The 53,657-nt window shown below is 52.8% G+C and carries 70 protein-coding genes and 1 pseudogene (2 of these 71 only partly in view); 48 read left to right on the top strand and 23 right to left on the bottom strand.

Translation table 11 applies throughout. The features are described 5' to 3' along the window. Window positions 1-13: the 5' portion of an acyltransferase family protein gene (locus M8013_RS20485; protein ID WP_271269608.1), read on the bottom strand. The gene continues 1,064 nt to the left of window position 1, outside the view; 13 of the gene's 1,077 nt are visible here — the first part of the coding sequence; the start codon lies at window positions 11-13; its stop codon lies beyond the left edge, outside the window. Window positions 14-279: 266 nt separating this feature from the next. Here M8013_RS20485 and lolC point away from each other — a divergent pair, with 266 nt between their 5' ends. The 5 genes from lolC to cobB are packed head-to-tail and all read left to right on the top strand — an operon-like array spanning window position 280 to window position 5,219. Further along, a complete protein-coding gene (gene lolC / locus M8013_RS20490) occupies window positions 280-1,479 on the top strand; it encodes a lipoprotein-releasing ABC transporter permease subunit LolC (RefSeq protein WP_271269609.1) in 1,200 nt (399 codons plus the stop codon). Then, on the top strand, window positions 1,472-2,173 hold the full coding sequence (gene lolD, locus M8013_RS20495) for a lipoprotein-releasing ABC transporter ATP-binding protein LolD (protein WP_271269610.1): 702 nt from the start codon (window positions 1,472-1,474) through the stop codon (window positions 2,171-2,173). The genes lolC and lolD overlap by 8 nt, the downstream gene beginning before the upstream one ends. After that, entirely contained in the window at window positions 2,173-3,417 is a 1,245-nt protein-coding gene (gene lolE / locus M8013_RS20500; protein WP_271269611.1) for a lipoprotein-releasing ABC transporter permease subunit LolE, read from the top strand. Before lolD ends, lolE begins: the two co-directional genes overlap by 1 nt. A 53-nt stretch (window positions 3,418-3,470) precedes the next feature. Then, complete coding sequence (nagK, locus tag M8013_RS20505; RefSeq protein WP_271269612.1) at window positions 3,471-4,382, top strand: N-acetylglucosamine kinase; 912 nt, start codon at window positions 3,471-3,473, stop codon at window positions 4,380-4,382. 15 nt (window positions 4,383-4,397) lie between these two features. Continuing rightward, window positions 4,398-5,219 carry a Sir2 family NAD+-dependent deacetylase gene (gene cobB / locus M8013_RS20510; RefSeq protein WP_271269613.1) on the top strand — a complete coding sequence of 274 codons (822 nt, stop codon included), beginning with the start codon at window positions 4,398-4,400 and terminating at the stop codon, window positions 5,217-5,219. A 98-nt stretch (window positions 5,220-5,317) separates the two neighbouring features. Here the strand turns inward: cobB and potD are convergent, their stop codons facing one another. From potD to potA, 4 genes are read right to left on the bottom strand one after another with little or no spacing between them, the layout of a single operon-like run. Beyond that, complete coding sequence (potD, locus tag M8013_RS20515; RefSeq protein ID WP_271270169.1) at window positions 5,318-6,364, bottom strand: spermidine/putrescine ABC transporter substrate-binding protein PotD; 1,047 nt, start codon at window positions 6,362-6,364, stop codon at window positions 5,318-5,320. A gap of 3 nt (window positions 6,365-6,367) precedes the next feature. Further along, the gene (gene potC, locus M8013_RS20520; RefSeq protein WP_271269614.1) at window positions 6,368-7,156 is read right to left on the bottom strand and encodes a spermidine/putrescine ABC transporter permease PotC; all 789 of its coding nucleotides are present in this window, start codon (window positions 7,154-7,156) and stop codon (window positions 6,368-6,370) included. Beyond that, on the bottom strand, window positions 7,153-8,010 hold the full coding sequence (potB, locus tag M8013_RS20525; protein ID WP_271269615.1) for a spermidine/putrescine ABC transporter permease PotB: 858 nt from the start codon (window positions 8,008-8,010) through the stop codon (window positions 7,153-7,155). Before potB ends, potC begins: the two co-directional genes overlap by 4 nt. Next, a complete protein-coding gene (potA, locus tag M8013_RS20530) occupies window positions 7,994-9,130 on the bottom strand; it encodes a spermidine/putrescine ABC transporter ATP-binding protein PotA (protein ID WP_271269616.1) in 1,137 nt (378 codons plus the stop codon). Before potA ends, potB begins: the two co-directional genes overlap by 17 nt. 249 nt (window positions 9,131-9,379) lie before the next feature. On the opposite strand from potA, the gene pepT reads away from it, so the two are divergent. Beyond that, window positions 9,380-10,606: a peptidase T gene (gene pepT / locus M8013_RS20535; protein WP_271269617.1), complete on the top strand. Its 1,227-nt coding sequence runs from the start codon at window positions 9,380-9,382 to the stop codon at window positions 10,604-10,606. Between the two features lie 91 nt (window positions 10,607-10,697). On the opposite strand, the gene M8013_RS20540 is transcribed toward pepT, so the two are convergent. The 8 genes from M8013_RS20540 to rluE form a co-directional block, all read right to left on the bottom strand. Further along, on the bottom strand, window positions 10,698-11,819 hold the full coding sequence (locus tag M8013_RS20540) for a ribosomal protein uL16 3-hydroxylase (RefSeq protein WP_271269618.1): 1,122 nt from the start codon (window positions 11,817-11,819) through the stop codon (window positions 10,698-10,700). Between the two features lie 90 nt (window positions 11,820-11,909). Beyond that, complete coding sequence (phoQ, locus tag M8013_RS20545) at window positions 11,910-13,373, bottom strand: two-component system sensor histidine kinase PhoQ (protein ID WP_271269619.1); 1,464 nt, start codon at window positions 13,371-13,373, stop codon at window positions 11,910-11,912. Continuing rightward, a complete protein-coding gene (gene phoP, locus M8013_RS20550) occupies window positions 13,374-14,045 on the bottom strand; it encodes a two-component system response regulator PhoP (RefSeq protein WP_271270170.1) in 672 nt (223 codons plus the stop codon). Window positions 14,046-14,170: 125 nt separating this feature from the next. After that, a complete protein-coding gene (gene purB / locus M8013_RS20555; protein WP_271269620.1) occupies window positions 14,171-15,541 on the bottom strand; it encodes an adenylosuccinate lyase in 1,371 nt (456 codons plus the stop codon). Window positions 15,542-15,560: 19 nt separating this feature from the next. Beyond that, window positions 15,561-16,190: a high frequency lysogenization protein HflD gene (gene hflD, locus M8013_RS20560; protein ID WP_271269621.1), complete on the bottom strand. Its 630-nt coding sequence runs from the start codon at window positions 16,188-16,190 to the stop codon at window positions 15,561-15,563. 27 nt (window positions 16,191-16,217) lie between these two features. Then, complete coding sequence (gene mnmA, locus M8013_RS20565) at window positions 16,218-17,327, bottom strand: tRNA 2-thiouridine(34) synthase MnmA (protein WP_271269622.1); 1,110 nt, start codon at window positions 17,325-17,327, stop codon at window positions 16,218-16,220. A gap of 41 nt (window positions 17,328-17,368) precedes the next feature. Next, window positions 17,369-17,842 carry an NUDIX hydrolase gene (locus M8013_RS20570; protein ID WP_271269623.1) on the bottom strand — a complete coding sequence of 158 codons (474 nt, stop codon included), beginning with the start codon at window positions 17,840-17,842 and terminating at the stop codon, window positions 17,369-17,371. After that, a complete protein-coding gene (gene rluE / locus M8013_RS20575; protein ID WP_271269624.1) occupies window positions 17,835-18,506 on the bottom strand; it encodes a 23S rRNA pseudouridine(2457) synthase RluE in 672 nt (223 codons plus the stop codon). Before rluE ends, M8013_RS20570 begins: the two co-directional genes overlap by 8 nt. 117 nt (window positions 18,507-18,623) lie before the next feature. On the opposite strand from rluE, the gene icd reads away from it, so the two are divergent. After that, window positions 18,624-19,874 carry an NADP-dependent isocitrate dehydrogenase gene (icd, locus tag M8013_RS20580; RefSeq protein WP_271269625.1) on the top strand — a complete coding sequence of 417 codons (1,251 nt, stop codon included), beginning with the start codon at window positions 18,624-18,626 and terminating at the stop codon, window positions 19,872-19,874. Window positions 19,875-19,992: 118 nt separating this feature from the next. On the opposite strand, the gene M8013_RS20585 is transcribed toward icd, so the two are convergent. The 8 genes from M8013_RS20585 to M8013_RS20620 all read right to left on the bottom strand — a co-directional run bounded on the left by M8013_RS20585 (window position 19,993) and on the right by M8013_RS20620 (window position 25,418). Then, window positions 19,993-21,123 (bottom strand): phage integrase Arm DNA-binding domain-containing protein, encoded by a 1,131-nt coding sequence (locus M8013_RS20585; protein ID WP_271269626.1) that lies wholly within the window; start codon window positions 21,121-21,123, stop codon window positions 19,993-19,995. Continuing rightward, entirely contained in the window at window positions 21,104-21,349 is a 246-nt protein-coding gene (locus M8013_RS20590; protein ID WP_271269627.1) for an excisionase, read from the bottom strand. Before M8013_RS20590 ends, M8013_RS20585 begins: the two co-directional genes overlap by 20 nt. 97 nt (window positions 21,350-21,446) lie before the next feature. Continuing rightward, window positions 21,447-21,857 (bottom strand): hypothetical protein, encoded by a 411-nt coding sequence (locus M8013_RS20595; protein ID WP_271269628.1) that lies wholly within the window; start codon window positions 21,855-21,857, stop codon window positions 21,447-21,449. A gap of 121 nt (window positions 21,858-21,978) precedes the next feature. Then, the gene (locus tag M8013_RS20600) at window positions 21,979-22,176 is read right to left on the bottom strand and encodes a hypothetical protein (RefSeq protein WP_271269629.1); all 198 of its coding nucleotides are present in this window, start codon (window positions 22,174-22,176) and stop codon (window positions 21,979-21,981) included. Beyond that, the gene (locus M8013_RS20605; protein ID WP_418939550.1) at window positions 22,173-22,655 is read right to left on the bottom strand and encodes a hypothetical protein; all 483 of its coding nucleotides are present in this window, start codon (window positions 22,653-22,655) and stop codon (window positions 22,173-22,175) included. The genes M8013_RS20600 and M8013_RS20605 overlap by 4 nt, the downstream gene beginning before the upstream one ends. Further along, on the bottom strand, window positions 22,642-23,679 hold the full coding sequence (locus M8013_RS20610; protein WP_271269630.1) for a chromosome partitioning protein ParB: 1,038 nt from the start codon (window positions 23,677-23,679) through the stop codon (window positions 22,642-22,644). The genes M8013_RS20605 and M8013_RS20610 overlap by 14 nt, the downstream gene beginning before the upstream one ends. After that, complete coding sequence (locus M8013_RS20615; protein WP_271269631.1) at window positions 23,679-23,999, bottom strand: hypothetical protein; 321 nt, start codon at window positions 23,997-23,999, stop codon at window positions 23,679-23,681. Before M8013_RS20615 ends, M8013_RS20610 begins: the two co-directional genes overlap by 1 nt. A gap of 759 nt (window positions 24,000-24,758) precedes the next feature. Further along, window positions 24,759-25,418 carry a LexA family protein gene (locus M8013_RS20620; protein WP_271269632.1) on the bottom strand — a complete coding sequence of 220 codons (660 nt, stop codon included), beginning with the start codon at window positions 25,416-25,418 and terminating at the stop codon, window positions 24,759-24,761. Window positions 25,419-25,525: 107 nt separating this feature from the next. Here M8013_RS20620 and M8013_RS20625 point away from each other — a divergent pair, with 107 nt between their 5' ends. From M8013_RS20625 to M8013_RS20675, 11 genes are all read left to right on the top strand, one after another. Next, window positions 25,526-25,750: a helix-turn-helix transcriptional regulator gene (locus M8013_RS20625; protein WP_271269633.1), complete on the top strand. Its 225-nt coding sequence runs from the start codon at window positions 25,526-25,528 to the stop codon at window positions 25,748-25,750. A gap of 25 nt (window positions 25,751-25,775) precedes the next feature. Continuing rightward, entirely contained in the window at window positions 25,776-26,321 is a 546-nt protein-coding gene (locus tag M8013_RS20630; RefSeq protein ID WP_271269634.1) for a YmfL family putative regulatory protein, read from the top strand. Window positions 26,322-26,515: 194 nt separating this feature from the next. Continuing rightward, window positions 26,516-26,695: a DUF4222 domain-containing protein gene (locus tag M8013_RS20635; RefSeq protein ID WP_271269635.1), complete on the top strand. Its 180-nt coding sequence runs from the start codon at window positions 26,516-26,518 to the stop codon at window positions 26,693-26,695. Then, a complete protein-coding gene (locus tag M8013_RS20640) occupies window positions 26,685-27,557 on the top strand; it encodes a conserved phage C-terminal domain-containing protein (protein ID WP_271269636.1) in 873 nt (290 codons plus the stop codon). The genes M8013_RS20635 and M8013_RS20640 overlap by 11 nt, the downstream gene beginning before the upstream one ends. Beyond that, window positions 27,554-28,213: an MT-A70 family methyltransferase gene (locus tag M8013_RS20645; RefSeq protein ID WP_271269637.1), complete on the top strand. Its 660-nt coding sequence runs from the start codon at window positions 27,554-27,556 to the stop codon at window positions 28,211-28,213. The genes M8013_RS20640 and M8013_RS20645 overlap by 4 nt, the downstream gene beginning before the upstream one ends. Next, window positions 28,210-28,437, top strand: coding sequence for a hypothetical protein (locus M8013_RS20650; protein ID WP_271269638.1), 228 nt, complete (start codon window positions 28,210-28,212; stop codon window positions 28,435-28,437). The genes M8013_RS20645 and M8013_RS20650 overlap by 4 nt, the downstream gene beginning before the upstream one ends. Beyond that, window positions 28,434-28,754 carry a LexA family protein gene (locus M8013_RS20655; protein ID WP_271269639.1) on the top strand — a complete coding sequence of 107 codons (321 nt, stop codon included), beginning with the start codon at window positions 28,434-28,436 and terminating at the stop codon, window positions 28,752-28,754. The genes M8013_RS20650 and M8013_RS20655 overlap by 4 nt, the downstream gene beginning before the upstream one ends. Further along, window positions 28,751-29,140 (top strand): RusA family crossover junction endodeoxyribonuclease, encoded by a 390-nt coding sequence (locus tag M8013_RS20660; protein WP_271269640.1) that lies wholly within the window; start codon window positions 28,751-28,753, stop codon window positions 29,138-29,140. Before M8013_RS20655 ends, M8013_RS20660 begins: the two co-directional genes overlap by 4 nt. A gap of 15 nt (window positions 29,141-29,155) precedes the next feature. Further along, window positions 29,156-29,857 carry a phage antirepressor KilAC domain-containing protein gene (locus tag M8013_RS20665; protein ID WP_271269641.1) on the top strand — a complete coding sequence of 234 codons (702 nt, stop codon included), beginning with the start codon at window positions 29,156-29,158 and terminating at the stop codon, window positions 29,855-29,857. Continuing rightward, entirely contained in the window at window positions 29,854-30,843 is a 990-nt protein-coding gene (locus M8013_RS20670) for a DUF968 domain-containing protein (protein ID WP_271269642.1), read from the top strand. Before M8013_RS20665 ends, M8013_RS20670 begins: the two co-directional genes overlap by 4 nt. Before the next feature lie 13 nt (window positions 30,844-30,856). Further along, window positions 30,857-31,435 (top strand): DUF1133 family protein, encoded by a 579-nt coding sequence (locus tag M8013_RS20675; protein WP_271269643.1) that lies wholly within the window; start codon window positions 30,857-30,859, stop codon window positions 31,433-31,435. A 72-nt stretch (window positions 31,436-31,507) separates the two neighbouring features. Here the strand turns inward: M8013_RS20675 and M8013_RS20680 are convergent, their stop codons facing one another. Then, on the bottom strand, window positions 31,508-32,539 hold the full coding sequence (locus tag M8013_RS20680) for an AbiJ-NTD4 domain-containing protein (protein ID WP_271269644.1): 1,032 nt from the start codon (window positions 32,537-32,539) through the stop codon (window positions 31,508-31,510). A 117-nt stretch (window positions 32,540-32,656) separates the two neighbouring features. On the opposite strand from M8013_RS20680, the gene M8013_RS20685 reads away from it, so the two are divergent. The 9 genes and pseudogenes from M8013_RS20685 to M8013_RS20730 all read left to right on the top strand — a co-directional run bounded on the left by M8013_RS20685 (window position 32,657) and on the right by M8013_RS20730 (window position 36,760). Continuing rightward, the gene (locus tag M8013_RS20685) at window positions 32,657-33,052 is read left to right on the top strand and encodes a phage holin family protein (protein WP_271269645.1); all 396 of its coding nucleotides are present in this window, start codon (window positions 32,657-32,659) and stop codon (window positions 33,050-33,052) included. Next, on the top strand, window positions 33,039-33,320 hold the full coding sequence (locus tag M8013_RS20690; RefSeq protein ID WP_271269646.1) for a phage holin family protein: 282 nt from the start codon (window positions 33,039-33,041) through the stop codon (window positions 33,318-33,320). The genes M8013_RS20685 and M8013_RS20690 overlap by 14 nt, the downstream gene beginning before the upstream one ends. Window positions 33,321-33,491: 171 nt before the next feature. Continuing rightward, window positions 33,492-34,106: a glycoside hydrolase family 19 protein gene (locus M8013_RS20695; RefSeq protein ID WP_271269647.1), complete on the top strand. Its 615-nt coding sequence runs from the start codon at window positions 33,492-33,494 to the stop codon at window positions 34,104-34,106. After that, window positions 34,103-34,327 (top strand): hypothetical protein, encoded by a 225-nt coding sequence (locus tag M8013_RS20700; RefSeq protein ID WP_271269648.1) that lies wholly within the window; start codon window positions 34,103-34,105, stop codon window positions 34,325-34,327. The genes M8013_RS20695 and M8013_RS20700 overlap by 4 nt, the downstream gene beginning before the upstream one ends. Continuing rightward, window positions 34,324-34,596: a hypothetical protein gene (locus M8013_RS20705; protein ID WP_271269649.1), complete on the top strand. Its 273-nt coding sequence runs from the start codon at window positions 34,324-34,326 to the stop codon at window positions 34,594-34,596. Before M8013_RS20700 ends, M8013_RS20705 begins: the two co-directional genes overlap by 4 nt. After that, window positions 34,553-34,756: a hypothetical protein gene (locus M8013_RS20710; protein ID WP_271270172.1), complete on the top strand. Its 204-nt coding sequence runs from the start codon at window positions 34,553-34,555 to the stop codon at window positions 34,754-34,756. The genes M8013_RS20705 and M8013_RS20710 overlap by 44 nt, the downstream gene beginning before the upstream one ends. 82 nt (window positions 34,757-34,838) lie before the next feature. Further along, window positions 34,839-35,003, top strand: a complete 165-nt coding sequence (locus M8013_RS20715) for a YnfU family zinc-binding protein (RefSeq protein ID WP_271269650.1) — start codon at window positions 34,839-34,841, stop codon at window positions 35,001-35,003. Between the two features lie 172 nt (window positions 35,004-35,175). Then, window positions 35,176-35,337 (top strand): annotated as a pseudogene (locus tag M8013_RS20720) (Acb2/Tad1 domain-containing protein); the annotation flags it as partial. A 1,249-nt stretch (window positions 35,338-36,586) separates the two neighbouring features. After that, window positions 36,587-36,760: a GnsA/GnsB family addiction module toxin gene (locus tag M8013_RS20730; RefSeq protein ID WP_271269653.1), complete on the top strand. Its 174-nt coding sequence runs from the start codon at window positions 36,587-36,589 to the stop codon at window positions 36,758-36,760. On the opposite strand, the gene M8013_RS20735 is transcribed toward M8013_RS20730, so the two are convergent. Further along, entirely contained in the window at window positions 36,747-36,944 is a 198-nt protein-coding gene (locus tag M8013_RS20735) for a hypothetical protein (protein ID WP_271269654.1), read from the bottom strand. The two genes, M8013_RS20730 and M8013_RS20735, sit on opposite strands and share 14 nt — an antisense overlap. A gap of 15 nt (window positions 36,945-36,959) precedes the next feature. Here M8013_RS20735 and M8013_RS20740 point away from each other — a divergent pair, with 15 nt between their 5' ends. The 21 genes from M8013_RS20740 to M8013_RS20840 all read left to right on the top strand — a co-directional run. After that, complete coding sequence (locus tag M8013_RS20740; protein ID WP_271269655.1) at window positions 36,960-37,310, top strand: HNH endonuclease; 351 nt, start codon at window positions 36,960-36,962, stop codon at window positions 37,308-37,310. Between the two features lie 156 nt (window positions 37,311-37,466). Next, window positions 37,467-37,940 (top strand): phage terminase small subunit P27 family, encoded by a 474-nt coding sequence (locus M8013_RS20745; protein ID WP_271269656.1) that lies wholly within the window; start codon window positions 37,467-37,469, stop codon window positions 37,938-37,940. A 3-nt stretch (window positions 37,941-37,943) separates the two neighbouring features. Then, the gene (locus M8013_RS20750) at window positions 37,944-39,674 is read left to right on the top strand and encodes a terminase large subunit (RefSeq protein WP_271269657.1); all 1,731 of its coding nucleotides are present in this window, start codon (window positions 37,944-37,946) and stop codon (window positions 39,672-39,674) included. Next, window positions 39,674-40,978 carry a phage portal protein gene (locus M8013_RS20755; RefSeq protein WP_271269658.1) on the top strand — a complete coding sequence of 435 codons (1,305 nt, stop codon included), beginning with the start codon at window positions 39,674-39,676 and terminating at the stop codon, window positions 40,976-40,978. The genes M8013_RS20750 and M8013_RS20755 overlap by 1 nt, the downstream gene beginning before the upstream one ends. Before the next feature lie 13 nt (window positions 40,979-40,991). Next, complete coding sequence (locus M8013_RS20760; RefSeq protein ID WP_271269659.1) at window positions 40,992-41,840, top strand: head maturation protease, ClpP-related; 849 nt, start codon at window positions 40,992-40,994, stop codon at window positions 41,838-41,840. 9 nt (window positions 41,841-41,849) lie between these two features. Then, the gene (locus tag M8013_RS20765; protein ID WP_271269660.1) at window positions 41,850-43,061 is read left to right on the top strand and encodes a phage major capsid protein; all 1,212 of its coding nucleotides are present in this window, start codon (window positions 41,850-41,852) and stop codon (window positions 43,059-43,061) included. A 48-nt stretch (window positions 43,062-43,109) separates the two neighbouring features. Beyond that, window positions 43,110-43,289: a hypothetical protein gene (locus M8013_RS20770; RefSeq protein WP_271269661.1), complete on the top strand. Its 180-nt coding sequence runs from the start codon at window positions 43,110-43,112 to the stop codon at window positions 43,287-43,289. Further along, window positions 43,289-43,615: a head-tail connector protein gene (locus M8013_RS20775; protein ID WP_271269662.1), complete on the top strand. Its 327-nt coding sequence runs from the start codon at window positions 43,289-43,291 to the stop codon at window positions 43,613-43,615. The genes M8013_RS20770 and M8013_RS20775 overlap by 1 nt, the downstream gene beginning before the upstream one ends. An 8-nt stretch (window positions 43,616-43,623) precedes the next feature. Next, window positions 43,624-43,962 (top strand): phage head closure protein, encoded by a 339-nt coding sequence (locus M8013_RS20780; protein ID WP_271269663.1) that lies wholly within the window; start codon window positions 43,624-43,626, stop codon window positions 43,960-43,962. Then, window positions 43,959-44,408: an HK97-gp10 family putative phage morphogenesis protein gene (locus tag M8013_RS20785; protein ID WP_271269664.1), complete on the top strand. Its 450-nt coding sequence runs from the start codon at window positions 43,959-43,961 to the stop codon at window positions 44,406-44,408. The genes M8013_RS20780 and M8013_RS20785 overlap by 4 nt, the downstream gene beginning before the upstream one ends. Further along, window positions 44,405-44,752 carry a gp17 family tail completion protein gene (locus tag M8013_RS20790; RefSeq protein WP_271269665.1) on the top strand — a complete coding sequence of 116 codons (348 nt, stop codon included), beginning with the start codon at window positions 44,405-44,407 and terminating at the stop codon, window positions 44,750-44,752. Before M8013_RS20785 ends, M8013_RS20790 begins: the two co-directional genes overlap by 4 nt. A gap of 53 nt (window positions 44,753-44,805) precedes the next feature. Further along, entirely contained in the window at window positions 44,806-45,276 is a 471-nt protein-coding gene (locus tag M8013_RS20795) for a phage tail tube protein (protein ID WP_271269666.1), read from the top strand. Window positions 45,277-45,349: 73 nt separating this feature from the next. Further along, a complete protein-coding gene (locus M8013_RS20800) occupies window positions 45,350-45,751 on the top strand; it encodes a phage tail assembly chaperone (protein ID WP_271269667.1) in 402 nt (133 codons plus the stop codon). Window positions 45,752-45,774: 23 nt separating this feature from the next. Continuing rightward, window positions 45,775-46,035, top strand: coding sequence for a phage tail assembly protein T (locus M8013_RS20805; RefSeq protein ID WP_271269668.1), 261 nt, complete (start codon window positions 45,775-45,777; stop codon window positions 46,033-46,035). Between the two features lie 33 nt (window positions 46,036-46,068). Then, window positions 46,069-49,401, top strand: coding sequence for a phage tail tape measure protein (locus M8013_RS20810; protein ID WP_271269669.1), 3,333 nt, complete (start codon window positions 46,069-46,071; stop codon window positions 49,399-49,401). Window positions 49,402-49,403: 2 nt separating this feature from the next. Continuing rightward, window positions 49,404-49,742 carry a phage tail protein gene (locus M8013_RS20815; protein ID WP_271269670.1) on the top strand — a complete coding sequence of 113 codons (339 nt, stop codon included), beginning with the start codon at window positions 49,404-49,406 and terminating at the stop codon, window positions 49,740-49,742. Continuing rightward, the gene (locus M8013_RS20820) at window positions 49,739-50,494 is read left to right on the top strand and encodes a phage minor tail protein L (RefSeq protein ID WP_271269671.1); all 756 of its coding nucleotides are present in this window, start codon (window positions 49,739-49,741) and stop codon (window positions 50,492-50,494) included. The genes M8013_RS20815 and M8013_RS20820 overlap by 4 nt, the downstream gene beginning before the upstream one ends. 1 nt (window position 50,495) lies before the next feature. Continuing rightward, window positions 50,496-51,206, top strand: a complete 711-nt coding sequence (locus M8013_RS20825; RefSeq protein ID WP_271269672.1) for a C40 family peptidase — start codon at window positions 50,496-50,498, stop codon at window positions 51,204-51,206. Window positions 51,207-51,237: 31 nt separating this feature from the next. Then, a complete protein-coding gene (locus M8013_RS20830) occupies window positions 51,238-51,657 on the top strand; it encodes a hypothetical protein (RefSeq protein WP_271269673.1) in 420 nt (139 codons plus the stop codon). A 52-nt stretch (window positions 51,658-51,709) separates the two neighbouring features. Continuing rightward, entirely contained in the window at window positions 51,710-52,303 is a 594-nt protein-coding gene (locus tag M8013_RS20835; protein ID WP_271269674.1) for a tail assembly protein, read from the top strand. Window positions 52,304-52,355: 52 nt separating this feature from the next. Next, window positions 52,356-53,657 carry the beginning of a TipJ family phage tail tip protein gene (locus M8013_RS20840; protein WP_271269675.1) on the top strand. 2,082 nt of this gene lie beyond the right edge of the window, so 1,302 of the gene's 3,384 nt are visible here — the first part of the coding sequence; the start codon lies at window positions 52,356-52,358; the stop codon falls past the right edge of the window.

A 53,657-nucleotide genomic window follows, 5' to 3' on the forward strand; every position in this document is an offset into this window, starting at 1 on the left:
TTTGTTTTGTCACTGACCGAATCCTGTTTTGCCATAAAGTAACCGGTCATGTTGTGGGTTCGGGGGCAGGCTGTAACCGGTAAGAGTCTGTATCCGGACGATTTTCAGAAAAGGCGCAGGGTGTACGGCGAGGCAGTGCTGGTTGAATCACTGTCTACGCTGCTGATTTAACGTGTTTTTTCGGAGTAATGATTATCAAAGCACCGGGTTTCAGTCATTTACCCCTGGCGGATTCGCTTATATACTCTCGGGTCTGCTCTCAGCAAACAGACGGATTTCATGTACCAACCTGTCGCACTTTTCATAGGCCTGCGTTATATGCGTGGGCGCGCCGCGGACCGATTCGGTCGCTTTGTCTCCTGGCTTTCTACCATTGGCATTACGCTTGGCGTGATGGCGCTGGTGACGGTTCTCTCCGTCATGAATGGCTTTGAGCGCGAGCTGCAAAACAACATTCTGGGGCTGATGCCGCAGGCCATCCTCTCGTCATCAACCGGCTCGGTTAACCCGCAGCAACTGCCTGAAAGCGCCGTCAAACTGCAGGGCGTCAGCCGTGTGGCACCGATCACCTCCGGTGATGTGGTGCTGCAAAGCGCGCGCAGCGTGGCGGTCGGGGTGATGCTCGGCATCGATCCGGCGCAAAAAGATCCCCTGACGCCGTATCTGGTCAACGTCAAGCAGAGCGATCTGGCCCCCGGTCAGTACAACGTTATTCTGGGCGAACAGCTGGCCGGTCAACTGGGCGTCAATCGTGGCGATCAGCTGCGGGTGATGGTGCCCTCTGCCAGCCAGTTCACCCCGATGGGGCGTCTGCCGAGCCAGCGTCTGTTTAACGTGATTGGCACCTTTGCCGCCAGCAGTGAAGTGGACGGCTACCAGATGCTGGTCAACATTCAGGACGCCTCGCGTCTGATGCGTTACCCGCTCGGCAATATTACTGGCTGGCGTCTGTGGCTGAACGAGCCGCTGAAAGTGGACGTCTTAAGCCAGCAAAAACTGCCGGAAGGCACCAAATGGCAGGACTGGCGCGAGCGTAAAGGCGAGTTGTTCCAGGCCGTGCGAATGGAAAAAAACATGATGGGCCTGCTGCTGAGCCTGATCGTCGCCGTGGCCGCGTTTAACATCATTACCTCGCTGGGCCTGATGGTGATGGAAAAGCAGGGCGAAGTGGCGATTTTGCAAACTCAAGGGCTGACACCGCGACAGATCATGGCGGTGTTTATGGTCCAGGGGGCCAGCGCCGGTATCGTCGGGGCCTTGCTCGGGGCGTTGCTGGGCACCTTGCTGGCCAGCCAGCTGAATAATCTGATGCCGATCATCGGCGCGCTGCTCGACGGCGCAGCCCTGCCGGTGGCCATTGAGCCGCTGCAGGTGGTGGGCATTGCGCTGGTCGCGATGGCCGTTGCGTTACTGTCCACGCTTTATCCTTCCTGGCGCGCTGCCGCCACCCAACCCGCTGAGGCTTTACGCTATGAATAAGATCCTGTTGCAATGCGACAACCTGTGCAAACGCTATCAGGAAGGCACGGTGCAGACAGATGTTCTGCACAATGTCAGCTTCAACGTTGGCGTTGGGGAGATGATGGCGATTGTCGGTACCTCCGGTTCGGGTAAAAGTACTTTGCTGCACCTGCTGGGCGGGCTCGATACCCCAACCTCCGGCGACGTGGTGTTCTCCGGCACGCCGCTGAGTTCGATGTCCTCGAGCGCCAAGGCCGATCTGCGTAACCGCGAGCTGGGTTTTATCTATCAGTTCCACCACCTGCTGCCCGATTTTACCGCGCTGGAAAACGTGGCCATGCCGCTGCTGATTGGCAAAAAGAAACCGGCTGAAATCAACGCCCGCGCCAGCGATATGCTGAAGGCGGTCGGTCTCGGTCATCGCGGCAATCACCGTCCTTCGGAGCTTTCTGGCGGCGAGCGCCAGCGCGTGGCAATTGCCCGTGCGCTGGTCAACAACCCGCGGCTGGTGCTGGCGGATGAACCCACCGGTAACCTCGATGCCCGCAACGCTGACAGTATTTTTAAACTGATCGGTGAGCTGAACGCCTCGCAGGGCACCGCCTTCCTGGTGGTGACGCACGATTTACAGCTGGCAAAACGCATGTCCCGCCAGCTCGAAATGCGTGACGGTCACCTGAATACCGATCTGACCCTGATGGGGGCAGATTGATGGCTTCACCGTTATCGTTACTTATCGGCCTGCGTTTTAGCCGGGGTCGCCGTCGCGGCGGCATGGTATCGCTCATTTCCGTTATCTCGACCATTGGTATCGCGCTGGGCGTGGCGGTACTGATCGTCGGCCTGAGCGCGATGAACGGTTTCGAGCGTGAGCTGAATAACCGCATTCTGGCGGTGGTGCCACACGGTGAAATCGAGCCGGTCAAACAGCCGTGGACCAACTGGAACGAGGCCCTGAACAAAGTCGAAAAAGTGCCCGGCATTGCCGCCGCCGCACCGTATATCAACTTTACCGGGCTGATGGAGAGCGGGGCTAACCTGCGCGCCATCCAGGTGAAAGGGGTCAACCCACGTCAGGAAGAGAAGCTCAGTGCACTGCCGCAGTTTATTAAAGACGGCGCATGGGCCAACTTTAAGGCTGGCGAGCAGCAGATCATTATTGGTAAGGGCGTGGCCGACGCGCTGAAAGTGAAGCAGGGCGACTGGGTGTCAATCATGATCCCTAACGCCAGTGCCGACCACAAGCTGCAGCAGCCAAAGCGTGTGCGCCTGCATGTCGCCGGTATTCTGCAGCTGAGCGGCCAGCTCGATCACAGCTTTGCGATGGTGCCGATCGAAGATGCGCGTCAGTATCTGGATATGGGCAGCAGCGTGACCGGCATTGCCATCAAGGTCAACGACGTCTTTAACGCCAACAAGCTGGTGCGCGATGCCGGGGAAGTGACCAACAGCTACGTCTACATCAAGAGCTGGATTGGCACCTACGGCTATATGTACCGCGACATCCAGATGATTCGCGCGATCATGTATCTGGCGATGGTGCTGGTGATCGGCGTGGCCTGCTTTAACATCGTCTCCACGCTGGTGATGGCGGTAAAAGACAAGAGCGGCGACATTGCGGTGCTGCGCACCCTCGGCGCGAAGGACGGTCTTATTCGCGCCATCTTCGTCTGGTACGGTCTGCTGGCGGGCCTGCTGGGCAGCCTGTGCGGCGTGGTGATTGGGGTAGTGGTTTCCCTGCAGTTAACACCGATTATTAATGGAATTGAGGCGCTTATCGGCCATCAGTTCCTGTCTGGCGATATCTATTTTATTGACTTCCTGCCGTCAGAATTACACTGGCTGGACGTCGTTTATGTACTGGTCACGGCGCTGTTGTTGAGTCTGTTGGCGAGCTGGTATCCGGCGCGTCGCGCAAGCAAGATTGACCCGGCGAGGGTGCTCAGTGGCCAGTAATTACGTCATGGTTTAGCGGTTTTCGGGCCGTCAAATCAACAGAGGATTGCGTTATGTATTACGGATTTGATATTGGCGGCACCAAAATCGCGCTGGGCGTGTTTGATAGCAACCTGACGCTGCAGTGGGAAACCCGGGTTCCCACCCCGCGCGAAAGCTACGATGAATTCTTAACCGCCATTGTCGCGCTGGTGGCGCAGGCCGATGCCCGTTTTGGCGTAAAAGGTAGCGTCGGGATTGGTATTCCGGGGATGCCGGAAACCGACGACGGTACGCTGTACGCTGCCAACGTCCCGGCGGCCAGCGGTCAGACGCTGCGCGCTGATTTAACGACGCTGCTGGAGCGCGACGTGCGCCTCGACAACGACGCCAACTGTTTCGCCCTCTCCGAAGCCTGGGATGACGAGTTCCAGCAATATCCGTTAGTGATGGGTCTGATCCTCGGCACCGGCGTCGGCGGCGGAATTGTCGTCGACGGCAAAGCGATTACCGGGCGCAGCTACATTACCGGCGAATTTGGCCATATCCGCCTGCCGGTAGATGCGCTGGAGGTGGTGGGTCGTGATTTCCCGCTGATCCGCTGCGGCTGTGGACAGCACGGCTGCATCGAAAATTACCTCTCAGGCCATGGATTTGCATGGCTTTATGAACACTTCTATCATCAAAAACGACAGGCGCCAGAAATTATCACGCTGTGGGAGCAGGGTGATGAACAGGCTCTCGAGCACGTTGAACGTTACCTCGATCTGCTGGCCGTGTGCCTTGGTAATATCCTGACCATCGTCGATCCCGACTTGCTGGTGATTGGCGGGGGATTATCGAATTTTACGGCGATCGCCGAACGGCTGTCAGGACGTTTGCCGCGTCATCTGCTGCCGGTTGCCCGCGTGCCGCGCATTGAGCGCGCGCGACATGGCGATGCCGGGGGAATGCGCGGTGCCGCATTCCTTCATCTTACCCGCTAGCTATACGAGGTTTTTATGCTGTCGCGTCGCTCACATCGACTCAGCCGTTTTCGCAAAAACAAACGTCGCTTACGTGAACGCTTACGCCAGCGGATCTTCTTCCAGGATGCCGCGTTGCCAGAATTGATGGAAAAACCCCGAGTCGTGGTGTTGACCGGGGCGGGGATCTCCGCCGAGTCAGGCATTCGCACCTTCCGCGCGGCCGACGGATTGTGGGAAGAGCACCGGGTGGAAGATGTTGCCACCCCGGAAGGCTTTGCCCGCAATCCGCAACTGGTGCAGGAATTCTACAACGCCCGCCGCCGTCAGCTGCAGTCGCCGGAGGTGGCACCTAACGCCGCACATCTGGCGCTGGCGGCGCTGGAAGAGGCGCTGGGGGATCGTTTTCTGCTGGTGACGCAGAACATCGATAACCTGCATGAACGCGCGGGCAATAAGAATGTGATCCACATGCACGGTGAACTGCTGAAGGTGCGCTGTGCCAGCAGCGGCCAGGTGGTGAACTGGACCGGCGATGTCACTCTCGATGACAAATGCCACTGTTGTCAGTTCCCCGCGCCGCTGCGCCCGCACGTGGTCTGGTTTGGCGAAATGCCGCTGGGGATGGACGACATCTACAGCGCGCTGGCCATGGCCGATGTGTTTATCGCGATCGGTACTTCCGGGCACGTCTATCCGGCCGCCGGGTTTGTCCACGAAGCGAAGCTGCAGGGGGCGCACACGGTGGAGCTGAATCTGGAGCCGAGCCAGGTGGGGAGCGAGTTCGAAGAGAAAGCCTACGGGCTGGCAAGCGAGGTGGTACCGGCGTTTGTGGATAAATTATTGAAAGGGTTGTGATGTTGTCATTATTGTAGGCCGGGCAAACGCAGTGCCGCCCGGCGTTTTTGCCCGGTGGCGCTGCGCTTACCGGGCCTACGTTCGTGCCCGGCGTGAAATTAACGACCCGCCTTTAACTTCTGATAATACTCTTCGTACAGGCGGCTGGCGTCGCCGACATCATTCTGCCACTCGCCCTTACTGATGGTTTGTGCATCCGGATACAGCGATTTATCGTTCGCCACTTCCGGGCTCAGCAGCTTGCGCGCTGCCAGGTTGGGTGTCGGGTAGCCGATGGTTTCTGCCACCTGTTTAGCCACATCCGGGCGCAGCAGGAAGTTAATCAACTGAAGTGCACCCTCAACGTTTTTGGCATTTGCCGGAATAGCGAGGCTGTCCATCCAGAAAATCCCACCCTCTTCAGGCCACACTATCTCCAGCGGCGTACCGGCCTGACGCGCCACATAGGCGGAGCCGTTCCACACCATGCCCAGATTCACTTCCCCTTCCATGAACGGGTTGGCCGGGTTATCCGAGTTAAACGCCGCGACGTTTGGCATCAGCTTTTTCAGCTCGTTATATGCCGCTTCAATCTCTTTCGGATCGGTGGTATTGCCGGAGTAGCCCAGTTTACGCAGCGCAACCTGGAACACTTCGCGCGCGTCGTCGGTCAACACTAACCCGCCTTTATATTCCGGTTTCCACAGGTCAGCCCAGCGGGAGACGCTCTTTGGATCCAATTCGTCACGGTTGATCCCAATCGCCGTGGCACCCCAGATATACGGAATGGAGTAGTCATTGCCGGGGTCGAACGGCTTGTTAAGCATCTCAGGATCGAGGTTGTTAAAATGGGTGAGCCTGGTTTTGTCGATCTTCTGGATCATGCCCTCTTTGCGCATCTTGTCGACGAAATAGGTGGAGGGCACCACCAGATCATACGCCCCGTCTTTGTAGGTTTTGAGCTTGGCGTACATGGTTTCATTCGATTCGTAGGTCGAATAAATCACCTTGATGCCGGTCTCTTTGGTGAACTGCTCCAGCAGGCCTGGCGGCACATACTCGGTCCAGTTGTAGAAGTAGAGCGTTTTACTGTCGTCCGCGTGCGCCGCGCTCATGCCGATTGCCAGAGCGCCTGCCGCGAGCAGGTGGCGTGACCATTTCTTCATCATCTATGACGTCCCCTGAGATTTTGTTTTATCACGAGCAATAAGCTGGCTAGTCATCACCAGAACCAGCGATAACACCAACAGAATGGTCGCCAGCGCGTTCACCTCTGGTGACACGCCGACTTTCACCATCGAATAGATTTTCAACGGTAGAATTTCATAGCTCGGCCCGGTGACGAACGACGACACCACCACGTCGTCCATCGACAGGGTAAAGCTTAGTAGCCAACCGGCCGCGACCGCAGGCATCGCCAGCGGCAGAATAATTTTGCGCAGGATGGTGATTTCACTGGCCCCCAGATCTTTGGCCGCCTCCAGCATCCGCACGTCAAAGCCTTTCAGACGCGAGTAGACCGTCACCACCACAAACGGCAGGCAGAAGGTGATGTGCGAGAACAGCAGCGACCAGAAGCCCAGCTGCACACCCAGCAGCATAAACAGCACCAGCAGCGAAATGGCCATCACGATATCCGGCGACATCATCACCACAAACAGCATCCCGCTGACGAAGGGTTTGCCGCGAAAGCGATACCGGTACAGCGCCACGGCGGTGAGCGAACCAATCAGCGTGGCAAACGTCGCCGACAAAATCGCCATCGTCAGCGAGTGCTGCGCCGCCTGCAGCAGGCTGTCGTTATTCATCAGCAGGCGATACCAGTCGGTGGTGAACCCCTGCCAGTTGATGCCAAAGCGCGAGCTGTTAAACGAGTTAACGATCAGGATGATGATCGGGATAAACAGAAAGGCATAAATGGCGGCCATAAAACCGCCGCGCAGCAGTCGACCGATCATTCGAGCTCCACCTTTTTGTTCAGCAGGCGCGAGGCACGCCAGTAGACCAGTAGCATCAGGCCCATCACCAGCGTCAGGGTGATGCTGGTGGCCGCGCCAAACGGCCAGTCGCGAATATTCAGGAACTGACTTTTGATCACATTACCGATCAGCAGGTTTTTCGCGCCGCCCATCAGGTCAGAGACAAAGAACAGCCCCATCGCCGGGAGCATCACCAACAGGCAACCGGCAATAATCCCCGGCATGGTCAGCGGCACAATGATGCGAATAAACGTCTGCAGTTTACTGGCGCCCAGATCCTTTGCTGCCTCAAGCAGGGGTTTATCCAGCTTCTCGATGCTGGCGTACAGCGGCATCACCATAAACGGCAGCAAAATGTAGACCAGCCCGATGATCACTGCGCTGGGGGTAAACATGATGCGGATCGGCGTATCAATCACACCCAGCCACAGCAGAAACGCGTTCAGGTAGCCTTTGGTGCTGAGGAAGATTTTCAGGCCATAGATGCGGATCAGCGAGTTGGTCCAGAAGGGGACGATCAGCAGAAACAGCAGCAGCGGGCGCACTCTGGGCGGCAGCGTCGCCAGAAACCAGGCAAACGGATAACCCAGCGCCAGGCAGGCGAGGGTGGCAATCAGCGCCATATTGAGCGAGTGCAGCAGCACCTGGAAATAGAGCGGGTCGAGCAGGCGCGTGTAGTTATCCAGCGTAAAGACCAGTTTGACGAAATTGGCCTCGTCGCGGGTCAAAAAGCTGGTCGCAATGATCATCAGGTTGGGTAAAAAGACAAACAGCACAAGCCAACCGACGATAGTGGCAATCACCACATTCTGGAACTTACTTGTGTTGTTCATCAGCCAGTACAACCTCCCAGCTTTCAACCCAGTTGATGATCATTTTTTGATTCAGTGAGTGGTCAAAATCCGGATCGTCTTCGTTGAAGAATTCGCTGACGATCACCAACTTGCCGTTTTCCAGCTCGACCACTGACTCCAGGGTCATCCCCTTGTAGTTGCGCTCGCGGATAAAACCGATAAGACCTTCCGCTTCGCTTTCGTCGTGAACCTCGTCGACGCGCAAATCTTCCGGACGCAGCAGCACGTTTAACGGTTGGCCCGGCTCGACGGCAAACTTTACCGAAATATTGCACTCGCGGCCTTCGACGCTGGCGCGCACACGCTCGTCATCCAGGCGCTCGATTACCGTGGCGTTGAAGATATTGATTTCGCCAATAAAGCTGGCGACAAACAGGTTTTTGGGCTCTTCGTAAATCTCGCGCGGCGTGCCGTCCTGCTCGATTTTGCCGTCGCGCATCACCACGATGCGATCGGACATGGTCAGGGCCTCTTCCTGATCGTGGGTGACAAAGACAAACGTAATGCCGAGCTTGCGTTGGAGGGCTTTTAATTCGTTTTGCATCTGCTTGCGCAGTTTGTAATCCAGCGCGGACAAGGATTCATCCAACAGCAGCAGGCGCGGTTTATTGACCACCGCCCGGGCGATGGCGACGCGCTGCTGCTGACCGCCGGAAAGCTGGTGTGGCTTTCGCTGGGCGAAGTCTTCGAGTTGTACCATGCGCAGGGCATCGGTGACGCGCGGGGTGATTTCACTGGCCGGGGTTTTCTGCATCCGCAGGCCAAAGGCAACGTTTTCGAATACCGTCATGTGCGGGAAAAGGGCGTAGCTTTGAAAGACGGTATTAACGTGGCGGTGTTCGGCAGGGACGTGGGTAATGTCCTGGTTTTCGAGATGAATATGACCGTGGTCGACGGTATCAAGCCCGGCGATGAGGCGAAGCACTGTCGTTTTGCCGCAGCCGGAGGGGCCAAGCAGCGTCAGAAACTCGCCGTTATTGATGGTCAGATCGAGGTCGGAAATGACAGTTTTACCATCAAAACTTTTACCAATGCCGGCCAGTTGCACCAACGGTGACAGTGAAGCGGGTTGTGTATTCAATTTTTGATTCGGTCCCATATCGATGCCGTGAATGACTTATCGCAGCAGGGTTTGTGGGTTATCACCTTGATGGCGCTTAATGAGGGCGGCCATTCTACGGTAAACCGTTGAAATCGCCAATCCTTGTTGACTATTGATAAGCTACATTTATTGACGGGCAATCAGTTAAAGGGAAATATTCTCGTTTACGGGATAAAAGTGACCTGACGCAATATTTGGGTTTTGATGCTTACTGATAATGTTGTCACGAAAAGTGAGGGTGACTGCATGGATAAATTACTTGAGCGTTTTTTACAGTACGTATCGCTGGATACCCAATCTAAACCGGGTGTCCGTCAGGTGCCGAGCACCGAAGGCCAATGGAAACTGTTACAGCTGTTAAAGACCCAGCTGGACGAACTAGGCCTGGTCAACGTCACACTCAGTGAAAAAGGGACGGTGATGGGAACGCTACCGGCCAATGTCGACGGTGATATTCCGGCCATTGGTTTTATCTCCCACGTCGATACCTCACCGGATTTTAGCGGTAAAAATGTCAACCCGCAGATAGTTGAGAATTATCGCGGCGGGGATATTGCCTTGGGGATCGGTGATGAAGTCCTGTCGCCGGTGATGTTCCCGGTGCTGCACCAGCTACTTGGCCAGACGCTGATCACCACCGACGGCAAAACGCTGCTCGGCGCAGATGATAAAGCGGGCGTGGCGGAGATCATGACCGCTCTGGCCGTGCTGAAGGCCAGCAACGTTCCTCACGGTGACATCCGCGTGGCGTTTACCCCGGATGAAGAGGTGGGGAAAGGGGCGAAGCATTTTGACGTCGAGGCGTTCAACGCCCGCTGGGCCTACACCGTGGACGGCGGCGGCGTGGGTGAGCTGGAATTTGAAAACTTTAACGCCGCATCGGTCAACATTCGTATCGTTGGCAACAACGTGCATCCGGGTACGGCGAAAGGGGTGATGGTCAATGCCCTTTCGCTGGCGGCCCGTATTCATGCCGAGGTTCCGGCGGACGAAAGCCCGGAGCAGACCGCAGGTTACGAAGGGTTCTACCATCTCACCAGTATCAAGGGGACGGTGGATCGTGCGGATATGCACTACATCATTCGTGATTTTGACCGCGAAGGTTTCGAAGCGCGGAAACGCAGGATCATGGATATCGCCAAAAAGGTCGGTAAAGGGCTGCACCCGGATTGCTACATTGAGCTGATCATTGAAGACAGCTATTACAATATGCATGAAAAGGTCGTCGCGCATCCGTACATCCTCGACATCGCCCAGCAGGCGATGCGCGATTGCGATATCGAACCGCAGCTGAAGCCGATTCGTGGCGGCACCGACGGCGCGCAGCTCTCGTTTATGGGACTGCCGTGCCCAAACCTGTTTACCGGCGGCTACAACTACCACGGCAAGCATGAGTTTGTGACATTGGAAGGGATGGAAAAAGCGGTGCGGGTGATTGTGCGTATCGCCGAGTTAACCGCGAAGCAAGGGTAGATAAACGCCCGGTGGCGCTGCGCTTACCGGGCCTACGAGCTACACGTAGGCCGGGCAAACGCAGTGCCGCCCGGCGTTCTCACAAACAGACTCAGTCCTCGAAGAACCAGTACCCGCTGTTCACCAGCGCTGCCAGCATCGCGAGGAACGACGGATCTTCCAGCGCATCGCCAAAGTGCTCGGCAGACAACTGCGTATGGCTGGCCAGCGCTTCCAGCGCAGGACGGTGCGGGGAATCCAGCTGTTCGCCGTTAACGAAAACATCTTCGCCAATGCGTAACACGCGCAATCCACCAAGACGCACCAGCTTGTCGCCTTGCTGCAGCGCATCGTAAATCTCATCCGGCTGATACGGCGGCTCCGGCGGGGAGACATCCAGTTCGTGACGGGACTGGCTGACAAACTCGCCAAACCACTGGTTGAAATGGGCTGGTTGGTTGATGAGGTCCAGCATCATGCCGCGCAGTTTCTCCAGCTCTTCCGGCAGAATATCGGCCGGATGTTCACGGGCCGGCACATCCGGGTCGCTAAAGCGATGGCTACCCAGCTCGCGTTGCAGCACGTAATCGGCAAAGCCGCTGATCATCTCGCGACCGCTTGGCGCACGGAATCCCACCGAATAGTTCATCGAGTTTTCAAGGGAATAGCCCTCGTGCGGGAAGCCCGGCGGGATATACAGAATATCGCCCGGCTCCAGTTCTTCGTCGATGATCCCGGCAAACGGATCGACCTGCAGCAGGTCCGGGTGCGGACAATGCTGTTTCATCGGTACTTTCTCACCCACGCGCCAGCGGCGGCGGCCGGTACCCTGAATAATGAACACGTCGTACTGATCCAGATGCGGACCCACGCCGCCGCCCGGGACGGAGAAGGAGATCATCAGATCGTCCATCCGCCAGTCGGGCAGCGCGCGGAACGGTGCCATCAGCGCTGCGGCAGGCTGATGCCAGTGGTTAACCGCCTGCACCAGTAATGACCAGTTGGTCTCGCCCAGGTGATCGTAGCTTTCGAACGGACCGTGGCTGACCTGCCATTTTCCGTCCTGATGGCTAACGAGACGGCTGTCGACTTCGCTTTCCATCGCCAGACCGGCCAGCTCATCCGGGGAGATCGGATCGATGAAATTGGCGAATCCGCGTTTCAGAACGACCGGGCGTTTCTGCCAGTAACGTTCAATAAAATCGGGCCAGTTAAGTGTTAATTGATAATCCATATTTATATTCCGCAGGCTCTTACTGAGTCGGATTATAACGGAAGCTCAGCAGCCTGGGTGCGAGTTTCACGCATTTTCTCACTCACGCGGCTAACTATTGTCAGCGGTGGGATGTTGACGGGCAAAAACCGCTTCCATGCGTGCGCCGCCCAGCAGACTCTCTCCGGCATCGATCCTGCCGTTGTACTGCTCGACGATGTCGCGGGCCACCGACAGACCAACGCCCTGGCCGGGACGCAGCGTGTCGACGCGTTGGCCGCGATCGAACACCTGATCGCGTTTCCCCCGGGGGATCCCTGGGCCATCATCCTCAACAATAATATGCAGATAGTCATCACTCACACGTGCCGACACTTCCACAAACTCCAGGCAGTATTTACAGGCGTTATCGAGCAGATTGCCCATCACTTCCATAAAGTCGTTCTTTTCGCCGACAAAGCTGATTTCCGGTGAAATATCGAGGGAGATATTGACCCCTTTGCGTTGATAAACTTTGTTCAGGGCGGAGGTGAGGCTATCCAGCAGAGGGGCTACAGGGTGCAGTTCCCGGCTCAGCAAGGCGCTGCCTGAGTGCATGCTGGCGCGGTGCAGATAATAGCCAATTTGCTGTGAGATGCGGCTGATTTGCTCCAGCATCACCGGCTCGGCATCATTGACGCTCAGTTTAGTGCTGCGCAGCGATCGCAAGGTGCTTTGCAGCACCGCCAGCGGGGTTTTCAGGCTGTGCGCAAGGTCAGTCAGGGTTGTGCGGTATTTGTCGTAGCGATCGCGCTCGCTTTTCAGCAGGCGATTCAGGTTGCTCACCAGACTGGTCAGCTCCCGGGTGGTGTTCGGGTTCAGCTTCTCGCGGTGATGCTCTTCCAGCTCGCGCACCTCTTTCGCCAGCGACTCGATGGGGCGCAGGCTCCACCAGGCGGCCAGCCACAGCAGGGGGATCACCAGCAGCAGGTTGGCGGCCAGCACGTACACGAACCAGCTCCACACCATATAAGAGCGTTTTAGCTCAATCGGCACAGTGTCGATCACCACAATCGTCAGCTGCGGCATTGCCGAGGTGACAGGGTAGAGGTTTATCGCCACCGAGTGGGTCAGCTCGCTGTCGTTATCGTCCTCGCGGATCTCCGCCAGCTCTTGCTGCATGGAGTGGTTATTGCCGACCAGGGTGCTGGTGGCGTCCACATCCGCTTCGATCTCATGAAAGCCGTTGGTCTTGAGCCACTCCGGACGAATGCTGTTGATAAGCCAGGGAACGTCGCGCTGGGCCCACAGCAGCTGACCTTTATTATCGTAAATCAGTGCCATGGTTGGACTCTGTTTGTCCAGTTGCGCAGGCATATCAAGGCTGATCTTGCCGTCTTGCCATTTGGCGAGGGTATAGAAGAGGTTACTTTCACCGCGTAGCAGGCGGAAGGTGGTTTTATCAAAACTGACGCTGTAACCTACCAGCGCCACCATGCCGTAGGCCAGCGACAGCACCAGCACGACTGCCGCAGTCGCCAGCAGGAAACGAAACCGCAGCGACAGGGGCAGAACGTGACGAAAGAGTTTTTTCATTTAGCGTAATTCGAAAAGATAGCCCTGACCGCGCACGGTAGTGATCACATCGTCCGGATACTGGGTCTGTATTTTTTTGCGCAGACGCCCCATCAGTACATCAATGGTATGGCTTTCGCGCAACTCGGCGTCGGGATAGAGCTGGAGCATCAGGGAATCTTTGCTCACCACTTTACCGCTGTTGCGGATCAGCGTTTCCATAATGGTGTATTCAAATGCCGTCAGCTTGATTATCTCGTCATGAATGGCGAGTTCGCGGCGGGAGAGATCCACCTGAAACGGAGGAATTGAGATCACCTGTGAGGCCAGACCGCTGTTGCGGCGCATCAGGGCCTGCATGCGGGCGGCAACCTCTTCGATATGGAAGGGTTTGGTCACATAGTCATCCGCACCCGCACTGAGCACTTCGACCTTATCCTGCCAGCCTTCACGGGCGGTTAGCACCAGCACCGGCAACGAGACGTCATGGCTGCGCCAGCGGCGGATCAGTGACAGGCCATCTTCATCCGGCAGTCCCAAATCAACGATGGCGATATCGGGCAGATGTTCATTGAGATAATAGTCCGCTTCCTTTGCGTCTTCGGCGTCATCAACCTGATGCCCCATTTCCTGAAGCTGTACCTTCAGGTGATGACGTAGTAATGCATTATCCTCAACAACCAGTACGCGCATCATCGCGTCTCCCTATTATTAATAGTCTGAATAGTTTAACGCTGATTATGTTGCGGCGGGGATAAACATTTCGTCAACCGGAGGGGAGGGAACCCTCTTTCCAGGCGGAAAGAGGGTGAAAAGCGTTACTTCAGTTCGTCAACCATGGTGGTCGCACGGCCAATATAGTTGGCCGGGGTCATCGCTTTCAGACGGGTTTTTTCGTCTTCTGGCAGTGCCAGGCTGTCGATAAACTGCTTCATGCCTTCGGCGTCAACGCGTTTGCCGCGGGTCAGCTCTTTCAGTTTTTCGTACGGCTTTTCGATGCCGTAGCGGCGCATCACCGTCTGGATAGGCTCTGCCAACACTTCCCAGTTGTGATCCAGTTCGTCCAGCAGGCGGTCGCGGTTCACTTCCAGCTTGCTCACACCTTTCAGGGTCGACTGATAAGCGATCAGCGCATAGCCAATACCCACGCCGAGGTTACGCAGCACGGTAGAGTCGGTGAGGTCACGCTGCCAGCGTGAAACCGGCAATTTGCTGGCCATATGCTGCAGCAGGGCGTTGGCCAGACCCAGGTTGCCTTCGGAGTTTTCGAAGTCAATCGGGTTCACTTTGTGCGGCATGGTGGATGAACCGATTTCACCGGCGATGGTCTTCTGCTTGAAGTGGTTCAGGGCAATGTAGCCCCAGACGTCGCGGTCGAAGTCGATCAGAATGGTGTTGAAACGCGCGATGCAGTCGAACAGCTCGGCGATGTAATCGTGCGGCTCGATCTGGGTGGTGTACGGGTTCCACTGAATGCCCAGCGAGGTCACGAACTCTTCGCTGAACTGGTGCCAGTCCACTTCCGGGTAGGCCACGATGTGGGCATTGTAGTTGCCGACTGCACCGTTGATTTTACCGAGGATCTCCACCTGCTCCAGCTGGCGATACTGACGTTCCATACGGTAGGCTACGTTGGCAAACTCTTTACCGATGGTGGATGGCGTAGCCGGTTGACCATGGGTACGGGAGAGCAGCGGAATATCGCGATATTCTACGGCCAGCGCTTTGACCGCATCGATGATTTTGCGCCAGTACGGCAGCACCACGTCCTGACGCGCGGTAGAGAGCATCAGCGCGTGGGAAAGGTTGTTGATATCTTCTGAGGTGCAGGCGAAGTGGATAAATTCAGACACCGCGTGCAGCGCCGGTACGCTGGCGACTTTCTCTTTCAGGAAATACTCAACTGCTTTGACATCATGGTTGGTGGTGCGCTCGATGGTCTTGATGCGCGCAGCGTCTTCTTCGCTGAATTGCGCGACGATTTGGTCGAGGTAATCGTTTGCCTGGCTGTCAAAAGCAGGAACTTCCTTGATTGCTGCCTGGGTGGCCAGCTTTTGCAGCCAGCGCACTTCAACTTGTACACGGAACTTCAGCAGACCATATTCGCTGAAGATCCCGCGCAGCGCGCTGACTTTATCGCCGTAGCGTCCATCGACAGGGGAAACGGCGGTCAGTGAGGATAATTCCATAATTCGCAACTCCGGGAGGTTAACAATGAGCAAGAATTTGTTTTGCCTGAGTGGTCAGGCGATTACGGTAAAACATTAATTGCAGGCGACCACCGCCGACCTGATGCCACAGCACGGCGGCACGAATGCCGGCCAGCAGCGAGGCGCGAACTTTGGCCTGCACCTGCGAGCTTTGCAGGATGGCCGGCGATCCGGTGACCTGGATACGCGGCCCCAGCGGGCTGATGACATCCACATAAATACCGGCCATCGCGCTGAGTAACGTTTCGGACTGCAGATCGAAATGGTCCAGCTGGCGCTGCAGGCCGGCAATGCGATCCCCGAGGGTGTCCATTGCGCCTTTGGCGGCGTTAAGCTTACGCTCCAGCACCATCATGCTAAGGGTATAACGCGTCAGCTCGGCGTTCAGCCCCTGACGGTTACTGGCGTTCAGTACACCCAGCAAGGTTTCCAGCCCGAGGCGAAGATTCGCTTCGCTACCACCGAACACGCCGAGAGTTGAACTGGGGTTCAAATCGACAACGCTGTTGAGCGAAACGTGCAGCGCGTCAGCATCGCAATGACCCTGATGCGCCAACTGTTGCACCACACGTGCAGACTGGCAAATTCCTGCCAGCGCCAGGGTGATGTCATAAAAATTCTTCGCCACACTTGCTCCTTTCTGTGTGTAATCGCATTAAACCGCGGTCAGCGGCAGGCGTTGTTCGATAATACCGCCGCCAAGGCAGATTTCACCGCTGTAGAAAACGGCGGACTGGCCTGGCGTCACGGCGGCCACCGGCTCGTCAAAACGCACCTCAATGCGTTCATCGTCCAGTGCGGTAACGGTGCAAGGGATATCGGTCTGACGATAGCGGGTTTTCACCGTGCAGCGCAGCGTGCCTTTCAACGGCTGGCGGTCGACCCAGTGCAGCTGTTGCGCGATCAGGCCGACCGACATCAGACGCGGATGGTCGTGACCCTGAGCCACGATCAGAATGTTGTTTTCAACATCTTTATCGACCACGTACCACGGATCTTCGCTGCCCTCTTTAATGCCACCAATGCCCAGGCCTTTACGCTGGCCGAGGGTGTGATACATCAGCCCCTGATGCTCGCCGATCGCGTCGCCGTCAACGGTGATGATTTTACCCGGCTGAGCAGGCAAGTAGCGGCCAAGGAACTCACGGAATTTGCGCTCACCGATGAAGCAAATGCCGGTGGAGTCTTTTTTCTTCGCGGTGATCAACCCTAAATCTTCGGCGATTTTACGCACTTCGGGTTTTTCCAGCTCGCCCACCGGGAACAGGCTTTGGGCAATCTGTTCGTGGCCGAGGGTATACAGGAAGTAGCTCTGATCTTTGTTGCCGTCGAGACCGCGCAGCAGCTGGCTTTTGCCGTCGGCATCCGCGCGGCGCACGTAGTGACCGGTAGCGATATAATCGGCACCCAGGTCTTCGGCGGCGAATTCGAGGAACGCTTTGAATTTAATTTCTTTGTTGCACAGAATATCCGGGTTAGGCGTACGGCCTGCTTTATATTCAGCAAGAAAATGCTCGAACACGTTGTCCCAGTACTCTGCGGCAAAATTGACGGTATGCAGTTCAATGCCCAGCTTGTCACACACGGCCTGCGCATCGGCAAGGTCCGCCGCAGCCGTGCAGTATTCCTCGCCATCGTCTTCTTCCCAGTTCTTCATGAACAGGCCTTCAACCTTATAGCCCTGTTGCAGCAATAGCCAGGCAGAGACGGAAGAATCGACGCCGCCGGACATGCCGACGATCACTTTTTTTTGGCTTTCAGACATTGGAATACTCACGACATTGAACTTCAAGGCGGCGTATTCTATCACGCGCCCCCGGCATTGACACCCTCTGTAAACGGCCAGTTAAATTCCCCGATCGTCTCCAGCGGCAGACGGCTGCCGGTAAGATAACTACGGATACTCTCTGCAACCAGCGGTGAACGCAGATGGGTGGCGCTAAGAATGGTGTCGGCATCGACCCACAGGCAGCGATCGATATCGCTGTCATGCGGTTCAGTGGCGCACGTATCGTTAAGTTCGATGACAAACAGGAAGCGCAAAAACGGCGTGTTGTCCGGAGCAATCCATTGATGTAAACGAATGAAATGCTGCGGCTGGGCATCGATTCCTGTCTCTTCCCATAACTCACGGCGCGCGGCCTGAACCAGCGTCTCATCGGCTTCAAGGTGGCCCGCAGGCTGATTCCATAAGACCTTGCCGTTGATGGTCTCTTCGACCACTAAAAATTTGCCCTGCGCGTGTACTACCGTAGCAACTGTGACGTGCGGCTTAAACATGATTTTCTCCTTGTTCAGTAACGTCCCGCCATTCACCGTTGGCGAGGTTCTCCAGCGTGTAATTGCCCATCGCATAGCGAATCAGCCGCAAGGTCGGATGCCCGACGTGAGCCGTCATGCGGCGAACCTGGCGGTTGCGGCCTTCATACAGGGTGATTTTAATCCAGGTAACGGGGATTGATTTGCGCTCGCGGATCGGCGGATTACGTGGCCATAGCCACTCGGGTTCGCTCACCACCTCAATGCCAGCGGGCAGGGTGGGGCCATCGTTCAGCTCAACGCCATTACGCAGCGCCAGCAGCGCCTCTTCACCCGGCTCCCCCTCAACCTGAACATAGTAGATTTTGCCGGTGCGTTTACCGGGCTGGGTCAGGCGGGCCTGCAGTTCACCGTCGTTGGTGAGTATCATCAGGCCTTCGCTGTCGCGATCAAGGCGACCCGCCGCATAAACGCCCTCAACGGGGATAAAATCTTTCAACGTGCTGCGTCCGGCTTCGTCGGTAAATTGCGGCAGCACATCGTAAGGTTTATTGAACAAAATCACCCTTGTGGGCTGGCGTTGCTTGCGCGGTCTGGACGCTTGTCGCGTGCTGAATCGTTCAACGTGGTGATTTCTAAAAGAAGTTTTCTGCATGGTGTTTTCAGAAGTGATCAATTGCCGCATTATAGCCTAATAACGAATGCCTTTCATGGTGCCAGACATTCAGGTACTATCGATGAGCTAATTACAATTTATTAACATAAGATCAGTAACAACCAGAAGCGCTCGAAGGAGAGGTTAATGGAAAGCAAAGTAGTTGTTCCGGCGGAAGGTAAAAAGATCACCCTGCAAGACGGTAAGCTGAACGTTCCACACAATCCGATTATCCCGTTCATCGAAGGTGACGGTATTGGTGTAGACGTGACCCCGGCAATGCTGAAAGTGGTGGATGCCGCTGTTGAGAAAGCCTATAAGGGCGAGCGTAAAATTTCCTGGATGGAAATTTACACCGGTGAAAAATCTACCCACGTTTACGGCCAGGACGTTTGGCTGCCAACTGAAACGCTTGACCTGATTCGTGATTACCGCGTTGCCATCAAAGGCCCGCTGACCACCCCGGTCGGTGGCGGTATTCGCTCCCTGAACGTTGCACTGCGTCAGGAACTCGACCTGTACGTGTGTCTGCGTCCGGTGCGTTACTATCAGGGCACCCCAAGCCCGGTTAAACAACCAGAACTGACCGACATGGTTATCTTCCGTGAGAACTCAGAAGATATCTATGCAGGCATCGAGTGGAAAGCAGACTCTGCTGAAGCCGAGAAAGTGATCAAGTTCCTGCGTGATGAGATGGGCGTGAAGAAAATTCGCTTCCCTGAACATTGCGGCATCGGTATCAAACCGTGCTCCGAAGACGGCACCAAGCGTCTGGTTCGTGCCGCGATTGAATACGCGATCACCAACGACCGTGACTCTGTGACCATCGTTCACAAAGGCAACATCATGAAGTTCACCGAAGGCGCGTTCAAAGACTGGGGTTACCAGTTGGCGGCGGAAGAATTCGGCGGTGAGCTGATCGACGGTGGCCCGTGGCAGAAGATCAAGAACCCGAACACCGGCAAAGAGATCATCATTAAAGATGTGATCGCCGATGCGTTCCTGCAGCAAATCCTGCTGCGTCCGGCTGAATACGACGTTATCGCCTGTATGAACCTGAACGGTGACTACATCTCTGACGCCCTGGCGGCGCAGGTTGGCGGTATCGGTATCGCACCAGGCGCGAACATCGGCGACGAATGCGCCCTGTTCGAAGCCACCCACGGCACCGCACCTAAGTACGCAGGCCAGGATAAAGTGAACCCAGGTTCCATCATCCTGTCCGCAGAAATGATGCTGCGTCACATGGAATGGTTCGAAGCCGCAGACCTGATCGTGAAAGGGATGGAAGGCGCGATTAACGCGAAAACCGTCACTTACGATTTCGAACGTCTGATGGAAGGCGCTAAGCTGCTGAAATGTTCAGAGTTTGGTGACGCAATCATCAAAAACATGTAATCCAGATTCTGGGTTGTATGCGAACGGGAGCCTGATGGTTCCCGTTTTTTATTATTAGCTTTCGAACGGTTATCAAAAGTTTATCAAAACTAGTTATCAAAACCCCACCCCGAAAATCCTATATCGCGATAGTGGTCCAATCCTTGCCGCGGTCATCATGATAGCCGTCGGTCTGCTGCTGTGACCTATGCCCCAGTAGTTCTTTCGTATTTACCCCCTGCGCTTTATATAATCTTTCAGCTAAGGATCTCTGTTCGTGAAAAGTAGAAGGTGTTTTACCTTCTTGTATCGGGATCTCTGCTTTGTCGCGTGCTTTGCTGAAATTCATCGTTATGGTATTCGATTTAACCTGGGCACCTCTCTCAGCTTGCGAGGTGGCTCTGAAAAAATGAACCAGATAGGGGCTGACGGCATAATCCCTGCAGCGTGAGATTATTTCCCGCAAGCTCCAGTTTATTGCGTTGAGACGAAGCGATAACGGAATAGCTATTTTGCTCCCTGTCTTTTCCTGAAGTACATGCAGGTGATCATCCCAGACATCGCTAAACTTCATATTCGAAATATCCCCGAGGCGCTGGCCTGTCACCAATGCAAGTAACATTGCGTTCCCCATATATTGATGGTTACCGTCGGCAATATCGAATATCCGCTGCCATTCCTCCAGGCTGAGGCGCTGGCGGGTAATCTTCCGCCGCGGCTTTTTGGTCGCTGATGCAGGATCGTAACCGGGAGGAACTTCACCCGCATGCTGCGCTTCTTTAAAAATGTCCACCAGGACTGTCCGAACTACCTGGGCCATACGTGGCTGGCCGGCTGTGACGTACTCGTCAAGCAACTGGGCAATATCTCGAACATCCACTGAAGGCAGTAGCTTCATTCCGACTCGTTCTCGCAACAACGAAACCGGCTTGTTCTTCTGTTTGAACGTGTTCAGCTTGATATCGCCCGTTGCCAGGCGTTCTTCCTGAATCTTCCAGTATCGGTCGAGCCATGTTGATACCGTGATTGCTTTGCCCTTGCTGGTGGCGATTCTGTCGCTGATCGCCATGATCTGGCGGGTTCTCTGTTCCGCCAGGCGCGCATTCGCCTCCGTAGCAATCGCAATAGCTTCCACCTCATCGGTACCCAGCGCGTGAAATTTGCCGGTGATCGGATGCTTATAGCGCCAGTAAACCTTATTCACCTTCCTGCTGTAGAGAGGGTAAAGATTCGGGACAGAAACATTGTTTTTACGTGGTCGTGCTGCCATCAGCAAGAATCCTCTGAAGTATTGGCGAGTCAGACTTTCGGATATTTGGCTTCGCCAATTCGCCTACAAGTTCTGCATCTTCCCTTACTCGCCACTTGCGACCCTGTTTCATGGCTGGTGGGGAAAATAGATTTTGCTTAGCGTATCGGCGCAGAGTATTCAAAGCTGGTGGACTGCTACGGAATTTCTCTGCTGCCCATTCCTCGAGCGTGAGCATTTGCTTCATGGCTTATTCTCCACTTAACCGGCTGCACCCGGTCATTCTTTAAACATACATGTTCCGCAACCATTACGGGCCCAGTCACAACAACTACCACAACGGTCTACTTTTTTATTTGCGAAACCTCCTGCTGCAGTGCTGGATATGCACTCCCTTCCTGCCCTGACTCGTTACTCCCACTACAAGCATTCCTGCAGTCATTCGCACGTGGGCAGCGCTTGTTTCCGCAGTCAGGGCATACAACGAATCGCATGGCAGCCATCGTCACTGGACGGCAGGTACGGCACCAACATACGGCAGACATTTTCGATGCTTTACCAGCCGTCAGTCCCGCCTGATAGCACTCGCGCTGAGTCATATCTACGCCTACGTAGTCAGGCATAATGCCGTTATAAGCCACCGGCCCCTGCTCCATGCTGGCAAGCAGCTGGCGGGCCATTGCCTTTCCCTCTCCGTGTTTCAGGAATCCATCTTCTACAATCTCTTGCAGGCGCTCTTTCGTTAATTCAGTCATGCTGCGCTCCCTTCATTAGTCACTAACAGCTTATTAGCTGTATTGGTCATAAACAGCTTTACGGTTGTATTTGCTGTTATGGTCTAGATTTTCCGGCAGTGCAGCACCTGTTTGTTGATGGTCATTGGACTGCTCCTTCGGTCTTTACGGGAATGAAGCGTGATGGCGACCAATCGCAATAGGTTTCCGTTTCGGTGTGTCCGAACATGGCTTTGCAACGGCGAATATGGTGGCAGTTACCGCACGCAGTGCCAGAAGGTAAACGCATCTTTTCAGGATCTGCCGGGTCATAGTTCAGCACTTTAGTGTTGTCGCTCATTGGGAGGCTCCCTGGCGAAGTTGGGCGGCGAAATCCTCAGCATCTGCAGCCATACCAGCAGCTTCCTCTGACAATCTCGCGTTTCTACTGCGCAGCCCCTGCTGGCGTAAACGCTTGTGGTTCGCAAACATCTCCACACCCTGAGCCCGCACCTCAGCCAGGAAGGAGTCGGTTGCCGGGGTTTCGCTGTGGTGCAGAGCATCATTGATAATCATCGCTGCAACGCCAGCCTGCCCCGTATTCATGACCGATACATGCTCAAGGGTTACGGCCATTGCGTGTCTGAGCTTCGCGTTCTCCACAGCCAGCGCCACAACATCCGCACGAACCTCACGCAGTTCCAGAACAGCCACCTGAACTGCATAGGCGAAGTTGGCGCATGATCTTTCACCGGCTTTCTCGCTGTCGCGCAGGAAATTAACTGCAACGGTCATCAGTTCATCCAGCTGTTCGCCGGTCATTGGTTTATTGGCTGTCATGATTATTTTCCTGCTGCAGTTTGTACTGCTTAACAAAGTGGGCCACAGCCTTTGACTGGCTGGCGACAATTTGCTTATCGCCCAAATTCAAAGTAACGCTCTTACCACGGTAAATAATGGCGGATCCGATTTCCTTACCATCGAACATCACATACAAGGTTCGTCCGCGAACCTCAGTAGTCGGGATTGGCTGAGACAGGCGATAGGTTTCTCTGGATTCAGCAATCGCTTTGTGTTCGTCGATAATGGACAGTGCTTCCACCAGCGCCGCGCCTTCGATGGTGAACACACCTTCGTCACTGATCGCAGCCTCTGCCATCAGTTCGACGAACCGCCGCGCGTTCTTGATGCTGAGTTCCGGAGCGATAGCGCTGCGGGTAACTTTCGTTTTACCCTGAGCGGCCGCAACAGCCTTATCATGCTGCAGAACTTCACCAGCCTTTTCGCCGTACTCTTTAACGCGGTCCACTGCGACATCCATAGAGACGGCCCCGGATTTCACCTCCTGCTGAACGTCATAATTTGCAGTGCTAAGGGTCAGAAGCTTCTCGACGGTAGCCACAGACTTATTGACCAGCTTCGCAATCTCGCTGGTGGTCTGGTTAAACGCGTTGTGCAGTTCCTGAATAACACCGGCCTGCTCAATATCTGAAAGCGGCAACTGATTGTTACTGGTCATGATGCGCGCCAGGCGCTGCACATCGTTGCCGTTGAAAGGCATGATATGAATACGGTCAACAGGCTTACCAGCGTCACGGCAGCGCTCATAGCAGCGACGTCGGCGGTGGCCTTCGACAACCCACACACCACCTTCGTCACGGGCAATAACTTCCAGAGGGGGAACAGAACCACCGGCCATCAGGTAGTTGAAGAGATCATCATCAGCCAGGCGGGTACGCTCATCGTCGTCATGACGCTTGTTGAAACCTTCGCGAACATAAATATCGTCGAGGCTGATGAACATCCCGGTGTCAGTACGCTTGATGCTCCCGTCACGGGTCATTTGTTTGAATGAGTTGGACATCAGATAACCCCTTCGCTAATAACCTGGTTGGTAACTGGCATGAGCTCGCGCAATTCTCGCTGCGCTTCCAGTAGGTGCAAGTTACTGCGGGTCTTTGTGTGCCGTTCAATGATGCGGTCGCACTCTCTGGCCCAGCTCGTAACATCCTCTCGCAGGGTGGCATTTTCCGTAGCCAGCGACTTGCGCTGACTCAGTGACTCGCAGAGAGCTACGCTGGTGATATCCAGACGGTTAGCCAGTTCGGTCATGATCCCGCGATAGGCAATAGGAAGAAGTGGGGCGGCTTTACGGGCAGCGTCGACCAGTTGCTCTCTGGTCAAGCGTGGTTGTAACTCGGTTACGTTCTGTGTGTTAGGCATGGTTAATTTCTCCGTATTATAAGCGCCCTGCACGACGCTGAATTTTGGTTGCACGAATCCCCCGCCTGACGGCGAATAAAGATAAGAGGACTTCGCTTTAATAAGCACCCAGGATAGGGCGCTTAATGAAGCGGGCGACTGCCATCGCCGGTTAGTTTCTCCACACAACTGAAAGCGCGTTCTGCTTAGGTTTGCATTTAACGATCTGACACTTTGAGGAAAGGTACAGAACGCGCTTTCAGTTGTGAAAATGGGCGGTCGGCATTAAGGATATTCACAACTACCGACCGCCAAGACTACACACAGCTATCGTTGTTACAGGGACTACGGTTTCAGGTTGTGGCGGTGGTGCCTCCACCTGCCGGTTAAGCCATCACCGGCGACGTCACACTATCAAGGCCGCATTCATTTTTGAGTTGAATGATTTGGCTTCGTCACGTGCGCATAGCCGCAATTACCACAACGGAAAGAGCATTGACTCACAGCAGAGCGGCTTGGGGTAACAGCGCCCCTCAATGCTCCCTTCTGATGAATTTAATATACAAAACGTATTCATAGTGGTCAATACATTTTGTATACAAAGGTTATGAGAGGCAACGTTATGTATTTTGATGTGGGTAAGTGAGAGAAGTCGTGATAGATCGGTATGTGGCTATTCGGGATATGAGTGTCAATATGGTTTTGTGAACCCAACCAGGCGGCTGGGTTGCAAGAATTTTTTTAGATGAGTCGTAGTTTGGTTTCTACGCCAACGCCAATGATTCTGCAGTTGCCGTTGATTGGAACAAGAGGCCATTGAGGGTTCAGTCCCTTCAAATATTTTTGACCGCCATCAATAATTAATTTTTTGAAAGTGGCTTCATTAGTATCTGATAGTTTTGCAATCACCAGGCTTCCGTTTACTGGATCTCTTCCTGTGTCAAACAGGACAAATGTTCCCTCGGGAATACTCAATCCGACTGGTGCAGTCATCGAATCACCTTCCACTTCTAACCAAAAAGCATCTCCCTGAATATGAGCATCTGACTCAAACCATTGGTCAATATCTTTCATAGTATAGGCTTCAACGGCTTCCCCCCAAGCGCCAGCCTTGACGCTACTTAAAACCGGGTATTTCTTGCCTGATTTATAACGGCCCACATATGCAACATTTCCTTTAAGGGCATCATCAATGATTAAGCCTCCCGCCCCAACGGAAAAGTTTTTCTTACCGAGGAACTCAAGAATATGTGCAATCTCCTCCAGGCTAGGTTCACGTCGGGTGTTCAACCAGTGATTGACTGCACCTTTGGTAATACCAAGGTGTTCTGCAAGTTGTTCTTGCGTTATCCCCTGGGCTTTCATCAGGGTTTTAGCCAAGTCGTACCATTTCATAGTCATACCCAAATAATACAGCTTGTATACTTATAATCGAGGCACAAATCGTATATCTATATTGCGATTTAAAGATACAAAATGTATATTTCCTGTGTTAACAGGAGAGCGAAATGAATAACCTTCGAGCAATTAGAACCAAGTTAGGTATCACTCAGGGGCACTTGGCAAGTGTCCTTGGGGTGACGAAAGGTGCTGTTTGTCATTACGAAAACAGTAAGAGAAAAATGAACATCGATCAGTGCCGCGCCATCGTTTCTGCCCTTAATGATTTCGGTGGAAAAGTCAGCATTGATGATGTTTTCCCTCCGCTTCAGTCTAGTGATCCTGCAGCGTAAGCATAACTACCAAAGGAAAAACAATATGGTAGACAACATCAACACAGCTATCAGGCTTATGTGTAAGGCGCACAAACATGGACGACTGGGTATGGCTGACGACCTCGGGATGACGATCGATCAGTTTCATAACCATATGTATCAGAAATGCGGGAGCCGTTTTTTCACTCTGTCCGAACTGGAGCGCATGCAGGATTTGTCATCGTCGTTTTATGTCGCTGAATATTTTGCTACCCGCTCGGCAAAGTTGCTGGTGGATATCCCGATTCCTGGAAGTATGGATAACGTCGATCTCTACGATATCGAGATGAAAGCTGCGGCAGCTGAGGGTGATTTTGCCAGGGCAAAGATTGTAGCGGCGGCTGACGGTGTCATTGATAAAAAAGAGCACAAATTCCTGTCTGATTTATTCAACGCGAAGTTACGTCACCAGATACATGGATTTATGGGCTTTTTGGCTCTCTATGGGGTTGGCGTAGCTGAGCACTCAATAGATGCGTTTGTGATGAATGGCCGGAAGGGTGACGCCCCGAGTGTGCAGCTCGAGGCGTCGGTTGCGCCGATTCTATAAGTGGAGAAATAACGCATGAACAGTTTAAACCGATACAGGCCAGCTAAGCAATTCCGATGCTTACCGCTGGTGGGTAAGAACGTCCCGTTCGGCTATGTGGAAATAGTACATGGGGATGGTGGGGCCAACAACTACCAGGCATGTGGCGAAATGGTAGGGGTGTTTGCTCTGATGAACGAGAAGGGGCGCGAGGAATGGCTGAAGTTAACCGTCGATTCAAAGACCGCAGAGGCATCATTGTCCATGTCATCCGATGGGAGCCACAGACCAGACGCGTTATATACCTGCGAGACGGTTACGAGCATGAGTGCTTCAGCCCTCTTGAACAATTCCAGCGTAAATTTACAGAGTTAAAGGACGACCATGAGCACTAAATTAACAGGTTACGTTTGGGACGCTTGCGCTTCTTCAGGCATGAAGTTGTCCAGCGTTGCCATCATGGCGCGTCTGGCTGACTTCAGCAGTGACGAAGGCGTTAGTTGGCCTTCTATCGGCACTATCGCTCGTCAGATTGGTGCTGGTGAAAGCACTGTGCGTACTGCTATCGCTCAGCTGGAGAAAGACGGCTGGCTCTCTCGTAAGCAGCGCCGTAATGGCAACCGCAACGCATCGAACGTTTACCAAATCAATGTTGGAAAACTTCAAGCGGCTGCGTTTTCTCACCTGTCAGATTCTGACGCATCAAAATCTGATGCCTCAAAATCCGACCCCTCAAAATTTGAGGCATCAAAAAATGGAAATGCAGGGCGTTTTGACCCGTCAGAATCTGGTGGGGATCCGTCAGTAAAATCAAAACAAGATCCATCAGATAAAAAACCTTCTTGTCCGGTTGCGTCGCAACCAGACCGTGATGTGTTGATTACCGATCAGGCTAAACAGGCTTTGGTTCACCTGAACCAGGTCACCAACTCCCGTTATCAGGTTTCAACCACCTCGCTGCAGAACATTCGGGCCCGTATCGGCGAAGGATTTACCGTTGCCGAGCTGATGCTGGTGGTGGACTACTGCAACGCTAAGTGGGCTGAAGACCTGAAAATGTCCGATTATCTCCGCCCACAGACGCTGTTCCAGCCATCAAAGTTTCCCGGCTATCTGAAATCAGCGAACAGCTGGCAGAACGCTGGCCGCCCCCAGCGAATTAACGGCGAGTGGGCCCGCGAAGATGGGATCTTTAAATCAAGCTTTGAAAAAACTGATTACAGCAAAGTTCCACAGGGTTTCAGGGGGCACGAATGAGTTACTCACTGATTTACGCAGACCCGCCTTGGGAGTACAGCAACAGGGCCAGCAATGGTGCTGCTGAAAATCATTACGGCACCATGAAGCTGATCGACATCAAACGTCTGCCTGTCTGGGAAGTTGCTGCTGAGAATTCTGTGTTGGCTATGTGGTTCACCGGCACTCACACCCGGGAGGCGATTGAACTGGCTGAGGCCTGGGGCTTTAAGGTCCGCACCATGAAGGGATTCACCTGGGTGAAGTTCAATCCTCTGGCAGAACAACACATCAACAAAGCTCTGGCATCCGGCAACGTTGAGGACTTTTACGACTTCCTCGATCTGCTGAACGGTCAGACCAAGATGAACGGCGGCAACTACACCCGCGCCAACACGGAAGACCTTCTGATCGCGACCCGTGGTAATGGGCTGGAACGGATGAGCGCCAGCGTGAAGCAGGTTATCTACAGCCCACTCGGTGAGCACAGCGCCAAACCAGCTGAGGCCAGACTGCGTCTTGAACAACTTTACGGCGACGTTCCACGCATTGAGCTTTTCAGTCGGTGTGGCGCGCCTGGCTGGGATCACTGGGGAAATCAGGCTGAATCACCAGACATAGAACTGGTATCGGGGTGGGCTGTGCCCATCAGCAAAAAAGAGGATCGCGCAGCATGAGCAAGCTTTCATCAGAGCAGCAGAATGCTGTGCGGGATGTTGCGCGCCGCTGCGTTAAAGAAATACGGGAGGTGCTTAAGCAGAAACCAAAACCAAACTGGAATGCAGTCGTGCCACCGATCCTGAAGAAGTATCACGAACTGGTAAAGCCAATGGGCGTCAGCTTGGTGAGGTTCAACAGTGAAATTGGTCGCCTGAACGGGCGTTATGGAGTGGAGTCATGATCGGATTAACCCGCAGACAAGGTGAGGTTCTGGCAGCCATCAAGGAATACATAGCCCGCGTGGGCTTTCCTCCAACCATGACTGAGCTTGCCGGGCTGATTGGTTGTTCATCTCCGAACGCGGCCTCAGACCACGTGAAGATGCTCCAGCGCAAAGGGTATATCTCAATCGCCAGTGGGGTGGCGAGGGGGATCGCTGTTGTTGATAACGGTAGTGACCTGGATGCGATATCGGTCGTTAAGGCTCTTCTGGACGGTGGTGCAAACGCCAAAGAGCGTGCTGTGGCGTGGCTTGAACTGCAAGGAGTGAAGCTATGAAACTTGTCCTTCCGTTTCCACCGAGCGTAAACACGTACTGGCGCGCGCCTAACAGTGGTCCGCTCAAAGGTCGGCATCTTATCAGCGCAAAGGGCAGGGCATATCAGAGCGCAGCATGTGCTGCCATTGTCGAACAGCTTCGCCGTCTTCCGAAACCGTCAGCGACAGCAGCAGCCGTAGAGATCGTCCTCTATCCGCCGGATGCGCGCCGCCGTGACATCGACAACTACAACAAAGCGCTGTTCGATGCGCTTACCCATGCTGGCATCTGGGAGGATGACAGTCAGGTGAAACGAATGCTGGTGGAGTGGGGCCCTCAGGTGCCGGGTGGAAAGGTAGAAATAACGATCACCAAACATGAACCCATGGCGGGTGCAGCCGCCTGATAAGTGGAGAAGAGCATGCAGCAGATGATTAACGTTAAAAGTGATCTTGGCTTCCAGGCTATGACCAGTATGGAAATTGCCAGTTTGTGTGATAAGCGTCATGACCATGTTTGCCGTGACATAAGAATTATGCTGGAACAGCTCAATATTCAGTCTCCCCAAATTTGGGGAGACTACCAGGATAACCTCGGCAGGGAATATCCGTGCTTCCATTTGCCGAAGGATTTATGCCTGACGCTGGTATCTGGCTATAGCGTTGTTCTTCGCAAGAGGATCATCGACCGCTGGCTGGAACTGGAGCAACTGAGCCAACCGAAGGTACCACAATCATTCTCTGAGGCGTTGCGTCTTGCTGCTGAGCTGGAAGAGCAAAAGCAACAGCTGACTGACCAGCTGGCTATCGCCTCGCCAAAAGCAGAGTTTGTGGATCGATACGTTATGGCCACTGGCTCAATGACGTTCCGGCAGGTAGCCAAACTGCTAAACGCGAAAGAACCTGAGTTCCGCTTATTCCTGCTGGATAGCCACATCATGTACCGTCTGAACGGGACGCTTACGCCATACCATCAACACATTGAGGCCGAACGCTTCGAGGTGAAGACCGGTACCACCAATGCATCGAACTATGCGTTCAGCCAGGCGCGTTTTACTGCAAAGGGAGTGCGCTGGGTTGGCGGCCTGTGGGCTGAGCATGTTGCTAAGGGGCTGATGGCGTGAGGGCATTACTGACACCTGAAGTTGCGCCAATGTCAGGGGTGGTTCTCTTTCGCCCCGGCAGTGAGCTGATGTGGTTATTCCGGCAGGGCCGCGTCGTGATTGAAACTCCCGGTGAACAACTGGCCGATATGCCGTCCGGCGTAATTCCTCAGTCGCATCAGCCGCTGGCCGAAGATGAAAGCCTGCTGTCTGTTTTCGAGAACCCCGCAGTGATCCAGCGTGCTGGTGGCATGTCAGTTTTGGATGCCTGGCTGGAGCAAAAACGTGAATGTCAGTGGCCGCACAACGACTGGCATGCAGACGAGTTCACTATCATGCGCCACAAGCCTGGCAGCATCCTCCTTTGCTGGGGATGTGATAACCAACTGCGTGAACATTTCACTGAAAGGCTGGCAGGAATTGCACGTAAAAACCTGGTATCCTGGCTGGTAAAGGCTGTAAGCGGTCAACTTGGATTCAGTGAAGACCATATCCTCACGCTTCCAGAGTTCTGCTGGTGGCTGGTGAAGAACGGTCTGGGTGATGTAATCCCGGAGAGCATGGCGGCCAAGGCCCTGAGGTTAAAGCCTGAACCCTTCCAGTCAGTGATGCGTGAGAGTGACATCACACCATCGGTACCGGCGGCAGAGCTGCTGCAAGAGAAAGCCAAAAAGATAGTTTCAGTGAAGGTTGATCCTGACACACCGGAATCCCTGATGCTGCGGCCCAAGCGCCGTCGCTGGGAAAACGAGAAGTATACACGATGGGTGAAAACCCAGCCGTGTGCCTGCTGTTCTAAACCGGCAGACGACCCCCACCACCTGATTGGCCACGGGCAGGGTGGAATGGGTACCAAAGCGCACGACCTGTTTGTGATACCTCTGTGCAGAGAGCATCACAACGCGTTACACGCTGATCCTGTGGCATTTGAAGCGAAACACGGCGACCAGTTAACGCTGCTGTTTCGGTTTTTAGATCGTGCGCTGGCAATCGGCGTACTGGCGTAAGTGGAGACGCAAAATGATTAATCCTTCTGAAGTTGGCAAGGCAGGCGAAACAGTTCGCCTACGCACTCTCGAAAGTATCTGGATTCAGGGAAAGCTCCGCATGTGGGGCCGCTGGTCTTATATCGGCGGTGGCTCGGGCGGAAACATGTTCAACCAGTTGCTGGCATCCGGGAAAATAACCAAATCGGCTATCAACGATGCTCTTCGCCGCATGAAGAAATCCGGCATCACCAAATCCGAGCTGGAAGCATACCTGCGTGAAATCCTCGACAGTAAAAACAAAACTGGCCTGGCGTTCTGCTCAGACGAGGAGGGCCTGAAGATTGACGGCGTTATTGCTGCGGTATTGATGAACGAAGAATACCGTGGGCTGTATGGCGTGATTGTTGATCGTCATCGTCTGCGTAAAAGCAAACTCCAGATGGCTAACGAGCTTAATGCAAAACACCCCGACTGGACCCTTATCACATGCCGCCGCCGCATTGAAACATGGGTTAGTCTTGCAGAATCGATCCTTTACGCACCACTTTGTTACGCGTTCGGCACAAATGGCGACAGATTTAAGTTGCAGAGTGAGCAGGAAAGTGCTTAAATTGTGTTAGGCTCGGGACAGTAAAGCGTACTGAGCAATAAACATCAAGAACCCGCCACCGAGCGGGTTTTTTTACAGTCGTGCAATTAATGCTTTTATCCATGACATTGCAGACTCAATTGCCCAATCTGTCTGCTCATCTGTCATTGTAGGCATTGGTTTGCTTCCCGGCCCATGGCTAATTTGATTTCTTATATTGGTGAAATAACCTTTTAATAACTCTGCCTCCCATGGTTCGATAAATTTTCCATTGGCTTTACTGTTAAGGTTTTCAATATAATTTGATGCGCCTTTTTCATTTCCTTTTGACCATCCTTTAACGTCAGATATGATTTTAATTGTGCTTTCGAGTGCCTTTGATGCGAAAATAGCTGGGTCTTTATCTTTCGAATCTCTTCTATCCAAGGATTCTTTCATGTCAGTGTCGACATTTTTCCATTGAGGGTCTGATAACAAGGCCCAGAAAGGTTTTGCTATATTGTTTTCCGTCATTTCATCTTTCGATATTTGTATGAATCCATTATGTAAAGTTAATGGCACGCCAGCACGACGAAATCTTTCATTCATTTCTGACACGTTTTCCGCATACTGTTTTATTATTTCTTGCTGGAAGGCTGAAAGACCTTTCTGATATGAACCAGGAACCGTAACACCTTTAGTTAAAGGAAGAAGACTTTGAGTCATTGAAGATTGGCTGGTATTTATTTTTATAATTTGTTCATATCTCGTGCGCATAGCAAGTTCAATAACGTTGATTCTTTCTTTCAAAAATGAATCAACCGATTGTAAACCATCGAAGGGAGCTGTTACGAACCTCTCACATGCATATTCCCATGTATGGAAGCCACTGACGGGGAATCCATTAGAAGTATAGGAATAATATCTATCGAAAAGGTGAGGGATGCCCAGTTCTCTACTGACTTTGTTATGAACGTTTTTCCAACAATCATCGAATGCTTCACTCTTACCTCCTTTTTCTGAGAATGTTGGTAAAGCCTCCTTGCATATACCCATAAGTTGATTGAGGAGTCTCTGTTCAGTTGTTGAGTATTCATGCCAGATCGGAAATTTTGAATACCTATAAGAAAATACGTCTGTTAGCACTTTTGAACCTCCGACATTGTTAAGGATTCTAAGTTAACACGTTGTTTATCATATGGCATTAGTGCCGTTTTTAATCCCCTCATTCAGAGAGGACTCACAGCAATTAGAGGGGGCTAAATGTCCGATCCTGTTTCTGGCACTACGGTAGCGGCTGGTGGTCTGATGGGGGCCAGCATGTTCGGCCTGGCAACCGGCATAGATTACGGTGTGGTGTTTGGCGCATTCGCTGGTGCGGTGTTCTACGTCGCTACGGCGGTTAATATCAGCCGCCTTAAGCTGGTGGGCTACTTCATCACGTCATTCATCTTCGGCGTTATCGGCGCTCCACTGCTTGGCTCTTATTTCTCCAAATGGACGGGGTATAGCGACAGGCCACTAGATGCGCTGGGCGCGGTAATCGTAGCCGCTATTGCTATTAAGCTGCTCACGTTTGTAAACAGTCAGGATTTGGGTAGCCTGTTTGGAATTCTCTCTCGCTTACGTGGAGGAGGGACCGGCAATGGTCACAAGTGATCCTTCGGCGATGGTCAACGCGTGCATCTGCGCTGTGATCGTTATTGCCCTGATGTTCTACCAGCGCGGAGGGGCGAGACATCGCCCTTTAATATCGCTGATGGCTTATCTCACGGTGCTGGTATATGCCAGCGTCCCTTTCCGATATCTGTTCGGCCTGTACAGCGAATCGCACTGGTTTGTCGTGCTGGTCAATATTTTGATATGCGCGGCGGTGTTATGGGCGAAGGGGAATGTAGCCAGACTTTTAGATGCGATACGTCATTAAAAATCGCGGGGAAAGACATCAATCCTCCCCGCACAATAGAGCTCCTACCCTTTCGGTCTGGTGTTAGCAGTAGCTGAGATACGCACCTTAAGTCAAATATTTACAACTGGCAACATTTTGCCGGTCGTATTGCTTTAAGTAAGTAATTAAACCCTTTCGGGGAATATCCTCATGAATAAAGAACAATTTCAGAAGGCGGCTGGCATCAGCGCCGGATTAGCTGCGCGCTGGTTTCAGCCAATCAGTGATGCGATGAATGAGTTCGGCATCACCACGATTAACGATCAGGCCATGTTTATCGCCCAGCTGGGCCATGAGTCAGATGGCTTTACCTCGCTGGTGGAGAACTTCAACTATTCGGTCGATGGCCTGAAGAAAACCTTCGGTAAACGCCTGACCGCTTATCAGTGCGAGATGCTTGGCCGGGTCAATGGTAAGCAGACCGCTCACCAGCCGCAGATTGCCAATCTGGTATACGGTGATCGCATGGGTAACAACACCCAGGGCGATGGTTGGAAGTATCGAGGTCGTGGACTTCTTCAGATCACCGGCCGCGAGAACTACACCAAATGCGGTGCAGCCCTGAAACTGGATCTGGTAAGTACGCCAGAGTTGCTGGTGCAGGAGCGCCATGCTGCCCGTTCTGCGGCTTGGTACTTTGCGTTACGGGGTTGTCTACTGTATTCCGGTGATATTCTTCGCGTTACGCAGATTATCAACGGCGGCACGAACGGGCTTGAAGATCGACGCGCTCGCTTCGCTAATGCGAAAAAGGTGCTGGAATGAAGAAATGGCTTCACATCCTTCTCCCGCACTGGGAAACAGATACTGTCGTTCTTCAGACGGTGGGAGATGAACTCCATATCGTCTGCAGCTATCACGACGTTGATCCGGGTGAGGTCTTTGACGGTATGTGTGAGTTAAAGATTTTCACCTGGTTGAACTGTGCATGCCCGTTCGGTGGACCCATCAACGTGCGCTCTTTTGAACCGAAGGTAAACGCATGAGCATTGTTGAAATCATTATCGGCGTTATTGGCGCTGTACTGGCTGCCGCAGTTGGTGGTTTTGGTATTGGGCATTTGCGCGGTACCAGCAAAGCAGAATCGAAAGCAGACCAGCAGCGTACTGAAGATAACGCCGCAGCCACCAAAGCAGCAGCCGAACGCCGGGTTGAAGCAACGAAAGGGGCCAGCAATGTCCAACAGACGGTTAGCCATATGCCTGATGACGATGTTGATCGTGAGCTGCGCGGAAACTGGACCCGCAAAGGTTGAGGTCATCGACACTGGCTGCGACTGGGTGAGCGCGATTCGCCTCACTGAGCACGACATCGAAGTGATGGATCGCCAGACGAAGCGCGACATCCTGGCGCATAACAAATCGTGGCAGGCGAACTGCCAGCAACCAACCGATAGCAGGTTATTAACTCGGTGATTAAGTGCTAAGTTGTGGCTATTTTGGTTAAAAATTAATCAGTCGTGGTATGATAGACCTCACTCTTAGAGGGGTTAAAAATATGTCATTCTTCGATTACGCACTTAAACGCGTTGAAGCGGCGACCAAAACAACAGTGATTTGCCCGATATGCGGCCATAACTCGAACCACCCGTCCACAAAAGTACGGCAGGAGCTGCCGTTGCTCTGCCCTCGATGCAAATCACTGTTTGTCATTCACAGATAATATGCTGGCCTGCTGAATATAACCGCCTCCGGGCGGTTTTTTATTACCATCACCATGGGCAGAACTATCGTAATGGCTTAACCCTCATAGGGGATAATCATCATGCGCTATTGCGCAAGATGGCAACACCGTAAAGGGGTATCGCACGTTAACTCCGGGTGACATCGAACGCATGAACCGCCTGAAGGACGTCAGTCGTCAGTTTTGCAGTCTGCTCGATACCGAGCTTGAGCAACTGATTGCTGTCCGCAATGGCCCGGAAATGCTGAGCTCTGAGCAGGCGCGTGAGATTGACGACGCTCTGCGTTGCTTGTCCATTACCCGCACCAAAATGTAGGAAGCCTGCATGTGGGGCTGCCGCGCTGTAACTCGCCCTTGCGGCGATTGCTAGCCATTCCAAAGCTCATCTGCGGGCGGCCATAATCATGGTGCTTTCAGTATTAATTAATGTTTTTTATTTAGTTAATAGGATTTGTCCTGTTTAATGATTTTTCTTCAATATATTGGTGATTATTTTTTAATATATTTTCCCGTGAATTACTTTGAGGTGTGTTTGTGGTTGGTTGTGCTTTGAATGTGTGCATTATTGGTTTATTTGCGTATGAAATTGCTGGTTTTGCGTTTTTAAATGTTAATTGATGTTATTCTTACGAAATAATCTACACTTAAATAGTCAATGCTTTGATAAGAAAAATAAGGCAGAGATTATTGATGTGTAGGTCAATGCATAACTCCTCAGGATAGCACCAGAGTAAAATGCCACGGCTGATAAACAATATTAACCAAAGGCCATGTGGACACATGGCCTTTCCTTCTTGTGTTAGCAAGTAGTGTATTCGCGTGCTAGCATATTTTTCAAGGATGTGGCTGAGCAATCCATTCATTTGAGCCAGCATCGAGAGAATTAATGAAAAAAGTCATAGTCTTCTTTAATTCACAATCTGCAGAGGTCGTTCGGACTCTGGAGGGTGTAACTGCCATTAAGCGAAACTATCCTAACGGTGAAGAAGTTCATCTTCCAATATCTCTCGCCGGTATTCACTCGGTTACAGGTGATCAAATCGAAATATATGTCGCTTCCGATAGGGAACTCTGCCTGGGTGAGGTTGAGAATGCAGTAAATAATTTTCTTAAGGAAAGTTAAATACTGATTATGTGGTGCCAGCGAGGTTTAGTAGATTTCTAACGGGGTATCCGCAAAACTTCTGCTAATATCCTAATATGGTGAATCCCTCTAAGCGGTGGGACTAATTAACCTGATGACTCTTTTTCACTGGCGCTCATCATGAACGACTGAAACAGCGGGTCATGGGTGGTTAACCCAACGACTCACCGGGATGCACCCGGCACCATATACCGAAGCCCTTGCAATCTATGCAGGGGCTTTTTTATTGCCATCAATGTGAGCAAAACTAACGTGGTGGGGTACCATGTGAAGGAATTTGCAAGCGAATCCTATGAGCATGCAGCATCTGCATTATCGGTAGTCTATAATTTATATACAGTTATGGTTAAGGACAGTTCATCAACAATTGTCACCTTGCTGGATAACCTTAATAGTAAATAAACCAGAAGAGGTAAAAATGAAAGTTGAAGCTCTGACGCAAAAGGCAGAAGAAGATATTGCCGCGCTGATAGTAAAGAAAATTTCAGAACTACAAAAAAAAACCGGAAAAGAAGTTTCTGAAATTCAGTTTGTTGCTCGCGAAACGATGACAGGTCTTAACGGTTATGACGTGAAAATTAAACTTCTTTAATCTCATCTTCTAAAGACAAGGTCGCAATAGCGGCCTTTTTTATTGCCATCACCATGGGCCGACCCATCGTAATGGCTGTAGCGGATAAACCGAAATTATGGCCTATAGGGGTTAAAGCAACTGCGCAATCGCGGAGTTTTAAGACTGAAGAAGGTAAAGCGATGACACTACTGATTATGTTCATAGAGAAAATGCCCTGATGCCGGCGGCTATCCCGAGAGCCTGTCGCAAGCGTGGCTGCCCTGGCACAACCACCGACCGCTCAGGCTATTGCTCCAAGCACCTTAACGAAGGCTGGCAGCAGCATCAGCGAGGGCAGAGCAGGCATCAGCGAGGTTATGGCAACAAGTGGGACAGGCTGCGCCCAATCGTTCTCGACAGGGATAAACACCTTTGTCAGGAATGCCTGCGAAATGGAAGCTATACACCCGCTGAGACGGTTGACCACATCACCGCCAAAGCAAATGGGGGTACCGATGACCTGTCCAACCTTGAAAGCCTCTGCAAGTCCTGCCACAGGGCGAAAACAGCGGTCGAAAGACTCAAATGACATCAATTCTCATTTGGGTGGGCCGAGGGGGAGGGCGGGTTGAAAGTTCAGGAACGACGCGCTAAAGGACCGCCGCCTAAGTTTTTGTCGCACGCCCGCAGGTTAGAAAAGATTTTTAGGGGTATCCCAGCAAATGATTAATAGGAGTTTTCGATTATGTCCGGACCACCGAAAACCCCGACACACCTGGTTTTGGTGAAGGGGAACCCATCAAAGCGAGCAATCAAAAAGAACGAGCCAAAACCTCCATCAGGGGTACCCCCAATTCCGAAGCATTTTGACAAGATGGGGAAGTATTGGTTTAAGCGGATCGGGGATGATCTCGACGCCATCGGCGTGATGACAACGCTGGATGGTAAAGCTCTCGAATTGCTGATCGAAGCCTACACAGAATATCGACATCACTGCGAGGTTTTGGCTGAAGAGGGTTACACCTACATATCCACCTCAGCAACCGGCGAGAAGATGGTGAAAGCCCACCCGGCAGCCGTTATGAAATCTGATGCGTGGAAACGCATTCGGGCGATGCTGGGAGAATTCGGTATGACACCGGCCAGCCGATCGAAGGTTGGGGCAAAAGTCCCTGCCGAGGCTGACCCATTGGAAGCATTTCTTAATAAGCGCAAATGATGAATGGCAACCGTTTCGGATGGTATCCAGTACGCCGAGCGCGTGCTATCCGGCGAGATTGTTGCTGGCGAACTGGTGCGGCTATCGTGCCAACGATTCCTTAAAGATTTAGAGTATGGGCCTGAACGCGGCGTCTATTTCAACAAGGATCGCGCCCAGCACATTCTCGATTTCTACAACTTCGTCCCTCACGTCAAAGGTGCTCTGGCCGGAAAGCCGATAGACCTGATGGCCTGGGACATCTTCATTCTAATTAACCTGTTCGGGTTCGTGGTCCCTCTGATCGACGAAATGACCGGCGAGCAGATGTTTGACGATGATGGTGATGCGATCATGGTTCGCCGTTTTCGTACGGCCTACAACGAGGTTGCGCGTAAAAACGCAAAATCAACGCTTTCTTCCGGTATCGGACTTTATATGACAGGAGCGGATGGTGAGGGCGGTGCCGAGGTCTATTCAGCGGCGACCACTCGCGACCAGGCGCGCATTGTTTTTGATGATGCCAAAAACATGATCAAGAAAGCACCCCGAACACTGGGAAGACTATTTGGTCACGTCAAACTGAACATCCACCAGGAAAGAACCGCCTCAAAGTTTGAGCCACTTTCCAGCGATGCGAATAACCTCGACGGTCTGAATATCCATTGCGGGATTGTCGATGAGCTCCACGCTCACCGCACCCGTGATGTTTGGGACGTTCTGGAGACCGCCACGGGTGCCCGCCTGCAGTCGTTGCTTTTTGCCATCACAACGGCTGGTTCAAACAAAGAGGGGATCTGTTTTGAACAGCGCGACTACGCCATAAAAGTGTTGCGCGGCGTGGTAGATGACGACACTTACTTTGCTGTCATTTACACACTGGATGAAGATGACGACCCGTTCGATGAGAAGAACTGGCCGAAGGCAAATCCGGGACTGGGGATCTGTAAGCGCTGGGACGACATGCGCCGTCTAGCGAAAAAAGCGAAAGAACAGATCGCAGCGCGTCCTAATTTTTTCACCAAGCACCTCAATATCTGGGTGACGGCGGAAAGCGCCTGGATGGATATGGACCGCTGGGATAAGTGCAGCGACATTGCCCCGGATGAAGAACTGGTCAACTGGCCGCTTTGGGTTGGTATTGACTTAGCCAACAAGATAGACATTTGCGCCGCGGTTAAAACGTGGCTGGCGCCGAATGGTCACACCCACACCAAGTCGAAATTCTGGATCCCAGAAGGACGACTGGAAACCGCGCCGAAGCATATTTCTGAGCTCTACCGGAAATGGGCGGATGCTGGATTTCTGGATTTAACCGATGGTGACGTTATCGATCACGGTTATATCAAAGCCGAGGTTGAAGCCTGGGTGAAAGGTGAAAGCCTGAAAGAAATAGCCTTCGACCCGTGGAGCGCAACCCAGTTTAGCCTTGCGCTGGCGGAAGAGGGGCTGCCGTTGGTAGAAGTCGCACAGACGGTAAAAAACCTGTCTGAATCCATGAAGTCCGTTCAGGCGGACGTGTACGGCAGCAAAATACACCACGACGGCAACCCCGTAATGACGTGGATGATGTCAAACGTCACCGTTAAGCCTGACAAAAACGACAACGTGTTCCCGAATAAATCAACGCCGGAAAATAAAATCGATGGGCCGGTGGCGCTGTTCACCGCCAAAAGCAGGTTACTCGTCAACGGTGGTGATGATAAGCAGGACTTAACCGACTTCTTTGAAGATCCGATAATGATAGGTGTCTGATGAAATCCAAAAAACAACCAGGGCGCGTAAAAAGCGCCCTTTTAAATTGGCTAGGTGTACCTATCAGTTTGACCACCGGCACGTTTTGGCAGGAGTGGATGGGTACCAGCAGCAGCGGTAAAACGGTGACCGTCGATAAGGCGATCATGCTGTCAGCTGTCTGGGCGTGCGCACGGTTGCTGAGCGAATCAGTCTCAACGTTGCCCTTAAAAGTCTATAAACGGGAAAAGGACGGTTCGCGCGCACTTGCGACCGATCACCCGGCCTATAAAGTGCTCTGTAAACAGCCCAATGGAGAAATGACACCGTCCAGATTCATGCTGATGCTCGTAGCCAGCATCTGTATGCGTGGCAATGCCTTCATTGAAAAGCTAATGATCGGGCAAAAGGTTGTTGGTTTAAACCCGCTTCTTCCTCAAAACATGGTCGTTAAGCGCCTCGATAACGGGCAATTGCAGTACACCTACACCGACAAGAACGGCCAGAGAATTATCCCTGTCAAAAACATGATGCACATTCGCGGATTCGGTCTGGATGGTGTCTGCGGCATGATGCCAATGATGACAGGCAGGGATGTCATTGGCTCGGCAATGGCGGTTGAAGAATCAGCCGCAAAAATCTTTGAAAACGGAATACAAAATTCTGGCTTTATTAGTGCGAAAGCAGACATTAACAAAGAACAGAGAGAGCGCCTGAAGCAAAACCTGAGTTCGTTTGTGGGTTCGAAAAATGCCGGTAAGGTCATGGTGCTCGAAGGCGACATGACCTATCAGGGTGTCACCATGAATCCTGAAGCCGCGCAGATGCTTGAGAGCCGCTCTTTTAGTATTGAAGAGATTTGTCGGTGGTTCCGTATTCCTCCGTTTATGGTCGGTCATATGACCAAACAAAGCAGTTGGGCCTCCAGTGTAGAAGGGATGAACCTCCTCTTTCTGACCAATACACTTCGCCCTTTATTGGTCAATATTGAGCAGGAGATAGCACGTTGTTTGCTGGCGAACGATGAGGATTATTTTGCTGAATTCTCCGTTGAAGGCTTGCTTCGTGCTGACAGCGCAGGGCGAGCGGCTTATTACACAACTGCCTTGCAAAATGGCTGGATGAGCCGTAATGATGTTCGTCGCCTTGAAAACCTGCCTCCTATACCTGGCGGCGACATTTATACGGTGCAATTGAACCTCACTGCGTTGGAAGATTTACGCAAAAACAATCAGGCAACCAGGGCGAGTGCGCTGCTGGAACTGCATAACCAGTTATTCCCCGATATTTCCTTTGAGCAATCTCCGCTAAAACAGGCCGCTTAGGAGCATTTTCCTGATGAGTAAAAAACAACTACCGGCAGCACCGGCGGGTCGCCCCTGCGCGCGAGTTACCTGTGAAACTTTACCTTCCGCCCTGGATCGCTGGGATGGAGGTATCAAAGCAGCATCCGCCGACGACAACAGCATTTCTGTATTTGATGTTATCGGACAGGACTACTGGGGTGAAGGGGTGACGGCCAAGCGTATTGCCGGGGCTCTTCGGGCGATGAATGGCTCTGATGTCACTGTGAATATTAACTCCCCGGGCGGTGACATGTTCGAAGGCCTGGCAATTTACAACCTTCTTCGCGAATACGAAGGCCGCGTGACGGTTAAGGTTCTTGGAATAGCCGCCAGTGCCGCCTCAATCATCGCGATGGCCGGGGATGATATTCAGATTGGTCGTGGTGCCTTCCTGATGATCCATAACTGCTGGGTTTACGCGATGGGCAATCGCCATGACTTTACCCTACTGGCTCAGTCACTGGAGCCATTCGATAACGCAATGGCTGACATCTACGCGGCGCGTTCCGGCCTTGATATGACCGATGTTCAGAGACTGATGGATGCCGAAAGTTATATCGGTGGCAGTGATGCCGTAGCGAAGGGGTTTGCTGACAGCATGCTTTCGGCAGATGCGGTCAGTGATGGAGATGAATCGCCTGCAGCAGCGCTTCGCAAACTCGACGCGCTTCTGGCTAAAACAAATACCCCGCGCTCTGAGCGCCGAAAACTCATTAAAGCCTTATCTGGTGGCATGCCTGGCGCTGTCACCACCAACGATGGCACGCCGGGCGCTGCCGAAGATATCAAACCTGAAACCCTCAATTCACTTGAAAGCGCCCTGGCGGCGTTAGTCAAATAAGGATCATTTATGTCTGAAGTAAACGAAATTCTGAAAAAAGTTACCGCCAGCATTGAAGACGCTACCAGCAAATTCAATGCTAAAGCAGAGGACGCACTGAAAGAAGCGCAGAAGTCCGGCAAGCTCTCTGAAGAAACAAAGGCTGCGGTTGATAAAATGGCCTCTGAGTTCAATGCTCTTCGTGATGCAGAAAAAACGCTTAAAGCTGCGGTAGGTGAGCTGGAGCAACATGTTGCCCAGATGCCACTGAACAATGCGGCAAAAGTGGCTGAGACCGTTGGTCAGGTGGTGATTAATAGCGAGGCGTTGAAAGCCTTTGCTGCGAGTGTTGAGGGCAACAAGCGCGTAAGCGTCCCCGTCCACGCTGCTTTGCTTTCTACTGATGTTGCTGATGGAGTGGTTGAACCACAGCGCCTGCCCGGTATCGACACCGCTCCAAAACAGCGTCTCTTCATCCGCGACCTGATCGCGCCTGGCCGCACATCTTCACCGGCTATTTTCTGGGTGCAGCAAACGGGCTTTACCAATGCTGCAAAAGTAGTGGCAGAAGGTACAACCAAGCCATATAGCGGTATTGAGTTCGCCACTAAAATCACGCCAGTTACTACGATTGCTCACATGTTCAAAGCATCCAAGCAAATTCTGGACGACTTCGCACAGCTCCAGTCCACAGTTGACGCTGAAATGCGTTATGGCCTGAAATATGTGGAAGAACAGGAAATCCTGTTTGGCGACGGCACTGGTGTTCATCTGCATGGCATTGTGCCTCAGGCATCTGCTTTTGATCCTGCGTTCACTGTTGAAAGCCAGAACGGGATTGATGATCTGCGTCTTGCAATGCTTCAGGCTCAGCTGGCTCGCTTCCCGGCGTCTGGTCACGTCCTGCACTTCATCGACTGGGCGAAAATTGAACTCACCAAAGACAGCCTGGGTCGTTACATCCTGGCGAATCCAGCAGCGCTTACCGGTCCGACGCTCTGGGGTCTTCCGGTTGTTGCGACCGAAGCCGCCGCTTTCCAGGGCAAGTTCCTGACTGGTGCATTCAATGCTGCGGCCCAACTTTTCGATCGTGAAGACGCCAACGTAGTAATTTCTACCGAGAACGCCGACGACTTCGAGAAAAACATGATCTCAATCCGTTGCGAAGAGCGTTTGGCCCTGGCTGTTAAACGTCCCGAAGCGTTCATTTATGGCGCGTTCTCGGTCGGCGCTGGTAGCTGATAGTAAAAAAATCAGCGGCCTTCGGGCCGCTTTTTTGAGGAAGCAATAATGAAACTGATTGCACTAAAACCGATTTATATCGGAGGCGTTGTCGTTACTGAAGAAGTTTCATTCGAGGCGCTTGAACAGCGTGGCCGCGAGCTGATTCAAAAAGGTTATGCAAAGCTCGACGAAAATGAGAATCCTGAACAGCCTGAAGTGAAAGCAGATAAGAAGGCGAAAAAGTAATGATCGAACTTGATGTGGTGAAACAGCACTGCCGCATTGATACCGACTTTACTGGTGATGATTCCCTGCTGAATATATACACCGGCGCGGCTGCTCGATATGTCGAGACCTGGACCCGACGAACGCTTTATGAGACTACGGAAAGTTCTGGCTATGCAGAGAATGAAGATTCGATCCAGCTTGGTGAGGACGTGAAAGCGGCCATGTTGTTGCTTATCGGTCACTGGTACGCAAATCGGGAGGCTGTGAATATCAACAATATAACTTCAGCTGTCCCCTTCGCTGTAGAAGCTCTATTGCAGCCTTACCGTATCTATGGAGTCTAGGAGGGTTTATGCAGGCCGGAAGACTCAGAGATAGGGTTACTGTCCAGAACTTTACTACTACGCGAGATACATCAGGCCAGCCGGTAGAGGCATGGAATAACGGTACGACGATATGGGCAGAAGTAAAGGGAATCAGTGGTCGGGAGTTGGTTGCTGCTGGTGCTGAAACTTCTCAGGCAACTATCAGAGTATGGACCCGGTTCCGTCGAGATATAACAGCCGCCTCAAGGTTAAGAGTTGATACTGGACCCTTAAAAGGTGCTGTGCTGAACATTGTTGGTCCACCTATACCAGACCCTAAGGGTGTACAACTCGAAATTCTCTGTAAGCAGGGGGCTGAAAAATGATTGGAACGCGCCTCGATTTTTCCGGGCTGGCCGATATCGCGAAAGATCTTGAAGTTCTCAGTCGCGCTGAAAATAACAAGGTTTTGCGTGATGCTACTCGTTCTGGTGCTGAAGTACTCAAAAAAGAGGTAGTTGTCCGTGCGCCGGTGCGCAGCGGGAAGATGAAGAAAAACGTAGTGGTGGTGACACAGAAAAGCCGTCGCCGTGGTGAGATTGCTTCCGGCGTCCATATCCGTGGTGTTAACCCCCGCACCGGGAACAGCGATACCACCATGAAAGCGAAGAACCCGCGCAACGCTTTTTACTGGCGTTTCGTTGAGATGGGAACCGCCAACATGCCGCCTCACCCCTTCGTGCGTCCGGCATTTGACGTGCGGCAAGAGCAGGCCACAGAGGCGGCTATTCGGCGCATGAACCAGGCCATTGACGAGGCGTTAAGCAAATGACCGAAGACGATCTCTATCCGCTACTGGCATCACTGGCTGGCGGCAAGGTTTACCCATACGTTGCACCTCTCGGCAGCGATGGGCAGCCTTCAATCGCGCCGCCATGGGTGATTTTCTCGATCATCACCAATGTGGCTGCAGACGTTCTTTGCGGACAGGCAGAGTCTGTCGTATCGGTCCAGGTGGATGTCTATTCCAGTGCCATTACCGAAGCGCGCACGATCAGAGATATGGCACTGGATGCTGTACAGATGCTGAAACCGGAAAGCATAGTCAAAACGCCAGGATATGAAACCGACCTGCGCTATCACAGGGCAACGCTTGAATTTCAGTTAACCGTTTAGCCTCACTCACCCTCACAGACCGCTCCGGCGGTTTTTTTTTATCTGGAGAAATCATGACCAGTAAGTATGAAGTCACGAAGGGGATGACCTTTGCCGTCTCCAGTGCACCCGTAACCGCCGTAGATTTTACTTCTTCCGCCTTCCCGGGCGTCGGTGTCACCTGGCTGGAAGCGGCCTGCGCAACGAAAGAGATTACCTTCACTGGTGGCCAGAAGGGTGATATCGACGTCACCACGCTCTGCTCAACCGAGCAGGAGCAAACCAACGGGCTTGCAGCGCCAGCAGAAATGAGCATCACCCGTAACTGGGTTGGCGATGAAGCCTCGCAGGAAGCACTGCAGACTGCCTATGAAAACGATGAGCTGCGCGCGTTGCGTGTCGTGTTCCCGTCGGGCAATGGCTTTTATGTGCTGGTGGAGGTTCGCCAGAGTTCGTGGTCTGCGGCCACCTCCTCCGTCGTTGGCGCAACTTACTCGCTGCGTGTACGTGGAAAGCCGAAGCGCATCGTCGCATCTGGTTCATAAGCGGCTCTGGCCGCTTTTCTTTTTAGTGAGCCAGATATCTGGCTCAGTTAGCTTACTGCGTAGAGATTATGAAATGTCCAAAATTCAACCATCATCAGTTTCCCTGCGCGATTTAGCGCTCGCCCCATCATCAGGTTTTCGTTCAAAGATCATTCCAGTTCCTGAGTGGAACGGCGAAAAAGTCATGCTGCGGGAGCCATCAGGTGAAGCCTGGCTGCGTTTTCGCGAGATCATGACTCCTGATGTTCCTGAAGGCGAAGAAGCGCCAAAGCTAACTCAGGCTGAAGCGTATGTACGCAACAAAAAAGCGGACGTCATTATGTTCATTGATGTCCTGCTGGATGACAAAGGTGAGCGTGTTTTCAGTGATGCGGATGAAGATACTGTGATGAAAATCTACGGCCCTGTTCATTCACGTCTTCTTTCTCAGGCCCTTGGCCTCGGTATTACTCAGGAAGTTGCGGAAGCAAAGTAAAAGAGCCGCTGACTTTCTTCCTGATGACTTTAGCCCTTCGCCTCGGAAAAACCTTCCACGAAATTTGTGAAACCATCACAGCGCGCGAGCTGAAGATGTGGATTGCCTATGACCGACTGAGCCCAATCGGGGACTGGCGCGGTGATGTGCAGGCAGCGCAGGTATCTACCGCTATTTTCAATGCTCAGGGCGGGAAAGTAACACTCAGCGATCTCTTGCTGAAATGGGGCAATACCGAAGAGGAAGAAATCAGCGGCCTCGAAGAGTGGATGTCTGGTATTTAGTCTCCCGCGCAGGCGGGTGTATATGGGTGAAATATGGCAACGCTGCGCGAACTTATCATCAAAATTTCAGCTAATTCGCAGTCTTTTCAGTCTGAAATTGCCCGCGCTTCTCGCATGGGGTCTGATTATTACCGCATCATGGAACAGGGAGGGAGAAGGTCGGCCGCCGCCACGCGTGAAACAAGCCGCTCTCTTTCTGATTTGAATGCCCAACTGGCAACAGTCAGAACGTCAGCGCTTGGAATGGCGGGTGCATTTGCCGGGGCGTTTGCTACCGATAACCTGATAAGAATGGCCGACGGTTACAACTCACTTTCAGCCAGGGTTAAACTGGCAACGACAGACGCCCAGGATTTCGCAATCGCGCAGCGTGGATTAATGGATATCAGCCAGCGCACCGGCTCCGCGTTAGCCGATAATGCTGCGCTTTTCAGTAGAGCATCAAGCTCATTAAGAGAGTGGGGATTTGGTACCCAGGACATTCTGAAACTGACCGATGCGCTTGCCAACGGCTTGCAGGTTTCCGGCGCGTCAGCAGAAGAAACCTCTTCAATGATCGTGCAGCTATCTCAGGCTTTAGGGCGTGGTGTGCTGCGAGGCCAGGACTTTAACTCTGTGGCTCAGTCAGGTCAGCGAGTTATGAAAGCCCTGTCTGACGGCATGGGCGTTGCGCAAAAAGACCTTAAGGGAATGGCTGACGCGGGACAGTTGACCACAGACAAAATTGTACCGGCCTTGATCAGCCAGTTGGGCAAACTGAAAAGTGAGTTTGCCTCAATGCCAAACAGCGTAAGTGCAGCCTCAACCCGAATTTCCAATGCTTTCATGGAATGGGTGGGCGGTGCGAACCAGGCCACCGGGGCCACATCCGGTATTTCTGGCGTGATGGATAGCGTCGCAAAAAATATTGACTCAGTAGCCACTGCTGCGGGCGCACTGGTGGCGGTGGGTCTTGCTCGTTACATGGGAAATATAGCCAGCGGAGCTATTTCTTCCAGCGCGGGGCTAATCACAGCTGCGAAAAATGAAGCCGCCCTTGCACAGGCTCAGGTCCGGGGGACTCAAATCTCTACCGCCAGAGCCAGAGCAGCGGTTTATCGGGCACAGCAGGCACTTGCAGCAGCGCGCGGTACGGATGCGCAGGCTGCCGCTGAGAAAAGACTTACAGCAGCCCATTCTGTATTAACGCGAAACATTTCAGCCAGAACGACTGCACAAACAAACCTGAATAATGTTACTTCAGCAGGTTCCCGGTTAATGGGTGGCGCGCTTGGTCTTATCGGAGGTATACCCGGCCTGGTCATGTTAGGTGCGAGCGCATGGTTTGTTATGCATCAGCGGCAGGAGCAAGCCCGCGAATCGGCCAGAGCGTATATCGACACCTTAAATGAGGTTAAAGCGGCTGCGTCAGGTATGTCCTTGTCGCAGGCATCCGACAGTGAAGATAAAACCCGTCAATCACTTGCAGAGCAAAATCGTCTTATCGCCGAACAATCAGGCAGAGTCCGTAAACTTCAAAGTGAAGTTTCTGCCTATCAGCAGATGCTGGCAAAACCGGGGCCGACGGTCGGCGGTTTCATGATTAACAATCTGATGAGCCTTGACGATGCCGCGAAGGGGCTTGAGTCCTCTCTGTCATCGCTTGCCGTTGAGCAGGAAAGACTTTCTCAGATGCAGGCAAGGTCACAGGACATTCAGGATGTGCTCGCTGGGCTGGAAGGGCGAAGGGTAGCGCTAATCAGACAGCAGGCATCTGAGCAGAACGTTGCTTATCAATCCCTTTTATTGATGAACGTACAGCATTCTGAGTTGAACCGATTACTTTCTGTCGGGAATGGACTGCTTTCATCGCGAGAGGGTATGTCTGTTGCAGCACCTTTCAGGGTATCTCAGGCAGAGGTGAATGATAAGGATCAGGACGCTCTACTTACCAAACAACAGAATGCCGAACTGGCAGGTCTTACGGGGTTAGCGAAGGCGCGCCGACAGGCTGAGTTTGACCTGCAGAAAATGGGCCGCACAGGACCTGAAAACGCAACGTATGCCGGACAGTACCGTAAAGCCATTGAGGAAGAGTATCTTCAGAATCAGAAGCTTGCTGAGGCGAAGAAAGCAAACAGCAGCGCAACAAAAGAACAGGAGAAAGCAGAGCATTCGGCAGCCCGTATTGCCGAGGAATACAGTCGTAAAATTGACGATTTAAGTGTAGCTGTTGATGTTCAGAAGGTCCGGGCTAATGAGGGTGAGAAAGCTGCTGACCTTTATGCAGCAGCAAACCAGACAGGCGCAAAATGGACAGATGAACAGCGCAAGGCGATCAGAGCCTCTGCTGAAGAACTGGCTAAATGGACTCAGCGCGCAGACGATAATGTCAGGAAGCAGCACGAACAGGCAGATGCTCTCAGGGATCTGACTGATGCAGCGAGAAAATTCCGTGATGAGGCGACGCTTACGACGGAAACATCGGGCATGAGCACTCGCCAGCGCAGTCAGTTCGATGAGACACAGCAGATCAATCGTGTTTTTGTCAAAACCGACAGAGGCACCGAAGCATTCGCCCAGCGTGGTGCGGCGCTTGATGCTCTGGACAAAAAATATAAGGCCATTTCAGCAGCCGAGGCTGACTGGATGTCTGGGGTTTCACGCGGGTACGCAAACTGGTTCGATGAAATCAGCGACGTATCCGGTACCGTCTCTGATGGCGTTAAAACCACAATGGACAGTGCCTTTAGTAACGTAACCTCAATGCTGGAAGGTAACAAAGTCAGCTGGCGCTCCTGGGGGATTTCCGTTCTGCAGATTATCGAAAAGGTAGCTCTGCAGATGGCTGTCGTAAGCGCAATGGGTCGCGTTTCATCAGGTTCGGGCATCTTTGGCTCTCTTGTCGGCAGTGTCGGCAGCTTCTTTGGTGGCGGGTCTGGTGCTGCAGCAAGTACGGGTACGGCTGTTTCCAGCTATGGCGCTAACTTACAGTTCAATGCAAAGGGCGGTGTTTACGACTCGCCATCACTGAGTGCTTTCAGCAACGGGATCGTCAGAAATCCGACCATGTTCGCTTTTGCAAAAGGCGGGGCCGGGATTATGGGCGAGGCTGGACCGGAAGCAATCATGCCGCTTACCCGCGCACCTGATGGTTCTCTTGGTGTTCGTGCAGTCGGTGCTGGTGGCAGCCAGTCTGTATCTTCCGCGCCGCAGGTCTATATCACCATCGACGGCAACGGCAACACGTCAACCACCACCTCAGCGGGCCTGGAGCAATTCGGTGCAGATGTTGGCCGATTTGTTGATCAGCGATATAAGCAGAACGTCATGCGAGATATCAGCCCAGGTGGTGACATCTGGAACGCAATGAAAGGAACCCGATAAAAATGGCTATCGAAACTTTTTCATGGTGCCCGCGCATTAACGCTGAAGCTGATACGACGTTCAGGACCAGGAAAGCGAAGTTTGGTGATGGATATGAGCAGGTATCAGGTGACGGGTTAAACCCGAGAAGTCAGCAATGGACGCTTAATTTCACAGGGAATGAGTCTTATATCGCAGTCATTAAAACGTTTCTCGACAGGCACGGCGGCACTAAGGCGTTTCAATGGAAGCCGCCGCTGGAGGCGCTGGGGCTTTATCGCTGTGAAACCTATAAGCCTACCGGCCTGGGTGCCGGGAAATTCAACCTTGAAGCAACATTCATACAGGCATTCCGACCATGAGTCTTAACGCAGATTATCAGAAGCTCGAACCCGGCGATGAGGTCAGGCTGTTCGAAGTTGATGGCACAGCTTTTGGTACAGGTGAGGTGTTGCGGTTTCACAGTTACAGCCTCGCACACACTGAAGCGGAAATAACCGCTGCTGGCAGGGTAGAAAATAAACTGCCAGCAAAATCATTATGGTGGCAGGGGCAGGAGTATAAAGCGTGGCCCTGTCAGATTGAGGGGATCGAGGCCTCCACCAGTGGGAGCAGCGCACAACCCAAATTATCAGTAGCCAACCTCGACAGCTCCATCACGGCGCTGTGCCTGGCTTATGACGATATGCTGCAGGCGAAGGTAACTATCCACGACACGCTGGGTAAATATCTCGATGCGAAAAACTTCACTGGCGGCAATACGACGGCCGATCCGACACAGGAAAAGCTGAAGGTTTTCTATATCGATTCAAAGAGCAGTGAAACCAACGAGGTGGTTGTGTTCACGCTTTCCAGTCCGATGGATCTGCAGGGTCTGATGATACCGACGCGCCAGCTCCATTCTTTGTGCACCTGGTGCATTCGTAACAAATACCGTACCGGCGATGGTTGCGATTATGCAGGAACGCGCTATTTCGACAAAAACAACAAACCGGTCAGTGATCCTTCCCTTGACGAATGCAACGGTACTTTGACCGCCTGCAAACTTCGATTCGGGGAAAATAACGAACTGTCACACGGCGGGTTCGTAGGCACTTCCCTCATAAGGAGTTGATATGCGCAAAAAGACCGTCACGGCCATCATGGCACACGCTGCGGATGAGTATCCGCGCGAGTGCTGTGGCGTGGTCGCGCAGAAGAGCCGGGTAGAGCGATATTTTTCCTGCCGTAATCTGGCCGTGACTCCAGAGGACAACTTTGTCCTTTGCCCCGAGGACTACGCCGCCGCTGAGGAATGGGGGCCGGTGACCGCTATCGTTCACAGCCACCCCGATGCAACCACCCAGCCTAGCGAAACGGATAAGGCCATGTGTGACCTGAACGGGCTGCCCTGGCACATCGTCAGCTGGCCGGAAGGTGATTTGCGGACCATTATGCCGCGTGGAGAGATCCCTCTCATTGAGCGGCCTTTCGTCCTGGGCGTGTACGATTGCTGGGGGCTGGTGATGAGCTATTTCCGGCAGGCGCACGGGATCGAGCTGCATGACTACAGGGTGGATTACCCCTGGTGGGAGGACGAACATCCCGATAACTTCTATCAGGAATGCTGGTACGAATGCGGGTTCCGGGAGTTCGACGGCGCACCGCAGCCTGGTGATATGGTGATCATGCAGGTTCAGGCTAATAAGTGGAATCACGCCGGTATCCTGCTGGAGGGCAATATGTTGCTGCACCACCTGTATGGTCATCTGAGCCAGCGCGTGCCTTATGGTGGCTACTGGCAGGAACGGACGATGAAGGTTCTACGTTATAAGGACCTATGCTAACCTTCCCCTAACATTCTGAGGGAGTAAGGATATGAGAAAATTATTTTTATTTTTTGCAGTGTTGGGAATAATTGGTTGTTCAACAAGTGTAACCCCTCCAAGCCAAGCTTCATTTGCGCCATCTGACAGAGTTTTTAAATTTCAGCAAATGGATAGCACCCAGTCTATTACTGTAGTCAGAGATAGCGGATTTATAGGTGGTGGATGTTTTGCATCCGTTTATATCGATGGCCAGTTGTCTGCGAAGTTAGAACCAAAAGAAAAAGTAAGGTTTTATTTACCTAGGGGTGAACATGCTGTAGGTGCTGCCTTGGATGGGAGGGGTTTGTGTGGTGCAAATGAAGCAAGACAAGAGCGCTACATAAACTTAGGTGAGGGAGAAAATAAGTATGTGCGAGTTTTCATTGATGAAGGTGGAGATTTTGATATAAGACCGACCACCTTAAAATAGATATTTTATAAATAAAAACCTGCTCAGGCAGGTTTTTTGATGGGGGTAAAATATGACAGAGGTTTTGTCTCAAATTGAACTCGGTGGGCCATTGGGGAAAATATTTGGTAAAATCCATCATAGGTTGATCTCTAAAGTAAGTGAAGCTGGTATCGCCCTCGCAAAAACCATTCCTGGTTTTGAAAGCTATATGATAAGCAGTAAAAGACGTGGGCTTACCTTTGCCATCTTCAAAGGGAAGAAAAATATTGGAGTAGACGACCTCGGTTTCCCGGTAACTGGTGAGGTTATCAGAATCGTTCCAGTAATCATCGGAAGTAAAAAGGCTGGCTTATTGCAGACCATTCTTGGCGCAGTAATCATTGCTGCATCAGCAATCGGTAGTTATTTTGCGCCGGGCAACCCGATTTCTGCATTTGGATATAAGTTCGGTGCTGCCATGATCTTGGGCGGGGTTGTTCAGATGCTGTCCCCGCAACCTACAGGCCTAGCCAGCAAACAGGATGCCGATAACCGGGCCTCTTATGCATTTGGCGGAGTAACCAACACTGCAGCGCAGGGATATCCGGTGCCGCTACTTTACGGGCGTCGGCGAATCGGCGGGGCGATTATTTCAGCCGGAATTTACGTCGAAGATCAGCAGTAAAAATAATCCTTTCATTCAGGCCACCTTCCGGTGGTTTTTTTATGGGCGCAATATGACAAACGCAACCGCTATCAGGGGCCGCAAGGGCGGCGGCTCGAGTTCCCGGACTCCCACCGAGCAGCCAGACGATCTGCAGTCAGTAGCAAAAGCGAAAATCCTTGTTGCGCTTGGCGAAGGGGAGTTTTCCGGTCAGCTAACCGGCAAAAATATTTATCTGGATGGCACAGCACTTGAGAATGCAGACGGCTCGCAAAACTTCAGTGGTGTTACGTGGGAGTTTCGTCCTGGTACTCAGGCGCAGAAATACATCCAGGGCATACCCGGCACGGAAAACGAGATCAGCGTGGGTACCGAAGTATCAAGCGCGACTGCCTGGACGCGCACGTTTACTAATACTCAGCTCTCAGCGGTTCGTCTGCGCCTGAAATGGCCCTCTCTTTTTAAACAGGAGGACGACGGCGATCTGGTCGGAAACTCGGTTAACTACGCAATCGACCTGCAGACCAACGGGGGCTCCTGGCAGACGGTGTTGAATACCAGCGTTACTGGTAAAACTACATCAGGTTATGAGCGCAGCCACCGTATCGATCTCCCGCAGGCGGGCAGCACCTGGACTATTCGCCTGCGCAAGCTTACCGCTGATGCAAACAGCGCAAAGATTGGCGACACGATGACGCTGCAGAGCTTCACCGAAGTGATAGATGCGAAACTGCGCTACCCGAACACCGCTCTGCTTTATATCGAATTCGACTCAAGCCAATTTAACGGCGCTATCCCGCAAATCTCCTGCGAGCCACGCGGGCGCGTGATCCGCGTACCAGACACCTACAACCCGGAAACCCGCACCTATACTGGCACATGGACCGGTGCGTTTAAGTGGGCGTGGACCGATAACCCGGCATGGATTTTTTACGATCTGGTGGTTTCAGATCGGTTTGGCCTGGGGCACAGGCTCACCGCAGCGAATATCGACAAATGGACGCTGTATCAGGTGGCCCAGTATTGCGATCAACTGGTGCCGGACGGTAAGGGAGGCAGCGGTACCGAGCCGCGATACATCTGCAACGTGTACATTCAGGAGCGAAACGACGCCTACACCGTTCTTCGTGATTTTGCGGCCATATTTCGGGGCATGACTTACTGGGGCGGTGATCAGATTGTGGCGCTGGCGGATATGCCCCGCGATGTGGATTACAGCTACACCCGCGCGAACGTGATTAATGGCCGCTTTACCTACTCCAGCAGCACGACTAAAACACGCTATACCACCGCGCTGGTCTCCTGGTCTGATCCCTCAAACGCATACGCTGATGCGATGGAGCCTGTATTTGAGCAGGCGCTGGTTGCGCGTTAC

It is taken from the genome of Silvania confinis (assembly GCF_025564085.1).
GTDB lineage: Bacteria > Pseudomonadota > Gammaproteobacteria > Enterobacterales > Enterobacteriaceae > Enterobacter > Enterobacter confinis.

Bases quoted from the DNA above. Each gene is read 5' to 3' on its own strand.
- lolC (WP_271269609.1), top strand. From the start codon at position 280: ATGTACCAACCTGTCGCACTTTTCATAGGCCTGCGTTATATGCGTGGG.
- lolD (WP_271269610.1), top strand. From the start codon at position 1,472: ATGAATAAGATCCTGTTGCAATGCGACAACCTGTGCAAACGCTATCAG.
- lolE (WP_271269611.1), top strand. From the start codon at position 2,173: ATGGCTTCACCGTTATCGTTACTTATCGGCCTGCGTTTTAGCCGGGGT.
- nagK (WP_271269612.1), top strand. From the start codon at position 3,471: ATGTATTACGGATTTGATATTGGCGGCACCAAAATCGCGCTGGGCGTG.
- cobB (WP_271269613.1), top strand. From the start codon at position 4,398: ATGCTGTCGCGTCGCTCACATCGACTCAGCCGTTTTCGCAAAAACAAA.
- potD (WP_271270169.1), bottom strand. From the start codon at position 6,364: ATGAAGAAATGGTCACGCCACCTGCTCGCGGCAGGCGCTCTGGCAATC.
- potC (WP_271269614.1), bottom strand. From the start codon at position 7,156: ATGATCGGTCGACTGCTGCGCGGCGGTTTTATGGCCGCCATTTATGCC.
- potB (WP_271269615.1), bottom strand. From the start codon at position 8,010: ATGAACAACACAAGTAAGTTCCAGAATGTGGTGATTGCCACTATCGTC.
- potA (WP_271269616.1), bottom strand. From the start codon at position 9,130: ATGGGACCGAATCAAAAATTGAATACACAACCCGCTTCACTGTCACCG.
- pepT (WP_271269617.1), top strand. From the start codon at position 9,380: ATGGATAAATTACTTGAGCGTTTTTTACAGTACGTATCGCTGGATACC.
- M8013_RS20540 (WP_271269618.1), bottom strand. From the start codon at position 11,819: ATGGATTATCAATTAACACTTAACTGGCCCGATTTTATTGAACGTTAC.
- phoQ (WP_271269619.1), bottom strand. From the start codon at position 13,373: ATGAAAAAACTCTTTCGTCACGTTCTGCCCCTGTCGCTGCGGTTTCGT.
- phoP (WP_271270170.1), bottom strand. From the start codon at position 14,045: ATGCGCGTACTGGTTGTTGAGGATAATGCATTACTACGTCATCACCTG.
- purB (WP_271269620.1), bottom strand. From the start codon at position 15,541: ATGGAATTATCCTCACTGACCGCCGTTTCCCCTGTCGATGGACGCTAC.
- mnmA (WP_271269622.1), bottom strand. From the start codon at position 17,327: ATGTCTGAAAGCCAAAAAAAAGTGATCGTCGGCATGTCCGGCGGCGTC.
- M8013_RS20570 (WP_271269623.1), bottom strand. From the start codon at position 17,842: ATGTTTAAGCCGCACGTCACAGTTGCTACGGTAGTACACGCGCAGGGC.
- rluE (WP_271269624.1), bottom strand. From the start codon at position 18,506: ATGCGGCAATTGATCACTTCTGAAAACACCATGCAGAAAACTTCTTTT.
- icd (WP_271269625.1), top strand. From the start codon at position 18,624: ATGGAAAGCAAAGTAGTTGTTCCGGCGGAAGGTAAAAAGATCACCCTG.
- M8013_RS20585 (WP_271269626.1), bottom strand. From the start codon at position 21,123: ATGGCAGCACGACCACGTAAAAACAATGTTTCTGTCCCGAATCTTTAC.
- M8013_RS20590 (WP_271269627.1), bottom strand. From the start codon at position 21,349: ATGAAGCAAATGCTCACGCTCGAGGAATGGGCAGCAGAGAAATTCCGT.
- M8013_RS20595 (WP_271269628.1), bottom strand. From the start codon at position 21,857: ATGACTGAATTAACGAAAGAGCGCCTGCAAGAGATTGTAGAAGATGGA.
- M8013_RS20600 (WP_271269629.1), bottom strand. From the start codon at position 22,176: ATGAGCGACAACACTAAAGTGCTGAACTATGACCCGGCAGATCCTGAA.
- M8013_RS20605 (WP_418939550.1), bottom strand. From the start codon at position 22,655: ATGACAGCCAATAAACCAATGACCGGCGAACAGCTGGATGAACTGATG.
- M8013_RS20610 (WP_271269630.1), bottom strand. From the start codon at position 23,679: ATGTCCAACTCATTCAAACAAATGACCCGTGACGGGAGCATCAAGCGT.
- M8013_RS20620 (WP_271269632.1), bottom strand. From the start codon at position 25,418: ATGACTATGAAATGGTACGACTTGGCTAAAACCCTGATGAAAGCCCAG.
- M8013_RS20625 (WP_271269633.1), top strand. From the start codon at position 25,526: ATGAATAACCTTCGAGCAATTAGAACCAAGTTAGGTATCACTCAGGGG.
- M8013_RS20630 (WP_271269634.1), top strand. From the start codon at position 25,776: ATGGTAGACAACATCAACACAGCTATCAGGCTTATGTGTAAGGCGCAC.
- M8013_RS20635 (WP_271269635.1), top strand. From the start codon at position 26,516: ATGGCTGAAGTTAACCGTCGATTCAAAGACCGCAGAGGCATCATTGTC.
- M8013_RS20640 (WP_271269636.1), top strand. From the start codon at position 26,685: ATGAGCACTAAATTAACAGGTTACGTTTGGGACGCTTGCGCTTCTTCA.
- M8013_RS20645 (WP_271269637.1), top strand. From the start codon at position 27,554: ATGAGTTACTCACTGATTTACGCAGACCCGCCTTGGGAGTACAGCAAC.
- M8013_RS20650 (WP_271269638.1), top strand. From the start codon at position 28,210: ATGAGCAAGCTTTCATCAGAGCAGCAGAATGCTGTGCGGGATGTTGCG.
- M8013_RS20655 (WP_271269639.1), top strand. From the start codon at position 28,434: ATGATCGGATTAACCCGCAGACAAGGTGAGGTTCTGGCAGCCATCAAG.
- M8013_RS20660 (WP_271269640.1), top strand. From the start codon at position 28,751: ATGAAACTTGTCCTTCCGTTTCCACCGAGCGTAAACACGTACTGGCGC.
- M8013_RS20665 (WP_271269641.1), top strand. From the start codon at position 29,156: ATGCAGCAGATGATTAACGTTAAAAGTGATCTTGGCTTCCAGGCTATG.
- M8013_RS20675 (WP_271269643.1), top strand. From the start codon at position 30,857: ATGATTAATCCTTCTGAAGTTGGCAAGGCAGGCGAAACAGTTCGCCTA.
- M8013_RS20685 (WP_271269645.1), top strand. From the start codon at position 32,657: ATGTCCGATCCTGTTTCTGGCACTACGGTAGCGGCTGGTGGTCTGATG.
- M8013_RS20690 (WP_271269646.1), top strand. From the start codon at position 33,039: ATGGTCACAAGTGATCCTTCGGCGATGGTCAACGCGTGCATCTGCGCT.
- M8013_RS20695 (WP_271269647.1), top strand. From the start codon at position 33,492: ATGAATAAAGAACAATTTCAGAAGGCGGCTGGCATCAGCGCCGGATTA.
- M8013_RS20700 (WP_271269648.1), top strand. From the start codon at position 34,103: ATGAAGAAATGGCTTCACATCCTTCTCCCGCACTGGGAAACAGATACT.
- M8013_RS20705 (WP_271269649.1), top strand. From the start codon at position 34,324: ATGAGCATTGTTGAAATCATTATCGGCGTTATTGGCGCTGTACTGGCT.
- M8013_RS20710 (WP_271270172.1), top strand. From the start codon at position 34,553: ATGTTGATCGTGAGCTGCGCGGAAACTGGACCCGCAAAGGTTGAGGTC.
- M8013_RS20715 (WP_271269650.1), top strand. From the start codon at position 34,839: ATGTCATTCTTCGATTACGCACTTAAACGCGTTGAAGCGGCGACCAAA.
- M8013_RS20730 (WP_271269653.1), top strand. From the start codon at position 36,587: ATGAAAGTTGAAGCTCTGACGCAAAAGGCAGAAGAAGATATTGCCGCG.
- M8013_RS20735 (WP_271269654.1), bottom strand. From the start codon at position 36,944: ATGAACATAATCAGTAGTGTCATCGCTTTACCTTCTTCAGTCTTAAAA.
- M8013_RS20740 (WP_271269655.1), top strand. From the start codon at position 36,960: ATGCCGGCGGCTATCCCGAGAGCCTGTCGCAAGCGTGGCTGCCCTGGC.
- M8013_RS20745 (WP_271269656.1), top strand. From the start codon at position 37,467: ATGTCCGGACCACCGAAAACCCCGACACACCTGGTTTTGGTGAAGGGG.
- M8013_RS20750 (WP_271269657.1), top strand. From the start codon at position 37,944: ATGGCAACCGTTTCGGATGGTATCCAGTACGCCGAGCGCGTGCTATCC.
- M8013_RS20755 (WP_271269658.1), top strand. From the start codon at position 39,674: ATGAAATCCAAAAAACAACCAGGGCGCGTAAAAAGCGCCCTTTTAAAT.
- M8013_RS20760 (WP_271269659.1), top strand. From the start codon at position 40,992: ATGAGTAAAAAACAACTACCGGCAGCACCGGCGGGTCGCCCCTGCGCG.
- M8013_RS20765 (WP_271269660.1), top strand. From the start codon at position 41,850: ATGTCTGAAGTAAACGAAATTCTGAAAAAAGTTACCGCCAGCATTGAA.
- M8013_RS20770 (WP_271269661.1), top strand. From the start codon at position 43,110: ATGAAACTGATTGCACTAAAACCGATTTATATCGGAGGCGTTGTCGTT.
- M8013_RS20775 (WP_271269662.1), top strand. From the start codon at position 43,289: ATGATCGAACTTGATGTGGTGAAACAGCACTGCCGCATTGATACCGAC.
- M8013_RS20780 (WP_271269663.1), top strand. From the start codon at position 43,624: ATGCAGGCCGGAAGACTCAGAGATAGGGTTACTGTCCAGAACTTTACT.
- M8013_RS20785 (WP_271269664.1), top strand. From the start codon at position 43,959: ATGATTGGAACGCGCCTCGATTTTTCCGGGCTGGCCGATATCGCGAAA.
- M8013_RS20790 (WP_271269665.1), top strand. From the start codon at position 44,405: ATGACCGAAGACGATCTCTATCCGCTACTGGCATCACTGGCTGGCGGC.
- M8013_RS20795 (WP_271269666.1), top strand. From the start codon at position 44,806: ATGACCAGTAAGTATGAAGTCACGAAGGGGATGACCTTTGCCGTCTCC.
- M8013_RS20800 (WP_271269667.1), top strand. From the start codon at position 45,350: ATGTCCAAAATTCAACCATCATCAGTTTCCCTGCGCGATTTAGCGCTC.
- M8013_RS20805 (WP_271269668.1), top strand. From the start codon at position 45,775: ATGACTTTAGCCCTTCGCCTCGGAAAAACCTTCCACGAAATTTGTGAA.
- M8013_RS20810 (WP_271269669.1), top strand. From the start codon at position 46,069: ATGGCAACGCTGCGCGAACTTATCATCAAAATTTCAGCTAATTCGCAG.
- M8013_RS20815 (WP_271269670.1), top strand. From the start codon at position 49,404: ATGGCTATCGAAACTTTTTCATGGTGCCCGCGCATTAACGCTGAAGCT.
- M8013_RS20820 (WP_271269671.1), top strand. From the start codon at position 49,739: ATGAGTCTTAACGCAGATTATCAGAAGCTCGAACCCGGCGATGAGGTC.
- M8013_RS20825 (WP_271269672.1), top strand. From the start codon at position 50,496: ATGCGCAAAAAGACCGTCACGGCCATCATGGCACACGCTGCGGATGAG.
- M8013_RS20830 (WP_271269673.1), top strand. From the start codon at position 51,238: ATGAGAAAATTATTTTTATTTTTTGCAGTGTTGGGAATAATTGGTTGT.
- M8013_RS20835 (WP_271269674.1), top strand. From the start codon at position 51,710: ATGACAGAGGTTTTGTCTCAAATTGAACTCGGTGGGCCATTGGGGAAA.